At 49.2% G+C, this 57,671-nt stretch carries 43 protein-coding genes (1 of these 43 running past the window's edge); 10 read left to right on the top strand and 33 right to left on the bottom strand.

Going from position 1 to position 57,671, the window contains the following annotated elements; translation table 11 throughout:
- The 13 genes from G9F48_RS13240 to G9F48_RS13180 all read right to left on the bottom strand — a co-directional run.
- On the bottom strand, positions 1 to 265 hold the start of the coding sequence (locus G9F48_RS13240) for a D-alanyl-D-alanine carboxypeptidase family protein (protein WP_007612342.1). 905 nt of this gene lie to the left of the window's left edge; only the first 265 of its 1,170 coding nucleotides appear in the window; it begins with the start codon at positions 263 to 265; the stop codon falls past the left edge of the window.
- A gap of 136 nt (positions 266 to 401) precedes the next feature.
- Positions 402 to 1,220, bottom strand: coding sequence for a purine-nucleoside phosphorylase (locus G9F48_RS13235; protein WP_003153340.1), 819 nt, complete (start codon positions 1,218 to 1,220; stop codon positions 402 to 404).
- An 11-nt stretch (positions 1,221 to 1,231) separates the two neighbouring features.
- Positions 1,232 to 2,416, bottom strand: coding sequence for a phosphopentomutase (gene deoB, locus G9F48_RS13230; RefSeq protein ID WP_003153338.1), 1,185 nt, complete (start codon positions 2,414 to 2,416; stop codon positions 1,232 to 1,234).
- A gap of 168 nt (positions 2,417 to 2,584) precedes the next feature.
- The gene (xerD, locus tag G9F48_RS13225; protein WP_012117897.1) at positions 2,585 to 3,475 is read right to left on the bottom strand and encodes a site-specific tyrosine recombinase XerD; all 891 of its coding nucleotides are present in this window, start codon (positions 3,473 to 3,475) and stop codon (positions 2,585 to 2,587) included.
- Positions 3,476 to 3,482: 7 nt separating this feature from the next.
- Positions 3,483 to 3,710 (bottom strand): YqzK family protein, encoded by a 228-nt coding sequence (locus G9F48_RS13220; protein ID WP_003153331.1) that lies wholly within the window; start codon positions 3,708 to 3,710, stop codon positions 3,483 to 3,485.
- Positions 3,711 to 3,825: 115 nt separating this feature from the next.
- Positions 3,826 to 4,275 (bottom strand): ferric iron uptake transcriptional regulator, encoded by a 450-nt coding sequence (fur, locus tag G9F48_RS13215; protein ID WP_003153330.1) that lies wholly within the window; start codon positions 4,273 to 4,275, stop codon positions 3,826 to 3,828.
- A gap of 112 nt (positions 4,276 to 4,387) precedes the next feature.
- Positions 4,388 to 5,032 carry a stage II sporulation protein M gene (gene spoIIM, locus G9F48_RS13210; protein WP_165409610.1) on the bottom strand — a complete coding sequence of 215 codons (645 nt, stop codon included), beginning with the start codon at positions 5,030 to 5,032 and terminating at the stop codon, positions 4,388 to 4,390.
- Between the two features lie 76 nt (positions 5,033 to 5,108).
- The gene (locus G9F48_RS13205) at positions 5,109 to 5,336 is read right to left on the bottom strand and encodes a hypothetical protein (RefSeq protein ID WP_003153326.1); all 228 of its coding nucleotides are present in this window, start codon (positions 5,334 to 5,336) and stop codon (positions 5,109 to 5,111) included.
- A gap of 56 nt (positions 5,337 to 5,392) precedes the next feature.
- The gene (locus G9F48_RS13200) at positions 5,393 to 5,683 is read right to left on the bottom strand and encodes a hypothetical protein (protein ID WP_003153325.1); all 291 of its coding nucleotides are present in this window, start codon (positions 5,681 to 5,683) and stop codon (positions 5,393 to 5,395) included.
- A gap of 112 nt (positions 5,684 to 5,795) precedes the next feature.
- Positions 5,796 to 7,109 carry an NAD-dependent malic enzyme gene (locus tag G9F48_RS13195; protein ID WP_165409609.1) on the bottom strand — a complete coding sequence of 438 codons (1,314 nt, stop codon included), beginning with the start codon at positions 7,107 to 7,109 and terminating at the stop codon, positions 5,796 to 5,798.
- A 12-nt stretch (positions 7,110 to 7,121) separates the two neighbouring features.
- Positions 7,122 to 8,528: a Na+/H+ antiporter NhaC gene (gene nhaC / locus G9F48_RS13190; protein ID WP_127069534.1), complete on the bottom strand. Its 1,407-nt coding sequence runs from the start codon at positions 8,526 to 8,528 to the stop codon at positions 7,122 to 7,124.
- Between the two features lie 141 nt (positions 8,529 to 8,669).
- Entirely contained in the window at positions 8,670 to 10,097 is a 1,428-nt protein-coding gene (aspA, locus tag G9F48_RS13185) for an aspartate ammonia-lyase (protein ID WP_003153322.1), read from the bottom strand.
- 37 nt (positions 10,098 to 10,134) lie between these two features.
- Positions 10,135 to 11,124: a type I asparaginase gene (locus tag G9F48_RS13180; protein WP_003153321.1), complete on the bottom strand. Its 990-nt coding sequence runs from the start codon at positions 11,122 to 11,124 to the stop codon at positions 10,135 to 10,137.
- A 176-nt stretch (positions 11,125 to 11,300) separates the two neighbouring features.
- Between G9F48_RS13180 and G9F48_RS13175 the strand changes: the two genes are divergently transcribed.
- Positions 11,301 to 11,654, top strand: a complete 354-nt coding sequence (locus G9F48_RS13175; RefSeq protein ID WP_003153320.1) for a helix-turn-helix domain-containing protein — start codon at positions 11,301 to 11,303, stop codon at positions 11,652 to 11,654.
- 10 nt (positions 11,655 to 11,664) lie between these two features.
- Here the strand turns inward: G9F48_RS13175 and G9F48_RS13170 are convergent, their stop codons facing one another.
- Complete coding sequence (locus tag G9F48_RS13170; protein ID WP_165409608.1) at positions 11,665 to 12,828, bottom strand: TIGR00375 family protein; 1,164 nt, start codon at positions 12,826 to 12,828, stop codon at positions 11,665 to 11,667.
- Positions 12,828 to 13,382, bottom strand: a complete 555-nt coding sequence (locus G9F48_RS13165; RefSeq protein WP_003153317.1) for an NUDIX hydrolase — start codon at positions 13,380 to 13,382, stop codon at positions 12,828 to 12,830. The genes G9F48_RS13170 and G9F48_RS13165 overlap by 1 nt, the downstream gene beginning before the upstream one ends.
- 78 nt (positions 13,383 to 13,460) lie before the next feature.
- Between G9F48_RS13165 and mciZ the strand changes: the two genes are divergently transcribed.
- Positions 13,461 to 13,583, top strand: coding sequence for a Z-ring formation inhibitor MciZ (gene mciZ, locus G9F48_RS13160; protein WP_003153315.1), 123 nt, complete (start codon positions 13,461 to 13,463; stop codon positions 13,581 to 13,583).
- Positions 13,584 to 13,645: 62 nt separating this feature from the next.
- Positions 13,646 to 14,566 (top strand): aldo/keto reductase, encoded by a 921-nt coding sequence (locus G9F48_RS13155; protein ID WP_060674371.1) that lies wholly within the window; start codon positions 13,646 to 13,648, stop codon positions 14,564 to 14,566.
- Positions 14,567 to 14,598: 32 nt separating this feature from the next.
- On the opposite strand, the gene G9F48_RS13150 is transcribed toward G9F48_RS13155, so the two are convergent.
- Positions 14,599 to 14,823 carry a YqkE family protein gene (locus G9F48_RS13150; RefSeq protein ID WP_060674373.1) on the bottom strand — a complete coding sequence of 75 codons (225 nt, stop codon included), beginning with the start codon at positions 14,821 to 14,823 and terminating at the stop codon, positions 14,599 to 14,601.
- A 122-nt stretch (positions 14,824 to 14,945) separates the two neighbouring features.
- Here G9F48_RS13150 and G9F48_RS13145 point away from each other — a divergent pair, with 122 nt between their 5' ends.
- Entirely contained in the window at positions 14,946 to 15,860 is a 915-nt protein-coding gene (locus tag G9F48_RS13145) for an alpha/beta hydrolase (RefSeq protein WP_060674375.1), read from the top strand.
- A 39-nt stretch (positions 15,861 to 15,899) separates the two neighbouring features.
- On the opposite strand, the gene G9F48_RS13140 is transcribed toward G9F48_RS13145, so the two are convergent.
- The 5 genes from G9F48_RS13140 to G9F48_RS13120 all read right to left on the bottom strand — a co-directional run bounded on the left by G9F48_RS13140 (position 15,900) and on the right by G9F48_RS13120 (position 18,344).
- Positions 15,900 to 16,139 (bottom strand): DUF2552 family protein, encoded by a 240-nt coding sequence (locus G9F48_RS13140; protein WP_003153307.1) that lies wholly within the window; start codon positions 16,137 to 16,139, stop codon positions 15,900 to 15,902.
- The gene (locus G9F48_RS13135) at positions 16,114 to 16,476 is read right to left on the bottom strand and encodes an iron-sulfur cluster biosynthesis family protein (protein WP_014305346.1); all 363 of its coding nucleotides are present in this window, start codon (positions 16,474 to 16,476) and stop codon (positions 16,114 to 16,116) included. The genes G9F48_RS13140 and G9F48_RS13135 overlap by 26 nt, the downstream gene beginning before the upstream one ends.
- A gap of 93 nt (positions 16,477 to 16,569) precedes the next feature.
- Positions 16,570 to 17,520: a bifunctional GNAT family N-acetyltransferase/GrpB family protein gene (locus tag G9F48_RS13130; RefSeq protein WP_165409607.1), complete on the bottom strand. Its 951-nt coding sequence runs from the start codon at positions 17,518 to 17,520 to the stop codon at positions 16,570 to 16,572.
- On the bottom strand, positions 17,517 to 17,861 hold the full coding sequence (locus G9F48_RS13125) for an antibiotic biosynthesis monooxygenase family protein (protein ID WP_003153298.1): 345 nt from the start codon (positions 17,859 to 17,861) through the stop codon (positions 17,517 to 17,519). Before G9F48_RS13125 ends, G9F48_RS13130 begins: the two co-directional genes overlap by 4 nt.
- Before the next feature lie 12 nt (positions 17,862 to 17,873).
- A complete protein-coding gene (locus G9F48_RS13120) occupies positions 17,874 to 18,344 on the bottom strand; it encodes a GNAT family N-acetyltransferase (RefSeq protein ID WP_003153297.1) in 471 nt (156 codons plus the stop codon).
- Positions 18,345 to 18,559: 215 nt separating this feature from the next.
- On the opposite strand from G9F48_RS13120, the gene G9F48_RS13115 reads away from it, so the two are divergent.
- The 5 genes from G9F48_RS13115 to G9F48_RS13095 all read left to right on the top strand — a co-directional run bounded on the left by G9F48_RS13115 (position 18,560) and on the right by G9F48_RS13095 (position 21,827).
- Complete coding sequence (locus tag G9F48_RS13115) at positions 18,560 to 19,786, top strand: DNA polymerase IV (protein WP_165409606.1); 1,227 nt, start codon at positions 18,560 to 18,562, stop codon at positions 19,784 to 19,786.
- A gap of 14 nt (positions 19,787 to 19,800) precedes the next feature.
- Complete coding sequence (locus tag G9F48_RS13110) at positions 19,801 to 20,145, top strand: YolD-like family protein (protein WP_015388046.1); 345 nt, start codon at positions 19,801 to 19,803, stop codon at positions 20,143 to 20,145.
- 99 nt (positions 20,146 to 20,244) lie between these two features.
- Complete coding sequence (locus G9F48_RS13105; RefSeq protein ID WP_003153294.1) at positions 20,245 to 20,451, top strand: YqzH family protein; 207 nt, start codon at positions 20,245 to 20,247, stop codon at positions 20,449 to 20,451.
- A 73-nt stretch (positions 20,452 to 20,524) separates the two neighbouring features.
- The gene (locus G9F48_RS13100; RefSeq protein WP_165409605.1) at positions 20,525 to 21,595 is read left to right on the top strand and encodes an AI-2E family transporter; all 1,071 of its coding nucleotides are present in this window, start codon (positions 20,525 to 20,527) and stop codon (positions 21,593 to 21,595) included.
- A 64-nt stretch (positions 21,596 to 21,659) separates the two neighbouring features.
- Complete coding sequence (locus G9F48_RS13095) at positions 21,660 to 21,827, top strand: DUF4083 family protein (RefSeq protein ID WP_159354341.1); 168 nt, start codon at positions 21,660 to 21,662, stop codon at positions 21,825 to 21,827.
- A 1-nt stretch (position 21,828) separates the two neighbouring features.
- Here G9F48_RS13095 and G9F48_RS13090 read toward each other — a convergent pair whose 3' ends face one another.
- The 5 genes from G9F48_RS13090 to G9F48_RS13070 all read right to left on the bottom strand — a co-directional run bounded on the left by G9F48_RS13090 (position 21,829) and on the right by G9F48_RS13070 (position 26,391).
- Positions 21,829 to 22,224 carry a VOC family protein gene (locus tag G9F48_RS13090; protein WP_156735282.1) on the bottom strand — a complete coding sequence of 132 codons (396 nt, stop codon included), beginning with the start codon at positions 22,222 to 22,224 and terminating at the stop codon, positions 21,829 to 21,831.
- A gap of 24 nt (positions 22,225 to 22,248) precedes the next feature.
- Complete coding sequence (gene coaA, locus G9F48_RS13085) at positions 22,249 to 23,208, bottom strand: type I pantothenate kinase (protein ID WP_165409604.1); 960 nt, start codon at positions 23,206 to 23,208, stop codon at positions 22,249 to 22,251.
- Positions 23,209 to 23,283: 75 nt separating this feature from the next.
- Positions 23,284 to 24,633 (bottom strand): D-serine ammonia-lyase, encoded by a 1,350-nt coding sequence (dsdA, locus tag G9F48_RS13080; protein ID WP_165409603.1) that lies wholly within the window; start codon positions 24,631 to 24,633, stop codon positions 23,284 to 23,286.
- 16 nt (positions 24,634 to 24,649) lie between these two features.
- A complete protein-coding gene (locus G9F48_RS13075; protein WP_101312002.1) occupies positions 24,650 to 25,426 on the bottom strand; it encodes an SDR family NAD(P)-dependent oxidoreductase in 777 nt (258 codons plus the stop codon).
- Between the two features lie 5 nt (positions 25,427 to 25,431).
- The gene (locus G9F48_RS13070; protein WP_071391654.1) at positions 25,432 to 26,391 is read right to left on the bottom strand and encodes an MBL fold metallo-hydrolase; all 960 of its coding nucleotides are present in this window, start codon (positions 26,389 to 26,391) and stop codon (positions 25,432 to 25,434) included.
- Between the two features lie 395 nt (positions 26,392 to 26,786).
- Here G9F48_RS13070 and proC point away from each other — a divergent pair, with 395 nt between their 5' ends.
- A complete protein-coding gene (gene proC / locus G9F48_RS13065; RefSeq protein WP_165409602.1) occupies positions 26,787 to 27,629 on the top strand; it encodes a pyrroline-5-carboxylate reductase in 843 nt (280 codons plus the stop codon).
- Between the two features lie 33 nt (positions 27,630 to 27,662).
- On the opposite strand, the gene G9F48_RS13060 is transcribed toward proC, so the two are convergent.
- The 7 genes from G9F48_RS13060 to G9F48_RS13030 all read right to left on the bottom strand — a co-directional run.
- A complete protein-coding gene (locus tag G9F48_RS13060; protein WP_077722557.1) occupies positions 27,663 to 28,409 on the bottom strand; it encodes a polyketide synthase in 747 nt (248 codons plus the stop codon).
- A gap of 49 nt (positions 28,410 to 28,458) precedes the next feature.
- On the bottom strand, positions 28,459 to 29,706 hold the full coding sequence (locus G9F48_RS13055; protein ID WP_165409601.1) for a hydroxymethylglutaryl-CoA synthase family protein: 1,248 nt from the start codon (positions 29,704 to 29,706) through the stop codon (positions 28,459 to 28,461).
- 57 nt (positions 29,707 to 29,763) lie between these two features.
- Positions 29,764 to 30,918: a cytochrome P450 gene (locus tag G9F48_RS13050; protein WP_003153276.1), complete on the bottom strand. Its 1,155-nt coding sequence runs from the start codon at positions 30,916 to 30,918 to the stop codon at positions 29,764 to 29,766.
- Positions 30,919 to 30,999: 81 nt separating this feature from the next.
- The gene (locus G9F48_RS13045) at positions 31,000 to 37,215 is read right to left on the bottom strand and encodes a beta-ketoacyl synthase N-terminal-like domain-containing protein (RefSeq protein WP_165409600.1); all 6,216 of its coding nucleotides are present in this window, start codon (positions 37,213 to 37,215) and stop codon (positions 31,000 to 31,002) included.
- Complete coding sequence (locus tag G9F48_RS13040; RefSeq protein WP_165409599.1) at positions 37,212 to 43,367, bottom strand: type I polyketide synthase; 6,156 nt, start codon at positions 43,365 to 43,367, stop codon at positions 37,212 to 37,214. The genes G9F48_RS13045 and G9F48_RS13040 overlap by 4 nt, the downstream gene beginning before the upstream one ends.
- A gap of 22 nt (positions 43,368 to 43,389) precedes the next feature.
- On the bottom strand, positions 43,390 to 51,108 hold the full coding sequence (locus G9F48_RS13035; RefSeq protein WP_165409598.1) for a type I polyketide synthase: 7,719 nt from the start codon (positions 51,106 to 51,108) through the stop codon (positions 43,390 to 43,392).
- 4 nt (positions 51,109 to 51,112) lie between these two features.
- Positions 51,113 to 57,671: SDR family NAD(P)-dependent oxidoreductase (locus tag G9F48_RS13030; RefSeq protein WP_165409597.1), on the bottom strand; the 6,559-nt coding region annotated here is incomplete at its 5' end.

Here is a 57,671-nt window from a genome sequence, read left to right as displayed (position 1 = left end):
CTTTATCGCTCATCTTTATTTTCCCTTTGTCAAGCGCTTCCATGATTAAAAGCATGGTCATGATTTTTGTCATGCTTGCCGGCGCCAGACGCTCCCGGCTGTTCTTGTTATAAAGAATGCTTCCCGTATCGCGTTCAATCAGCACGGCGCTTTTGGCTTCATGAGCGAGCTCCGATGTATGTTTTCCGTCCGGCTTTGCAAAAGCGGACGGTGCTGATGCCGTTAATAAAATGCCAATCAACAAAGTGGATATAAGACGTTTCATCTCCAAAGCCCTCCATTTCATAATCCTTTTTATTTTTTCCAAATCCGGTGGTTTTATACGCCTCATCTGGAAAATGTTTCGTGTTGAGGGCACAAAAAAACAGCTGCTTCCGAAGAAACAGCTGACTTATGCTGACTTATTTTTGAGATCGTGCGACTACAGCTTTTACAAGCTTCAAAAAGCCGCCTTTTACTTTTTCCGTCATTTCCATTACTTCTTCATGGGATAACGGCTGGTCAAGAATACCTGCCGCCGCGTTGGAAATGCATGAGATGCCGAGCACGCGCATCCCCGCGTGGTTGGCGACGATGACTTCCGGCACGGTCGACATGCCGACAGCGTCAGACCCCATCGTTCTTAAAAACCGAACCTCAGCAGGCGTTTCGTAAGACGGCCCCGTAACAGCTGTATACACACCTTTTTGAACAGGAATGCCCAGCTCATCGGCCGTTTTTTCAGCCAAGCTTGACAGCTCTTTGTCATAGGCTTCTGACATGTCCGGGAATCTCGCTCCGAATTCAGCTTCGTTCGGCCCGATTAACGGGTTGGTGCCTGTAAAGTTGATATGGTCTGTAATAATCATCAGATCGCCGGCGCGGAATTCAGTGTTGATACCGCCGGCTGCATTCGTCACGACGAGAGATTCAACGCCGAGCGCTTTCATCACGCGGACTGGGAATGTGACCTGATCCATTGAGTAGCCTTCATAGTAATGAAAGCGGCCCTGCATCGCGATGACCTGCACGCCTTCAAGCGTTCCCATCACAAGCTGGCCGGCATGGCCCTCTACCGTTGAGACCGGAAAATCAGGGATCGTTTCATATGTAAGCTTGACGGCTCCTTCAATTTCATCGGCCAATACGCCGAGCCCTGACCCTAAAATCAGACCGATCTTTGGTGTTTCTTTCACGTGTTCTTTAATAAATGCAGCAGCACGTTCGATCTTTTGTTTCAAAAAAAGTCCCCCTACTGTAATCTTGATAAAAAGCTTTTTCCGTATTCCGGCTTTTCCGTTTTGAAATTATCCGCAATGGTTGCGCCGATATCGGCAAATGTATCCGCAAGCGGCAGCTGTTCAGTGTGTTTGTGCTTTTTGCTGTAAACAAGAAGCGGCACATACTCCCGCGTGTGATCCGTGCCGTGATGGACAGGATCATTGCCGTGATCCGCAGTGATGATCAGCAGATCGTCTTCTTTCATTTTTTCAAACACTTCCGGAAGCCTCGCGTCGAATTCCTCGAGCGCTTTTCCGTACCCTTCCGGATCGCGGCGGTGTCCGTACAGCGCGTCAAAATCAACGAGGTTGGCAAAGCTCAGACCCGTAAACTCTTCACCGAGTGTTTCAATCACTTTGTCCATGCCATCCATATTAGATACCGTGCGGCGGGAAGATGTAATGCCTTCTCCGTCATAAATATCAGAAATTTTGCCGATGGAAATGACGTCTAATCCGCTGTCTTTCATTCCGTTCATTACCGTGCGGCCGAACGGTTTGAGCGCATAATCATGACGGTTCGGCGTGCGTTTGAAGCTGCCCGGTTCTCCGACGAACGGTCTTGCGATAATCCGGCCGACCATGTACTTCGGATCAAGCGTCAGTTCTCTGGCCGTTTCACAGATGCTGTACAGCTCTTCCAGCGGAACGACATCTTCGTGAGCCGCAATCTGCAGCACGGAATCTGCTGATGTATAAACGATCAGCGCACCCGTTTCCATATGTTCTTTTCCGAGCTCGTCCAGAATCGCCGTGCCTGAAGCCGGCTTATTTCCGATGATTTTCCGTCCTGAACGCCGCTCAAGTTCCTGAAGAAGTTCATCCGGAAATCCTTCCGGGAACACTTTAAACGGTTTTTCAATGTAGAGGCCCATAATCTCCCAGTGCCCCGTCATCGTATCTTTCCCGTTTGACGCCTCCTGCATTTTTCCGTAGTACGCAAGAGGGTGCTCCGTTTTTTCCACGCCCTTAATGTCTCCGATCAGTCCGAGACCGAGCTGCGCCATATGGGGCATATGTAAGCCGTTCATGTGCTCTGCGATGTGTCCGAGCGTATTTGCGCCTATATCATTAAAATCGGCGGCGTCCGGCGCTTCACCGATTCCGACAGAATCCATTACGATCAAAAATACCCGGTTATATTTGTATTCAGACATCATAAAAGCCTCCTTTTCTTCCATCTGTCCATTGTAGCTTACAGAGGTCAGACAACTCAAGTATAAACCGTTTACATTCTTGTTGACAATGCCGATTCAAATAATTAGAACCTTCTCTGTATTCCGCCAATCCGGCAAAAAAAGCCGCGGCCCCTCCGGCAGCGGCTCCTAAGCGCGCGGATGATACTGTTTGTACACGTCCTTCAGCCTTGTTTTCGTCACATGCGTATAAATTTGCGTCGTGGAAATATCGGCATGTCCGAGCATCTCCTGCACGGCGCGCAGATCCGCGCCGTTTTCGAGCAGGTGCGTTGCAAAAGAGTGCCGGAGCGTGTGCGGTGTCAGCTCTTTTTTAATCCCCGCTTCAAGGGCGATTTTTTTCAGGTTTTTCCAGAATCCCTGACGGCTGATCTGCCTGCCGTGATGATTCAGAAAAAGCGCTTCGGTTACGTTTTTCTTTAATAATTTCCCTCTGGCTTTTTCAATGTATGCTTCTATCGCATGGGAAGCGGCTTCACCAATCGGCACAATCCGCTCTTTCCGCCCTTTTCCGAAGCAGCGGACAAATCCCATCGTCAAATGGACGTCGGATAATTTCAGCTCGATCATCTCGCTGACCCGGATGCCGGTTGCGTACAGCAGTTCAAGCATGGCTTTATCCCTGAGACCGAACGGGCTGTCAAGCTTAGGCGTGTCCAATAACCGCTCAACTTCGTGAAGCGCCAATACTTTCGGAAGCGTCCGCTCTGTTTTTTGTGTTTCAATATGTACCGAAGGATCTTTATCCGCGGCTTTTTCCCTTAACAGAAATTGATGAAAAGACCGGATCGACGCCAAATGCCTGGCAGACGTCTTGCCGGATTTCCCGGAGTCCTTTATATGCTTTAAATATTGAATAATATGAAGACGGGTCACATCATTCCATGAAGTGATCTGAAGGGTTTCAGTTAAGAAGAGAGAATAACTTTTCAGATCACGCTCATAGGACATCATCGTATTTTGGGACAGCCCTCTTTCAACCCTCACATAATGGATGAAATCCTTAATTTGATCCTTCACTCTTGATCTACTCCCCGTTTTGGTAAAAAAAGATCAATCGGCCGAACCAGCCGTCTTTTTCCTCATGTTCCGTTTTGGCCACTTTGACGGCGGAGCCTTCCGGTTTATCGTACCGATGATAGTTTTCATACTCTGAATTCACCCATATCATAGCATAATAGAACAGCGCGGTAAAACCTGTGAACAGAATAAACACTTTGATCGTATCCGCGGCTGTTTTCAGGAATCTGCCCATCTTTCGATCGACCCTTTCTTTTGGCGGCTGTTAGTACACCTTATGCCAATTTCAAAGGCTTTTATACATAAAAACAGCAAAAAACCCTTTCCTGGCAGAAAAGGTTCATAGGCTTTTACTCTGTTTCATCCCCGCGGCAGCGGTGGCAGATTCCGTGAAAAGTCAATCTATGATCTTTAATTTTAAATTTCCAATCACGTTCAATCACTTCTTCAACGTCTTCAAGCAGATCTTCTTCAATTTCATCGACGGCTCCGCACTCCATGCAGACCAAATGGTGATGAAAGTGAGCCGCGCCTTCTTTGCGAAGGTCGTAGCGGGATACGCCGTCCCCGAAGTTAATTTTATCAACGACTTTTAATTCTGTTAATAATTCTAATGTACGGTATACTGTAGCGAGACCAATTTCAGGAGATTTCTCTTTTACGAGGAGGTATACATCTTCTGCGCTTAAATGGTCTTCTTCGTTTTCAAGCAGCACTCTTACCGTTGCTTCCCGCTGTGGCGTAAGCTTGTAGCTTGACGAGTGCAGCTGCTTTTTAATTCGATCAATACGGTTTTCCATGTCTTTCCCTCCTACGCCGCATTCCATGACTCATTATAACAAAATACGCGCAGAGTTCCAACTATAATTATTATAAACTGATAAATAAAAGTATTATTTTGTGATAATCATTCTAAAATATGTGTGATGACAGCTTTTCCATAAACAGCGGAGACACGTACGCTTCGAGCAGTGAAGCGATGACCGAGAAGAAAACGATGAGAATCAATACGAAGGCGTAGCGTCCGAACCATTGGATCGGCGCGTCATGAAGGCTGCGTTTGACAAACAGCTGCCGGATCAGTTTCAGTGAAAAAGCGATGGAGCATGTCCCCATGATAAGATATGCCGGAATGAGAACGATGTTTTGCGGCAGAACCGAAATAAATGACAGGAAAAACCCGTTCATCCCCATTTGATTCACTAAAAAACCGACCGTGAAGCCGACGACGATTCCTTTTAAAAACACCATAATGAAAATAACCGGAAGTCCGATTACGGAAATACCGAGAATCCACATCAGCCCCAAATATTTTACATCATGAAAGACGGCCTGCCAAAACATTTCTGAAGCTCCGGCATGTTTTCCGTCAGACAGCTGTCCGAAAAACTTGCTTAAATAGTAATACAAATCTTCTTTCTGCGTGATGGTCATGCTGTTGACGATGATCGCCCCGAAAATGACCCCCATCAAAAACAAGACGAACACAAATATATAAAGTGACAGATGATCCTTTACATGGCGAAAAAACAGTTCTTTGTACGATTGTTTTCTCATACCGCTTTCCTCCCGCTAATCTATTGACTTGATTTAGTAGATTGTATGAAAGAAAAGAGAAAACATGACAGAGAAATCATAGAAAGGCGCGAGATTCGGGCATAAAAAAAGAACCCCCGTCATCACTCCGGTGATCATAGGGGTTCCTTTTTTTATGCTTTATTCTTTCAAGCCTGTCTTTTTTGGTTTTCGTCACTCTTTCATGGGTGCTGAAAGACGGCGCCGTCCCCCTTGACAAGACTGCGTCACGCATCCCGTTTCTTCTGAGATGCTCCCGCATTTTTTTCGTTTTGCTCTTCGCCATGTGCCAATCGCTCCTTTTTGCCTTTTTTTTATCATAACAAAAAAATCCAGATGTGTTCATGAATACGGCTCATGTTTCGACCGGTAAGCGCGCAGAGACGTTTTGGCAGATGAATAGCTCCCCATGGCGGCGTATCCGTAAAAAAATCCCATAAAAATCCCCGCATACACGTGTTCATGGTGACCGAAAACGATAGACACAACATTTCCGGCAGCAAGGGCAATCGTGGGAACGAATATGCCCGGAACCCGGCAGAACACTTTGATCAGCTGTGTAACGCATAAGACGACCGGCACGCCGATCACAGCATCCCAAATATTTGTATGGATCAGCGGAAAATAATCCACATTGACACCTCTTTATTCCGTCTTTTGCTATCTGTTAGCCTGCCTAAGAATTCCGCTTCCTATTCATGATAAAAAAACAGCACCGGCACATGTCCGGTACTGTAAGAGTTGTTTATCTTCCTGCCGCGGCCCGTTCTACGGCTGCTGATACGGCCTGATGCACGTCCGCATCCAAAGGCTGAGGCACGAGATCGCCGTGTTTTGTGCAAGAGGCGATGGCTTCTGCGGCCGCCACAAGCATTTCATGGTCGATTTTCTTGCTTTTGGCGTTCAGCGCGCCGCGGAAAATACCCGGGAAGCCGAGAACATTATTGACCGAACGGCCGTCGGCTGCATAAGCGGCTCCGGCTTGTAATGCCTCTTCCGGTTCAATCTCCGGCTTCGGATTAGATAAGGCCAGAATGACATGTCCTTTTCTGACATCCTCTTTTTTAATGAGACCCGGAACTCCGGTGGTGCTGATCACAATGTCACACGTGTCCATTAAATCTTTGATGCTTCCAAGCGGCTGACCTCCGTACTGAGCGAGGCGGTTCATTGCGTCTTCTGACTTGTCCGTTCCGCAGACCGCTTTGACTCCGTATGCCATAAACATGCGGCAGATGGCGACGCCTGCCGCGCCGAGACCGATCTGTCCGACCTTCGCTTCTTTTAAATCAAGACCGGCGCTTTTACAAGCGGAAATGGCGGCGGCGAGCGTGACGACCGCCGTGCCGTGCTGGTCATCGTGCATAACCGGAATATCCAGTTCTTCTTTCAGGCGGTCTTCAATATCAAAGCAGTGAGGCGAACCGATATCTTCAAGCAGTATTCCGCTGAACCCCGGAGAAATGTGTTTTACCGTGCGAATAATTTCTTCCGGATCAGAGGTATCAAGCAAAATCGGAATTCCGCTGATACCCGCCAGCTGGTCAAAAAGCGCGGCTTTCCCTTCCATTACAGGCATTCCGGCAACAGAACCGATATTGCCGAGGCCTAGAATCGCCGTGCCGTCGGTGACAATGGCGACAGAATTGCTGATTGTCGTATAGATGGACGCTTTTTCAGGCTCGTTTTCAATCAGTCGGCACACATCGGCGACGCCCGGCGTATAAACACGGCCAAGCTCAGCCAATGTCCGGATCGGCATTTTGCTTTTCATTTGAATTTTGCCGCCTTCATGAGCAGAGAGCACTTCATCTGAGACTGTATGAAGCCGGATGCCTTCACCGAGAGCTTCAATGGCTTGAATGATTTCCTGCAGCTGCTCTTCATTTTCGGCCTGCACCGTGATGTTGCGCATTGTGTAGTTCGGGCCGACTTTAACGGTTTCAACTTCCCCGATATCTCCGCCCATCACTCCGATGGCGGTTGCCACTTTTCCGAGATTTCCGGGAACAGTCGGCGTTTCAATCATTAACGTCCGAATCATATGCTTTGTAATCATGAAATGAACCTCCTAACCCAATTTTTGAGATTGCAAGGATTTTTCTTTCGTGTACCAAATGAATTTCCCCGTGTATCCGTACAATATTGCCAGTCCGATAGATACAAAACTGAGCCACATGAACGGCAGATATGAAAATGTGGATACGCCGAGAATGCCGGCCATATAGATGCCGTTATCAGACCACGGCACCATCCCTGAAGTAAGCGTTCCGCCCACCTCTGCGTTCCGGGATAAAACTCTTCTGTCAAGTTTCAGTTTATCATAACTGTTCTCCATGATTTTCGGCGTCAGGATCAATGACACGTACATCGCACAGCCGAAAATGTTTCCTAAAAGGGCGACGATCAATGTCGAAAGCGTCACATTTCCCGGTGTGGTCAGCTTTTTCTCAAAAGTTGAGACAATCACTTTTAATACGCCGAGCTTCTCAAGAATTCCTCCAAAACCGAGACCGAACAGAATAACGACTAACGTATCCAGCATACCGGTAATGCCTCCGCGGTTTAACAGGCCGTTTAAAAATTCGACGTCCGTTTTAATAGAAAAACCATTATAAGCAGTCGCAATGGCATCGGCAAAATTCATTCCCTGAAAGACGGAAGCCCAGATTGCGCCAAGCAAAGCACCGATGACGATAACGGGCATAGACGGCTTTTTCAAAATCAGAAGGACAACGACGACAACAGCCGGAATGAGCATCCATATATGAATGTCAAACGTTTTCTGCAATGAAGATTTTAAAAATTCCACTTTGTCGAGATCAATATTTTTTCCGCCGTATATAAATCCCGTTACGGTAAATAGAATGGCCGTAATAATATAGGACGGAATTGACAGATACATCATCGCTCTGACGTGCGACAGCACATCCACCTTAGAAAGCGTGGAGGCAAGCACCGTACTGTCAGACAGCGGTGAAAGCTTGTCTCCGAAGTAAGCGCCGGACAAAACGGCTCCCGCTACGATCGGAAGCGGTATACCCATTCCCTCTCCGATGGCAATCATGGCGATTCCCGCGGTTCCCACGGTTCCCCACGACGTTCCGGTCGCAACGGACATAACGGAACAGATAACCAGTGTAGCCAGAAGGAAAATATGAGGATTAATAAACTCTAAACCATAATAAATTAACGTCGGCACAACGCCGCCGGCAATCCATGTCCCGATGAGCGCACCGACCGAAACGAGAATCAACACCGCTTCAAGACCGTTTGATATCCCGGTGACAATGGCGGACTGCAAGTCTTTATACGAATATCCCAGTCTGACTCCGAGAATAATAGCGAAAAACCAGGATATTAATAGAGCTAGCTGGATCGGCAGGTCTAAAAACACTGTGAACGATAAGACAAGTGCTAAAAACCCGAATAATAAGATAATAATTTCCAATAAATTTGGCAATCTGACCTCTTTCACAAGAAAATCCCCCTAGAAGAAAAAAGCTAAAACGCTTTCATCAAATGATATAACAAATTATACTATACTGCCTCATCCCTTTGTATGGCAACCGCCTATTCACTGAAAAACGTGAAAAGGCGGTTGTTGTTACTTTAAAATTTATTTTTCTAATAGATCTTTTCCGGCAATCCCCGGTTTTGTCATTTCATACGGATTCAAAATGATATCCAATTCTTCTTCTGTCAGTACATCATTTTGAAGGCAAAGATCTCTTACAGATTGCCCCGTCATGATGGCTTCACGGGCAATTCGCGCAGCCGCTTCATACCCGAGGTGCGGATTGACCGCTGTAATGACGCCGACGCTCTTTTCCACGTATTGCTTCAGGCGTTTTTCGTTGGCTTCAATTCCCGCCAGACAATGATCGGTAAATGAACGGAACCCGTTATTCATGATGCTGATGGATTGAAGCAGGTTAAATACGAGTACCGGCTCCATTACGTTAAGCTCCAGCTGGCCCGCTTCTGAAGCGAGGCAGATCGTATTGTCATTCCCGATGACCTGGAAGGCGATTTGGTTGATCAGCTCTGCCATTACAGGGTTGACTTTCCCAGGCATAATGGATGATCCCGGCTGACGGGCGGGCAGTGAAATTTCCGCAAGTCCCGCGCGCGGACCTGAAGCCATTAAGCGCAGATCGTTGGCGATTTTCGACATGTTCATCATGCATACTTTCAACGCGGCTGAAACTTCCGTATACGCATCAGTGTTTTGTGTGGCGTCAACCAAATGGCCGGCGCCGACAAGCGGCAGTCCGCTGATGTCAGCCAGGTGCTTCACAACCTGTTCTATGTAGCGCGGATCGGCGTTAAGTCCCGTACCTACGGCCGTTGCCCCCATGTTTACTTCATACAGATGCTGGCGGGATTGTTTAATTCGCTTTATGTCACGCTCAAGCACGCGGCTGTATGCTTCAAATTCCTGTCCGAGACGGATCGGCACAGCGTCCTGAAGGTGTGTGCGCCCCATTTTAATGACAGAATCAAATTGTTTCGCTTTATCTTTAAAGACACTGAGCATATGCGCCATCGTATCAAGGAGCTTATCCAAAAGTTTTAAGGTGGAAATATGGATTGCCGTCGGGAACACGTCGTTCGTCGATTGTGACATGTTGACGTGTGTGTTCGGGCTGAGGTGAATGTATTCACCTTTTTTATGGCCCATGATTTCAAGCGCTCTGTTGCCGATTACTTCGTTGGCATTCATGTTCATGGACGTTCCGGCTCCCCCTTGGATCGGATCGACGATGAATTGGTCATGCCATTTCCCCTCAAGGATCTCGTCTGCGGCCTGGACAATCGCATTTCCGATTCCTTCATACAGCCGTTTTACATCCATATTGGCAAGCGCCGCCGCTTTTTTGACGATGGCGAGCGCATTAATCATTTCTTCGTGGATGCGGTATCCGGTAATCGGAAAGTTTTCTTTCGCGCGCAGCGTTTGTATTCCGTAATACACATCAGCTTCAATTTGTTTTTCTCCGAGGAAATCTTTTTCCTGACGATATTCTTTTTGCGCGTTTGTCATGCTAAAACCCTACTTTCTCTTTGTGGTAGTCATGTTTTTACAGTACAACGTCGTCTGCGATCGGTGTCTCCATAATGTTTTTGACTTCAGCCAAGTTGTGAGACTGGCCGAGCGCCCACATTAATTTCGGCACGATGGCTTCCGTGTTCATATTTCTGGAGCGGATAATGAGATCTTGATTGACTCTTCGGCCGACTTCATAGACGCTCATGTCCTCTCCTTCTTCAAGACATTGTGTCGTAATGACGACGACAATGCCGCTTTCAATCATTTCATTGACTTTGGCGAGAATGTCTCTTCCTTCAAACGGCACGCCGCCGCTGCCGTAGCTTTCAATGACGATTCCTTTGTACATGCCCTTTAATGCGTCAAACATTTCCGGTTTCAGCCCCGGGTGGAGCTTGAGCAGGCACACGTCCGTGCAAAGTGAGGTATTGACCGTAAAGGCATCGTCTTTTGGCATGTGCACTTGTTTGTTGTATTCAATTCCGTTTTCGGTAATAAACGCGATATACGGATAGTTAATGCTCTCAAATGCATCATAGCTTTTCGTTCTTAATTTAATGGCGCGTGTGCCTTGAATGACTCTGCCGTCAAATACGACGTATACGCCGCCCACCCCTTCACATGCAAAGCGGATCGCGTCCGTGATATTTTTTTTGGCATCGGTTTTTTGAAATGTAATCGGGATTTGCGAACCCGTAATGACGATCGGTTTATCAGCATGCTGAAGCATATAAGACAGTGCCGCTGATGTATAAGCCATTGTGTCTGTCCCGTGCGTAATGACGAACCCGTCATATGCGTCATATTTTTCTTTGACAGCATTTGCGATTTCGGCCCAGTATTCAGGCTGCATATTTGTGCTGTCGATGTTCATTAACGAATGGGTTTCCATCGTGTAATCGTTATCAAGTTTTGATACGTAGGTTAACAATTCGTCTGCTTTCACCCCGGGTGCAAGCCCGTTTTCTCCTTCGACTGAGGCGATTGTTCCTCCGGTTGTTAACAGCAATAATTTTTTCATACCCTGCACCTCTTCATCCATTTCTCAAGATGTGTTAAGCATTCGCTTTTCGCATACTTTTAATCAAATTATAGACAGACGATTGAAATTAATCAAGTGATTATTATTCAATTCGCGTACACTTTTGCATATCGATATGATATAATTTGCTCAAGTGAAAAGGAGCGGTTTTGAATATGAATTTAGATCGTTTAACTGAACTGAGAAAAAAGAAAAATTGGTCTCTTCAATATACGGCTGACCGTCTCGGCATCGCCAAAAGCACGTACGCCGGGTATGAATCAGGATACCGGCGTCCGTCATTCGAGGCGCTGGGCACGCTTGCCGATCTGTTTGACACGACGTGCGACGATTTACTGGGGCGCACCGAAAAAAAGGCGGAGCCGTTTACCCAGACCATCGAATTAACAAACGCCGCACAAGGCCGCGGCACACTGACCGTTGACGGACAGCCGCTGAATCAGGATGAAATCATCGAATTGATTGCGTTTGTCCGCACGAAAAAGAAGGTGCAGGAGGAGCTCCGCTAAAATCCGGCTTTTACGGCTTGATTCTGCCGTACGTCCCTCCGCCCCCGGCCTCAAGGACGAGCTGCCCGGTGCGCGCTTTATGAATGACAGCCGCTATTTTAGGCTGGACGACACGCGCCAATTCCTCTTCTTGCGCCTGATGAAGAATCGCCATCTCCGTCCCAAAAGCCCGCTTCAGTTTGTCTAACGTTTTCGGCCCGACCCCCGGAATGAACTGCAGCGGGATTTGATGAATATACGACGGCCGCGGCACGCGGCTTTTTTTCGGTCCGCTCAGTTCCTCCAGCCGTTCACTGACCCCTTTTGTCATTGTTTTCCCCCCGCACTCCGGACAGGCGGAAGCTCCTTTTTCAACCGGGCCGCCGCAGCGGTCGCAAGCCGTCCGGTAATACTTCCCGAGCTTCGGGTTGAGCCCGTAATTCGCCGTGATTTTTCTTCCGTCCTTCCCTTTTAAAGCCAGCGAAAATTCCGTGAAATTCGCTTCTTTAAGAAGCATTTCATTATATTCTCTGCCGATTTTTCCTAAGGAATGCGCATCAGAATTTGTTAAAAATGTATACGGATCAAGTTCTGTTACCCGCGAAGCCATATCGGTGTCACAGCTTAACCCGAGTTCCGCCGCGTCAATGAGCGCCGGGTCGAAAACTTCTGTCAAAGAAGATATGACCCCTTTTCCGTACAGGCTTTTATGCGGAGTGAACATATGGGCGGGAATAAACAGCCCGCCCAATTGCTTTGTTTTCCTTTGAAGATTCAAACCGGTTTCATAAATACGCTGGGAGCTGAGATGGATATTTTTAAGCCTTTTTGCGAGCCACTCAGAAAACATCTTCATTTCGGCAAGAGACGGCATAAAGACGAGAACGTGAATCGGCCCGCGGCATGTGTGATCATAGATTTCAAGCTCACTGCCCAACAGAAGCGTCGTATTCCGATACCGGATGCCGCCTTCTTTCAGCTCACGGTATCTGCCTTCATCAATTCCGCGCTCGATTTCTTCTATGACTTCCGGGGAATGGCAGTCGATGATGCCCAATAGTTCAATTCCCTTCCCCTCACTGGCCTCTTCTAAAATCCGATGCAGCGTCAACGTTTTGGCCCCGGTGATTTTGACCGGTTTTCCCGTATAGGTGCGGCCGATATGAATATGCAGATCGGCATAGATGGTTTTCATCATTTTTCCTTCAGCGCTTCTTTCAGCTGGAGATACTGAATCGCGTACGCCGTTTTTGCGTCATACACCCTGCGGGATTCAATCAGCTTCACGGCCTCTTCAAGCGTGACCTGCATGACTTCGACAAATTCATCCTCATCCAGTTCGCGCTTTTCTTCCAGCGGCGAAAGCCCTTCCGCAAGAAAGAGATGCACGATTTCATCAGCAAACCCGGGTGATGTATAAAAAGCGGTGATTTTCGTCAAGGTTTCCGCCGTATATCCCGTTTCTTCCTCGAGCTCTCTTAACGCCGTATGTTCCGGCTCTTCCCCCTTTTCAAGCTTCCCGGCCGGAATTTCAACGATTGTCCGTTCCAGCGGCTTTCTGAACTGGTTCACCAAAATGATTTTTCCTTCCTCGGTCACCGCAAGTACGGCCACCGCTCCCGGATGTTTGACGATTTCCCGCTTGCTTGTTTTTCCGTTCGGGAGCTCTACATCCTCTAAGTAAAGATCTATGACTTTCCCGTCATACAGCTTTTTTTTCGCAAGTGTTTTTTCTTCTAAATGTTTCATCATGTCATCTCCCGTTCTGTCTCTCTATTATGCCTCATATATTTTATCATACATGCATGAGAGGGAGGTGCTTTTCGATTGAAGGTGTATCGGAAGGATAAAAGTATCGTATTGGTCGGAAAGGCGTGGGAAGTGCGGGCTAAACTGAAAGAATACGGACGGACATTCCGCTATGTCGGAGATTGGATCACCGGGCCTTAACAGTTGAAAACTTCGCGCCTTTATATTACGGTCAATAAAAGACTATAAAAAGGAGCGAAACGATGAGAAAACGCACACTGGGACATTCTGATTTAGAAATAAGCGAAATCGGGCTCGGCTGTATGTCGCTGGGCACGGATAAAGCTGAAGCGCTGTCTATTTTGGATGAAGCGATCGAGCTTGGAATCAATTATTTAGATACCGCTGATCTTTATGATTTCGGCAGAAATGAGGAAATTGTCGGGGAGGCCGTCAAAAACCGCAGGCACGACATCATTTTAGCCACGAAAGCCGGAAACCGCTGGAATGATGATAAAGACGGCTGGCATTGGGACGCTTCCAAAGGATACATAAAAGAAGCGGTCAAAAACAGCCTGCGCCGGCTGAAAACGGACTATATCGACCTTTATCAGCTGCATGGCGGCACGATGGAAGATCATATTGACGAAACGATCGAAGCGTTTGAGGACTTAAAACAGGAAGGCGTCATCCGGTATTACGGCATTTCCTCGATTCGTCCGAATGTCATTAAAGAATATGTAAAAAAATCAAATATCTCAAGCGTTATGATGCAATACAGCCTGCTGGACCGGCGTCCCGAGGAGTGGCTTCCCCTTTTAGAGGAGAACAGAATCAGCGTCGTCGCCAGAGGGCCTGTCGCTAAAGGGCTTCTTACGGAAAAACCGCTTGATCAAGCAGCCGCAAGCGTAAAAGAGAACGGCTATTTAACATATTCTTTTGCGGAACTGGAAGAAACCAAAAAAGCGATCAGCGCTGCCGCACCTGACTTGAGCATGACGGAGCTTTCCCTTCAATACTTACTGTCACAGCCGGCCGTTGCTTCTGTCATCACCGGAGCCAGCTCACTTGAGCAGCTGAGAGAAAACTGTTCGGCTGCAGAGGCCCGGCGTTTAAGCAGCCAGGAAATCAAAGCCCTGCAATACCATACAAAACGGGACGTATACGAAGCCCATCGTTCTTAAACAATAAAACCGGCACCTTGTCAGATGCCGGTTTATTTATATTTGTGCCAATCGAGACTGCTTTCATTCAGCAGCTCTTCAAAGCTTTTATTTTTTTCTTTTTCTTTTCGTTTTCTGATTTGTTCCGCTTTTTGCTGCGCCTGTTTTTTCTCGTCTTCTTCCTTCAGCTCACTTTTCATTTGCAAAAGCCTGGCCTTCAGATCTTCCCCCAGATCGTCTTTTAAGCTGTGTTTTTCTTTAGACAGCTGCTTTTTCATCATTACGCCCCCAGTATCTGAATATGGTGAAGCAAGTGTACCACGGAGCGCCGGAGGCCGGCAACGTTCACGGTCCCAAAAAGCCGGAGGAAGGATTTTTCATATGAAAGGAGGGTGCCTGTGTGAAAAAATGGCTGGCGGTGTTCGGTTCGGCTTGCGCAGTCTTTTTGGCTGCCGGATTCGCTTTTACGAATCTGATTATGTTTATGAAGAAAAAGACGGATGAAGATATCATGAAAAAAGAAACGGCCGACGGGCATGATAGATTTGATTCCTTTCAGGCCATGGAAAAAGAAGAGGCCGTCATCCTGTCACGCCACGGGTATGAGATCAAAGGCTTTTACGCCGCCCCGCATCATACGGCAAACACCATGATTATTTGTCACGGCGTTACCGTAAATTCGTTCAATTCATTGAAATACATGGATTTATTTTTAGATTTAGGCTGGAATGTGCTCGTATATGACCACCGCGGGCACGGAAAAAGCGGCGGCAGAACGACGAGCTACGGCTATTTTGAAAAAGATGATTTGGAAGAAGCCGTGAATTGGGTGAGACACAAAACGGGAGACGGCGGTCAAATCGGCATCCACGGGGAATCGATGGGAGCGGTGACGGCCTTATTATACGCGGGCGGGCATCAGGATGAAAACGGCGCTGATTTTTATATTGCGGACTGTCCGTTCGCAAGCTTTCGCGATCAGCTCGCCTACAGGCTGAAGCGGGAGTTCCGGCTGCCTCCGTGGCCGCTTCTGCCTTTGGCTGATTTCTTTTTGCGGATGAGAGAAGGATACCGTATCCGTGATGTATCGCCTCTATCGGTTATCAGCCGAATCCGGCAGCCCGTGCTGTTTATTCACAGTAAGGAAGATGATTATATACCTCCCGCTTCTTCCGAATTGCTGCACCGCAGAAAACGCGGCCCGAAGATGCTCTATCTGGCCGAATCGGGCGGGCATGCCATGTCGTACACCAAAAATCCGGAGAGCTACCGCAAAGCCGTTCAAACCTTTTTAGATACCATGACGCAAACGTAAAAAAGCGAAAGAACGTATGCTGGTTCTTTCGCTTTCCCGTCATAAAACGTCGGTAATCCCGTCCATATTTTCTCCGATCCAGTCAATGGCGAGGTCGATTGTCGTAAACTCCTGCGCTTTGAAGGTCATCTCATCCTGAAGCAGCCAGACATCCTTCTGAACGGATTCAGCGCCTCCGATGGACCAGTGCAGCAGACTGTACGGGTGGTTGTTGTTCAGAAAGGATACCCACGTTTTATGCTGTGCCGTCTGTTTAATGGCTTTCAGCTTTTGATTCACTTTCCGTTTCTCCCTGCTTTACTAATATGCTCATTCTCGGGCTCAGCATCTCTGCCGGGCTTTTTAAGACGAGCGTTTTTGCCTTTTCATTGTAATCGATTGTCATTTCCTCGTCAAAAAACACTTTTTGTGAGGTCTGGATGTAAAGCGGAAGTCCGTTGGTTTCAATGGCCTCGCATTGTCCCGTTAATTCGTCCGCCAGCCAGATGGTCGGCACGCCGCTCACCGCGCACCCGCAGCCTTCTGCGTCATAGCGGAGCTGCGCTTTTTTCCCCGGGTTGGCGTCCATCGCCTGCTGAAGTGTGTGTTTCGCCGCATCCGTCACATGTATTTGCATAGATGATCCTCCGTTTTTCATTTTCGCCATTGTAGCATACCGAGCCGCTGTATGCATTGTTTCTGCTTTCTTTACAGAAGCCCGCTCTCCCAGTCAGTCCTTTGCCTCTTGTTCAGCCGCCTTGATCCAGTCATTTTTCCCTTCACTATACTTTTCCATATCGTATGGGTATGCCTTAGCGAGCCGCCGTTTCAGTTCCATGTATTGAGCCGCTTTTTCAGGCTTTTCAGTGAGGTAATCCCGGAACAGCAGATGGCGCTTCACATCCGGATGGCCTGTTTCGTATATGTGGATGTGGTGTGTGCGCTTGCTGCCGCCTTTTTGAAAGAAACGCCGGCCCTCTATCCCGTTTTCTCCTTTCGCCTCATAGCCGAGTGCTTCCAGCTGCGGACTGAATCGGTCAGCGTCCGAAATATCTTTAACTTCCGCCAGTATATCAATGACGGGTTTTGCGGCCATTCCCGGGATGGAGGTGCTGCCGATATGGCTGACAGAATGAAGAGCGGGGCCGAAGATTCGGATCAAGTCCGCCTTCTCTCTTTCAAACATCTCTTTCCATTCCGGCTTGTACGGAACAACTTCCGCTTTCCTCTTCGGATAAAGATGAAAAAACGAGAGGGTCAGCCCTTCCGGCGTCTCTGTCTGTCCGGCTTCTATGAACCCGGTTTTTAAATAGAGAGAGACTGCCGGAACGTTTTGACTGGCGGTAGCCGCCTCTATTTTTTGGGCGTCCCGGTTTTGATCTATCACAAATTGAATAAGCGCCTGTCCGATTCCTTTCCGAAAGCCGGACGGGTGCACCGTCAGCCTGCATATGACAAGGTCATATCCCTTTTTTTCATACGAAATGACGCCTGCAAGCCGATCTTTTTCCTTGAAACCGGCAAACGTCTCCCGTGACCGCTGTATATCATCTGGTGTTTCATGCAGGGCGGGAATGCCGAAAAAGCCGATCAGCTCGGCTTCTTTTTGATAAGAGCAGCGTTGAACCGCCGCAATTTCCCGTGCCGTCTGTTCTTGTGTATGCCGTAAAAATGTAATCAATCTTCCGCCCCTTTTGACGCAAACATCCGCTGTGACTCCGTCTTCGTAATGCGGACCGCGTACGCTTCATACCAGGCGCTTTTTCCTTTTTGTTTTGCCGCCCGGTGGTCAGTATGGTCTTTCCACCTTTTAATCGCTTCCAGGCTGTCCCAGTAGGAAACCGTGATGCCGCAGCCGTTTTCCTCCCGAACGCTTTCCGCGCCTAAAAAGCCCGGCTGTCCGCCTGCCAAATTCATCATGCGCTCTGCCGTATGCTCATATTCCTCATCATATTTTCCCTTTATTGATGAAAAAATGACCGCATAATAGGGCGGTTTGGGCGTGTCAGCTAAAAAACCCATATACATCCCCCTCTACATATATTTCACAAACAGAATCCGGTCTTCTCCCGGACCGTCATAATTCGCAAAAACAGGGATTCCGTTTACGGTTTTGGTTCCTTTTTCAACTTCAAAGCCTAATTTTGTATGATAAGCGATTGATACTTTATTGACCGGTGCCGTCACGCAATTGACTTTTGTGCAGCCCCTTTTTTTCACCGTCTCCATAAATCGATCGTAGAGCTGTTTTCCAATTTGCATTTTTCTGAAATCCGGATGCACACCGGAAAAATGAATGTAGGCTGTCTCAGGGTCTGATTGTGACTGAAAACCGATTAAAAAACCGGTCATTCCCTCCGGCCCGTACGTGATAAAGCTTGTGTCCTGAAAATGTTCAAAAAACAAGCGCGGCAGTTTGTCTTTCATCTGCCTGCCGCCCCACCATTCATTCAAAACAGACGTAACCATTTCATAGTCTTCAGAGGTAATTGTTCGAATATCCATTATCGATTGACTCTCCTTTTCGCCCGGCAAAATGAATGTCAGCTCTTCTCATTGGAATATAAAAAATTATATGTGGGTTGTTTGCAATTGTAAATGATTTCTTTTCAAGCAAACGAATCAGCACGTCTTCCAGCCGGGGAATGATTTACCAGTATAAACGTGATCATTGTTCGGGTACAATGAAAAACAGAACAAACGTTCCCGGAGGTTTTTTTATGGCTTATATTCTTCTTGTTGATATGCAATCGTTTTATGCGTCTGTAGAAAAAGCGGAAGCGCCTCATCTCAAAAGCCGGCCCGTGATTGTCTCGGGAGATCCCGAAAGACGCAGCGGCGTCGTGCTTGCGGCTTGTCCGCTCGCCAAACGATACGGCGTAAAAAATGCCGAACGGCTGTGGGAAGCGCAGGCCAAATGTCCCGACGCCGTTATTGTCCGTCCCCGGATGCAGCGGTATATTGATGTATCCGTCATGATTACCGAACTGTTTGAACGATATACCGATCTTGTAGAACCCTACTCCATCGATGAGCAGTTTCTCGACGTGACCGGAAGCAGGCGGCTGTTCGGTGATCCTTTTACAATTGCCGAAAGCATTCAGCAAGCGATTATGCGTGAATTCGGAATTTATGCCCGTGTCGGCATCGGACCGAATAAGGCGCTCGCGAAAATGGCTTGCGACCATTTTGCCAAAAAAAACGCATCAGGCATCTACAGATTGGATATGTCAAATATCAGGGAGGATCTGTGGCCGCTGCCGGTCGGAAAATTATTCGGCATCGGAAAACGGATGGAGCATCATTTAAGACGGATGGGCATCAGCACAATCGGCGGGCTTGCCGGGCACCCCGCCGAACTGCTGAAAAAACGCTGGGGCATTAACGGCGAATTGCTTCAGCGGACAGCCCGCGGCATCGATCCCTCTCCGGTCACCGTCAACACGCACAGCCGGCAAAAAGCGATCGGCCATAACATGACCCTCCCGAGAGACTACAGCCGCTTTGAGGATATCAAAGTCGTGCTGCTGGAGTTAAGCGAAGAAGTGGCCCGCCGCGCCCGTTTCAAACAATACATCGGCCATACGGTTTCGGTCAGCATCAGAGGCGCTGATTTTGAATTCCCTTCAGGTTTTCACAGACAGAGAAAGCTGGTGTCTCCGACTAATTTCGGAATGGATATTTTTAAAGCGGCGGTCAAGCTCTTCAAAGAGCATTGGAACGGTGAGCCCGTCCGCAGCGCCGGCGTCTCCCTTTCCCAGCTGGAGCCCTGTGATTATGTTCAGCTGAGCCTGTTTGATGCTCAGGAAAAAAAGATCAGTCTCGGCAAAGTATTGGATGATATTCATGAGCGGTACGGCCCTGCGTCGCTCCTCCATGCCGCTTCACTGACAGAGGCCGGCCAAGCCTTTCACCGGGCTGAAAAAATCGGCGGGCATTACAAATAATTGAGGTGATATACATGAATCCGAACAAATTAACACCCGGGTATAATGTCATGTGGGAATCAAGCCGGATGATGCTGCCCGAACATCGGGAGCAGCTGCTTGCGAAAAAACGAAAAGAACGGGAATTCCGGCCTCCGGAACTGAGCGCAGAGCAACTGAACGACATGAACCGCATCATTGCGGCGTCGATTGAAGAAGACAGAGCCATCTCGGTCACCTATGCTTCAGCACACGGCCCCCGCCGCTTTTGGGGATGGGTAAAACAAGTGAGGCATGACGAAAAACGTTTAAAAATCATAAACGATGAAGATGCGTTAACGCTGCCGTTTCATCTTATTCTCTCGGCTGAACTGGAATAAAAGCCTAAATCGTCCTGACAGAAAATATGATAGAAGAGTGGGAGGATCACATGATATTTAGTAGAATAAAGATGAATGACAAGAATAGGAGAATATATGATGGATCAATTTATAGAAAAAATGCTGGGACAAGCCCTCCGCCAGTATGGACGGAATGTGTCGACAGATCCGCTGAGCCCCTATGAAAAACAGAGTTTAAAAAAAGCTTTAGAAGAAAGAAGGAATGAAGAACCCGATGAGGATCTCCATGCCCATGTAGAAGATATTATCTACGATTACGTCACCAATCAGGGGCAGTTTTCCTGACACGGACGTTTATGCACCGGGCGATAAGGGAAACGTCCGAGAGTAAACCCTTAAAGATTGCGTGGTGCAGGATATGCCTGTCGGGCCTTATTTCAAGATCGGCTATGCCGTTCTTCTGTTATTTCTCATCATTTATCTCGGAACATTAATAGACTTTTTGTTCCAGCCTGTTGTGATTACGGTTAAAACCTTGTTTCCGCCCATTGTATTATCGGGCGTCCTTTACTATTTGTGCCGCCCGCTTGTCAGAGTGCTGCATGCGAAATTAAAGCTGCCCGAAGGAATCGCGATTTTAGCGATTTATGCGGGAACAGCCGGCCTTTTTGTCCTCTTCCTTTATACGGCGGGCCCTGCCGTTCAAAAACAGTTTACAGCCTTCACAGATCATATTCCGGAACTTTCCGCAAAAGCTGAAAATTGGATCGGGCATCTTCAGGACAGCAAATGGTTTTCCCGGCTTCAGCATGGAGATTCCTTAAAAAAATTAGCGGACAAAGCCGCAAATTATTCCGGTTCAATCGCTGATTCTCTCAGCAGCCTGGCCGGTACGGCTGCCAATGCCGCCATCACCGCAGCCATTATTCCGTTTGCGCTGTATTACATGTTAAAAGAAGGAAATAAAGCCCCCCGGCGACTGCTGCGGCTTCTTCCGGAAAAACATCAAAAAGAAGGAAAACAAATCCTTCGGGACATGGATGAAGCTCTCAGTTCATACATACAAGGACAGCTGCTCGTCAGTTTCTGTGTCGGCGTTCTCGTCACAATCGGCTATTTTATCATCGGGCTCGATTATCCGCTCGTTCTGGGCGCGTTCGCCATGGTGACAAACCTGATTCCGTTTATCGGGCCTTGGATCGGCACATTTCCCGGAGTCATTGTCGGATTGTTCGATTCACCGACCGAGGCGGTGCTGGTGATTACGGTCGTCGTCATTGTCCAGCAGCTTGAAAGCCAGCTGATTTCCCCGCAAATTATGGGACGGAAGCTGGACATTCACCCGCTGACCATTATTTTTCTTCTGCTTGCCGCCGGCAAATTCTCAGGAATTGCCGGGATGCTGCTGGCCATTCCGGGATATGCGGCCGCAAAAGTGGTCATAAGCCACATGCAGAAACTGTTCATACTCAGAAAAAAACAAGGCTAGAGAGACACTAAAATGAAAAATGGCGGGCTCAGAGAAGCGCCCGCCGCACACGGAGGTAAAAAAGATGAACATCGGTGATGTCATTTTTCAATTGATCTCATTTATTGCAGCCGCATTTTTCCTGTTTGCCGTGATATACGTATTCAGAAGCTTGAAGCAGCGCCGCATACAATTGGACAGAATCGAAAAGAAACTCGACGCGCTGCGCGAAGAAAAAAACGAAAAGGTATAGTTCATTCAGAATCAGAGGCAGGCGCAACCAGCTCCACCTTTATCCGATCCGGGTCCTCCGTGTATACGGCGTAATGCGTGCTTCCGCCTGCATATGGATGGCGGTCCCTGTAAAGCACGGGGCATCCTCTGGCAAGCAGCTTTTCTGTCATCTCGTCAACCTGCTCTCTTGATGAAGCATGAAAAGCCAGATGGTTCAGTCCGACCCGGCATCTGTGGTACTCCGGTGTTAAAAAACGCTCCTTTGTCTGGACAAGCACAACATAAAATCCTGCGTTTTTCCAGCTGATGCCGGAGTCCCAATTTTGAAATTCCCTATAACCGAGCTCACCTAAAAACCATCCCCAAAACCGGGTGGAGGCTTTCAAGTCAGATACATACAATTCAATATGATGCATCATAATATTCGCTTCCTCCTTACATCACACACGCCTTACCAACACCTCTTCAACTTTATGGCCGTCACCTTTTCTCAAAATCAAATCCGACCTGAATTTTGTCGGCAGAATATTTTCATACAGATTCGGACGGTTGACGCTCTCCCAAATGGAGGCGGCCATGGTATCCGCTTCTGCATCAGATAAATCCTTAAATTTATGAAAATAAGAGGCCGGATCCTGAAAAGCGGTTTCCCTCAAAAGACGGAAACGCTCCAAATACCACGTGAAAATCCGGCTTTCTTCGGCATCCACATAAATCGAAAAATCAAAGAAATCCGATACAAAAATCCGCGGATCTTCCCTGTCGTCCTCTAAGGTCGGCGACTGCAGGACGTTGATTCCTTCGATAATAACGATATCCGCACCTTCAACCACTTCGACGGCGCCCTCTTCCCTGTCATAGGTAAGATGGGAGTATACGGGCGCCTCCACTCTCTCTTTCCCTGACTTTATATCGTTCAGAAACTCAAGCAGCGCTTTCACATCGTAACTTTCCGGAAATCCCTTTCTGGACAGAAGGTTTTTCCTTTTTAATTCCGCCGTCGGATACAAGAAACCGTCGGTTGTCACCAGGCTCACCTTCGGCCTGTCCGGCAGACGGGAAAGAAGCTTTTGCAAAATTCTCGCCGTCGTGCTTTTGCCGACGGCGACGCTGCCCGCGATTCCGATGATAAACGGGATTTTCGCTGAATGCGGATGTTTCAGAAACACGTTGACATGCTGATTCCGTCTTGCGGCAGACGTGACATGAAGATGGAGCAGGCGCACAAGCGGAATGTAAATCGTTTCTACTTCTTCCACCGACAGGTAGTCATTCAGCCCCTCTATGGCCTTGGCTTCTTCCTCTGAAACGGCAATGGAAAGATGGCCGCCGAATCCGGCCCACGACTCGCGGCTGTGCTGCGTATACAATGTATGTAAGTTCAATTCTTTACTTTTCACAATTCACACCAATCTCTCTGTATGGCTTTCCGATTAAAAAACAAACGCTTACAAAGATTGTAACGGAAAACCGCCTCACTGTCTGCCCATTTTTTTCACAAATGAGGAACCGATCCGGCTGTACTCTTCCATTTCCTCCTTGGGAACCATGCTTCCGCCGGTGCTCCACACAAGGTGCACGGCATTTTCCATCTCAAGCCCCCGCTCTTTTATATAACGGTTACCGGCTTCGGTCTGAACGAACTTGACGGCTCCGGCCATACCGGCAAGTGCAGAGGGTTCAAGGCTCTTATTCTCGGCCGCTCTTAATTGATAAAGCAGCGAAAAAAGCGTGCCGTCATCAGCGGTATAACAGCCGCTGAGTATAGGCTCCATCAGAGGGCCGGCCAGTCCGGACGGCCTTCCCACCGCAAGTCCGTCGGCGGCTGTTTGATTATCAAGGCCGATATCCTGCACGCTGATTCCGTCATGCAAGCCGGAAAACAGTCCTAACAGCATACACGGTGAATGCGTCGGCTCACCGAAAAAAATATGGACATGCCCGCCATAGATCAGCTTTAGCGCAAGCGCGACGCCGCCCGGGCCTCCTCCGACCCCGCACGGCAAATAAACGAAAAGCGGTTCATCTGCACCAGGCTTTATGTTCATTTGATCGAGCTGCTTTTTCACACGGCATCCCGCAATGGCATACCCCAAAAACAGATCCCGGGAATGCTCATCATCAATAAAATAACAATAAGGGTCCTGCTTCGCCTGCATGCGCCCCTCTTTGACAGCCAGACTGTAGTCTGCTTCATATTCGATGACGCGAACCCCCTTTTCCCGGAGCAGCTCCTTTTTCCACTGTTTTGCGTCACTGGACATATGAACGGTCACACAAAAGCCGAGCTTCGCGCCGATTATGCCGATACTCAGACCTAAATTGCCCGTAGAACCGACGGCTATAGAGTATTTTGAGAAAAAAGCGGTAAACCGTTCTTCAGTCAATATGCTGTAATCATCGTCTGTTGAGAGCATTCCCGCTTTTACCGCGAGGTCTTCGGCATGCTTCAGCACTTCGTAAATCCCGCCGCGCGCTTTAATGGAACCGGAAATCGGAAGTTCGTCGTCGCATTTCAAAAGCAGACGCCCGGGGAAAGCCTGAGCGGCGCTTTGTTCCAGACGCTTTTTCATTTCATTGATGAAGACAAGCGGAGACTCAATGAGGCCTCCCGCCGCTTCCGTCTCCGGAAAAGCCGATGCGATATAAGGCGCAAACCGGCGCAGCCTTTCTTCCGCTTCGGCAATCTCCTCTTTCCATTCAGCGCCATTCTTTACCGGATCATCGGTTTTATGCGGGTTGATCCAAAATACTTCACGCGCCTCCGCCATTTGCCTGACTAAAGGCTCTGTCATCAATGCCTTGTGTATATCCCGGTCGGACATTCCTTTCTCCCCCTTGTTACTTTTTCTTTAATGCGCGGCCGGCCAGTTTTTCTGTAAACGAAGGGAAAAGCTGATACAGCTTCGTCCCGAGGCTCATCCATCGCGGAAGATTCATTTCCCGTTTATCCGTCAGAATCACGGATGTAATACGCTCTGCCACACGGTCGGCATCAAGCATCCATCTGCCGACGCTTTTCACATAACCGCCCTCTTTATCTGCAATTGTAAAGAAGTCTGTTTTGATCGGACCGGGATTAACCGTTGTCACAGCTACACCCGTACCGGCCAGCTCAAGCCGCAGCGCATTGGAATATCCTAAAACGGCGTGTTTCGTAGCGGAATAAAGGCTTGATTTCGGCGTCGCCAATTTGCCGGCCTGTGAGGCGATATTGATAATATGGCCGCTTTTCGCATGAAGCATCACCGGAAGACAGGCCTTCGTACAGGCGATTAATCCGAAGACGTTGACTTCAAACATTGCCTTCATATCCTCCAAAGATGAATCAGCGGCCGTTTCAAAAATGCCGAAGCCGGCGTTGTTGATTAATACGTCAACATGACCGATCAAACGCCTTACGTTTTCAGCCTCTTCTGCATGCCGGACGTCAAACGGAATGACATCACACTGTCCGCCGCGCGCGGTAATGGTTTTTTTCACTTCCTGCAAGCGGTCCTCCCGCCTGGCGGATAAAAAAACATGAGCCCCTTCTGCCGCGCAGGAATATGCAAGCCGTTCTCCGAGTCCGCCGGATGCTCCGGTGATCCAAATCCGCTTATCCGTTAATCTGCCCATTTCCTTCACCCCTTCACAGCTTTAAACATCAGAGTGCTTCCCGACTGAAAGGATTCGGCCTTCCCTTTTGCAGCCAGTACGTCAAGATGGCCGATCGTTTCTGACATCGTTAAAAATAATTCATTTTCGTACACAGCCGGAAACAGCCGCCGGCATACCTGGAAAGCCGTCAGCGTTTCCTCTGACAACAGGCGCAGCACATATTCCGACCGGTTTCTCTGTTTTTCAAGCCGCCTGTCAAAAGCAGGCTTTACGTCTGTCAGCAGATCGCCGTGTCCCGGATATAAAAAGGACGGGTTTACGTCATACAGCCGCTTCATTGAGTTCAAGTAGTCGAGCATCGGGGCCGCGCGCACGCCCCCCTTTTCCGGAGCTTCCAGAATCGGATTGGTGGAGCTGTTGGACAAAAGCAGATCGCCGCTGAACATTTCACCGCTTTTTTCATGGTAGAGCGCAATGTGAGAAGCGGCATGACCCGGGATTTCGAGCACCGTCCAGCCGTTAAGCCCGTCGATTTTTCCGCCTTCTCCCACTGTTTTCGTTAACGGACGGTTTGCTGAAAATAAGTATGACAGCTTAACTGTTTTATGTATGTCTTCAGGCGTCAGGGGAACGCCCATTTCAGTCATAAGCGACAGAAAAAAGTCCTCCTGCCGGGCGATATACGACTGATCCTGAGTAATGTACCTGTCATTCAGCGGATGCCCGATCACTTCCGTATCCTCGGAAAAAAGGTGCAGCAGACCTGAATGATCTGCGTGATGATGAGTGAGCACCACCTGTTCTATATCCGCCGCAGAAACGCCGTGTTCCTTAAGCTGAAATGAGAGCGATTCAGCCGCTTCCTTTGTATTCGGGCCGCAGTCAATAAGGGTTAAGGCTTCATCTTTTATTAAATAAACGATAACGTCGCCGACTGCAAACGGAGTCGGCACACGTATCGGAATGATCTTTCTCGCTGCCATGTTTACGCTCCTTCGTTCTTTTCATTCCTGAATAATCATATTTTAGCGTTTTCTTTTCACTGTGTCATTATTGCCGCATATCGGAAAAAAAGATTGACATCCCGCTCTTTCGCATAGCATAATGAACAACAAACTAGAAAACACGGAACGCGACGACGAGGAACTAGTATATAAACAACGGCAGCAGAGAGCAATGTCCCCGGCTGAAAGACATTGCGGCCCTCTTGTTTACAGAACCTGCCCTCAGAGCGGTTAGGAAAACCTAAACGTATCCCCTCGTTACGGGATTTGAGCTGAGCACGGCTGATTCGTGCTAATGTAAGGTGGTACCGCGAAACCTTTTCGTCCTTTTTGACGGGAAGGTTTTTTTGTGTTTTAGAAGAAGGAGGATTTATATGAAGAAAATCGGTTTTATCGGGGCCGGATCAATGGCGGAAGCAATAGTGAACGGACTGCTGCAAAGCGGAATGACAGCCCCCGGACATATATATATGACAAACCGGTCAAATGACAGCCGGCTTGAAGAGCTCCAAAAAACGTACGGAGTGAAACCGTGCCGGGATAAAGAAGAGTTTTTCAGCAATACCGACATTATTGTTCTCGCCTTTAAACCGAAAGATGCGGCAGAAAGCATTGAGAACATTCGCGAATACGTGAAAGATCAGCTTGTGATTTCTGTCATCGCGGGGCTGACGATTCACACGATTCAGCAATATTTCGGCAGAAAGCTCACCATCATCCGGGCGATGCCGAATACATCCGCGGCCATTCAGCAATCGGCGACCGGTTTTTCCGCAAGCTCCGAGGCGAGTGAAGCTGAAATCCGGACGGCAAAAGAGCTTCTGGAAACAATCGGAGAAGCGACGCTCTTTGAAGAAAAACACCTTGATGCCGTCACAGCCATTGCCGGAAGCGGTCCCGCCTATGTGTACCGGTATGTCGAAGCGATGGAAAAGGCCGCCCTTCAAGCCGGCCTGCCGGAAGAAACGGCAAAAGAGCTGATTTTACAAACCATGGCCGGGGCGACGGAAATGCTCAGAACAAGCAGCAAACGGCCTGAACGCCTGCGCAAGGAAATCACAAGCCCCGGCGGCACGACTGAAGCAGGCCTTCGCGCATTAGACGAGCGCCGCTTTGAAGAAGCCATCATGCACTGCATCGCAGAAACCGCAGCCCGGAGCGCCGAAATTAAAGAACAATTCGCAGGCTCCGTTCTGCAAAAGACGGACCAGTCATAAAGCATGGGGCATCCCATGCTTTTTTCATTCTGTTTAACTGCCGTATAAACGGCTGATTCTCTCTTTTACTTCAGGAAGATGGAATGTGGCTTCGTGCATGTTTACCTCTTCCTCAACCGCTTTTGCCAGCTCTCTTTTGATGCGTGCGGTCACATTGGTTTTCAGCGCAACCAGTGAGGCTCTCGGTTTATCCGCCAGCAGCCGGGCCAATTCGCGGCCTCTTTGAAGGACGTCTTTTTTCGGCAGCACTTCAAACGGAACACCCCGTTTTTCCAGAGCGGCGCCGCTGAAGTTCGCGGCCGTAAACAGCATTTCTTCCCCGAGGACAATTCCCAGTTTTTCAGGCACAATATACGTCGCGCCCATTCCCGGTGTAAATCCGTACTTCATATAATTACAAGAATAAAAACTCTCTCTGCTTAAAATCACGAAATCCGAGCTCAGACCGATCGTAAAGCCGGCTCCGATCGCATGCCCCTGCATGACGGAAATCACAGGGATCCTGCAATCCAATAAAAGACTGTGAAGCTTTAAATCTGTAAATTGAAGCTTTCCGCTCTGAATGGTCAAAAGCCCCTCCTGCGTTCCTCCCGTGCAGAAATAATTTCCGTAACCCGTCAGAAGGACGGTTTTATAGGACGGATGGGCATTGATGTCTTGGAATACCCGGTGCAGCTCTCTTACAAACTCTTCTGACAGCCCGTTTTTCCCGGCCGTATCCTGCATTGTGACCTGCACAATGCCCGGTTCTGTTTCCTGTACATCAATCATTGGATTCATGTTTATTCTCCGTTTCTTTAAAAATACTCAAGTCTTTCCGGCTCTTATACTAGGTCGTCCATTCATACTTTCTGTGAAACTCTTTTATTTCAGTCAGCACTAATCGCGTTTTTCCTTGATGCGCATTCGGGATGTCTGCTGCGGGCGCGGCATTTCTTGTGCCGAATTTTACGATGCCGCTGTCTTGGAGCAGCCGGTCATAATCAGCCATCGATAAACGGACGCGTTCATCCAAATGCCGGCTGATCTGAAATTGATTCTGCCGCGCACGGCTTTGCGGCATAACGACACCGCTGTAAAATTCAGAGCAGCAGCCCGAACCGTATGAAAAACAGCCGACGCGTTTCGGCGTTTCAAAAGAGCCGTTATCAATCGTGCTGGCAAGAGATAAAAATACAGTGGCCCCCATGATGTTGCCGACGCGCTGGCAGTATTGAATCCCAGGCAGCACGCGTTGCTGAAAATCCGCTTCAATGTCTTGCGGCTTAGCCTTTGCCAATTTTCTCATCATCGTCCGATGCGCTCCTTTTACCATTCCGCCAAACGGAGTATGAAAAGAAAGGTATTGAAATGTATTCTTATAATCCGCCCCGCTCACACGCTTTCGGTATTCCTGAAATGATTTTTCACAGCAGTCCAAATAAGACATGAGCGACAGATCAGCATCCCCCGCTTCACTATCCGGAATCGGGCGGCAGGTATCCATGACTTCATACCCGTAATACCCGCTTGCGCCTTGATCAAGCAAAAAGACATGAGGGGTGCTGCTGACTAAAAGCGCCACAGCTCCCGCCCCCGCACTCGGTTCGGCATAGGACCATTCCTCCGTCAACGCGTCACCGCCTTCAGCCACTAAAAAGCGGGAAATATCCGTTCCGATGATGAGCGCTTTCGCTCCCGGCGATGTTTGCGATAAGATGAAATTCACGCCCATTTGAAACCCGGCCGTTAAAGAATAGCAAGCCTGTTTCACCTCAAATAACCGGCAATTCCGCTTCAGCTGCAAATAATCATGGACGTATGTACTGATGGATTTGCCAAAATCAATCCCGGATTCCGTACAGGTAATGACCATTTCAATCTGATTCCGTTCCTCTTCTGACAGAGAGTCGATAATCGGTTTTGCGGCATTTACGGCGAACGTAATCGGATCTTCAAACGGAAGCGCCACCACTTTTTCTTTCATCAGCAGGTTCTCAAACCTTTTTTTATCCAAGTTCCGATGTTCCGCAAGCTCCATGACGTCTACATACGCGGTTCCGCCAAACACGTTCATTGCTTCGATTCCTACATTCATTTCTCCAAGCCCCCAGAGTAAAGAGGCTTCCTGCGGAAGCCTCTTTTATTTTTTCGTTCAAAACTCAACAAGCAGCCTGTCAACGCCGTGAAATACAGGGCTCGGAACCAGATTCGGCTCTTGATCCTCAGTAAAACGCCATGCGGGCATCTGTTCAAAAAAGTGGGAAAGCGCGATTTTCGCTTCAAGCCGGGCCAGCGGCGCTCCTAAACAATAATGGCTGCCCTGACCGAATGACAGATGCTGATTCGGCTTTCGTCCCAAGTCAATCTGATCGGCATTTTCAAACTTCTTTTCATCTCTGTTCGCCGATCCAATCCACGCATACACTTTTTCTCCGGCCGGAATCGTTTTTCCGCCAATCTCGCTCTCAACCGCGGTGTAGCGGGTTACCCGCTGAATGGAAGGTCTGAGGCGGATGACTTCCTCAATAAAGTCAGGAAGGAGCGCCTTATTTTCAAGCAGCCGGGGCAGAATATGCGGAAACTCCTTGAGACTGAGAAATGAATTTCCGATCACATTTTCCGTCGTTACGTGCCCCGCGACGATCAACAAGCCGCAAAAACCGATTAATTGCTTGTCTGACAGCGGCTCTCCGTCTAAATCAGCTGAAATTAAATGGCTGATTAAATCATTTTGCGGCTGTTTTCTCCGCTGTAAAATAAACTGCATGAAGTATCCGATCATCTGCTTTTGCACTTCATTCATTTTCTTTTCATCTTTTACATTCTGGCTTTGGTCGACCCAGCTTTTAAAGATATCCCTGTCTTTCGGAGGAAATCCTAAAAGCTCTGCGATCACGATAATCGGAAGCGGAAATGCGTAATCTTCAATAATGTCCATCCTGCCTTTTGAACGGACGGCCTGAAGCAGGTCATCAGCGATAGCGGCTATACGCGGTGCAAGAGACTCAACCGATTTCGGCATGAACGGCTGATTGACCAATTTTCTGAAGACGGTGTGTTCAGGCGGGTCCATTTTCAAAAGGCTGTCTTTGTTAATATGCCGGATCATTTTTTCCTGCTTGTCCGCACTTAAGTATTTATGATCGGAAGAAAAATGACTGTAGTCAGAAATCACCCGCTTCACTTCATCATAGGTGAAGATTTCCCAGCAATCTTCCTTTTCATTGTAATGAACGGGAGAGGTTTCTCTCATCGTTTGGTACCACTTGTACGGCTGCTGCTGTCTGATTTTTGTTAAACTGGTCATTTTCATTCCTCCAAGATGTGTCCAAGATTTGAAATGACCCGCCAAAGCTTACGAGTAAACCCGGCGGGCGGATATGTGAATTTACGGTCTTGTTTTGGCGGGCTGCTTCAGCATCTCACCATGCACGTTCAGTATCTTTTCCTGCAGCTGCAGAAAGCTGTGTTCTGTCATTCCGTCTGCCGAATATAAAACGCCGCAAAATTCAGAAATCGTTTCGGCTGCGCTGTCTTCAGCCAATAACGTCATATGGTTGGATACCGCCACATCCATGATGGCGATGTTTGTCATATGCTCTTGCCACTGGCTCCAGTAGTTGACGAAATCAGCGGATAAAATATCGGCCCTGATCGTAAAATACGGATCAAGCTCACCCAAGAAAATACCGTTTTTATTTCGGAAATAATAGCATGTCACCCCGTTCGGATCAGGAAGCGGCAGGAGTTCGTAATCAGTGATTTCGTAAGCGTCCTGAACGTTTATATTCTGCCTGATCAGATTTTTCACCAACGCGTCCGTCTTCGTTAACCCCCGCTGTTTGGCTTTTGCTATTAATTGCTCTAAAAATATCTCTTCATGAAGATCGGCATCTAGTTCATCACGGTGAATCAAGGTTTCAGAAATGCGTTCCGGATGTTGATAAATTGGTGCAAATAAAGCCATGTTCACCGTCTGCAGCATCATATTTTTATCAAATAATTCATCAGGAATGTTTATTTCCCGCGCACCCGCCGAGTCAAAGGAGTCGAGCATGACGATTGACTCAACGGTTTCTCCAGCCAGCTGCAATTGCCGGGTGACTTCATAAGCGAGCATGCCCCCTAATGAATAGCCGCCTACATCGTAAGGACCCCGGGGCTGCACGGTACGTATGAGCTTAACGTAATATTCCGCCATGTTTTTAATGCCGCGGATCGGTTCCCGGTCTGTCATCCATCCTCTTGCCTGAATTCCGTAAAAAGGACGCCCGGTCCGTTCGGCAACAGGCTGGTACAGCTCCACTGCCCCCAGCGCGGAATGAAACCAGAAAATCGGTCTTCCCTTTCCTCCCGGGTTAAGACAGATCAGTTCGGGCGGTTCTTGATCATCTGTCTCTTCTGATATATCGTTTTGTTTCGTATGTTCCCCATGTACTTCCTCAGTGTCTTTTTGGACAGAACCGGTCAGATACCCGGCTAATTTTGCGATTGTCGGATATTCATAGACCAGATTTGCCGTAATAGACGCTTGATACGTTTTATTAATGGACTGAACCCATTCCACACCGATAATAGAATCCAGCCCCATGTCAATGAATGCCTCATGCTCATCAATATCTTCCGGCTTCAGAAACAGGATGTCCGCAAGGCTTTCTTTGAGCTCTTTGCGCAAAGTGCCGTCAGAGATGCCGATAAGGGGAGTTTCTGCTTCCGGGATTTGCGGACGTACCGCTGTTTCCTCCGCTTCAGCATACTCGGGTTTCGTTATTTGCCCCGCTATATATTCCGCAAGCTCCTCAAGCGTCGGGTGTTCATACACCTTATTGGCAGTAATCTCAGTGTGGTACGTTTTATTTACTGTTTGTATCCATTCAACCCCGATAATGGAGTCAAGCCCCATGTCGATGAAAGGCTCATCAGCATCAATATCTTCCGGTGACAAAAATAAAATATCTGCCAGGCTTATCCTCAATTCTTCAAGCAATGTTCTATTGTCTTCGGAAACGGCGTTTTCCGGCTGCTGGACAGAAACAGTACAATCCAAAGGCTGTAAGACGATCGGTTTTTGCAATGTCTCCGATTCAAACGCTGTCATTTCGATCTCAGTTAAAGGACTCAGAGAAATCAGACCTTCATGTTCAGACTGCGGCGAAGACGGGGGAACGGTTTGCGTTTCAGACTTTTTCATGGCTTGGCCTGGTAAAGAACTGTTTACATCAGCCGCCCAATACCTTTCTTTTAAAAACGGGTAGGCAGGCAGCGGCGTTTTATAATATTGTCCTCCGTCAAAAAGCCGTGTAAAAGGAAGATCATATCCTCTGCAAAAAAGGTCAGCGATATGTGCCAGGCTTTCTCTGTACTGCGCGGGCGAAGCCGCCGAGCGGCACTGTTCAATGCACTCCATTCCGAATGTTTTCATTTCGGCTTCGTCTGCCGGCTTCTGATCCTTCAAATTGGACACAAACACACCCGGAAGCTCTCTTTTTACAAGCCACTCCGATAATACCCGCTTCAGTTCGTCCGCACTGCTTACGATACAGGCAAACCGGTGATGCAGATGCTTTCTGCCGAGCAGGAGCGTATAACTTATATTTCCCAGATCGCTGTCTTTGTTCTTGCTGAGTGAATCCAGCAGGCGTTCTGCCTGAATTTCCAGCTGACGCTCCGTCCGCGCAGATAAAGGAATGAGGCAGGCCGGTTTTGCCGGTGACCGGCGCACGGTTTGCGGCGCCTCTTCAATCACAAGATGGGCATTTGTTCCGCTGAATCCGAATGAACTGATGGCGGCTCTGCGCGGTGCATCCGAATTCCGTTCCCACGGTATCAGCTTTTCATTCACAAAAAACGGGCTGTCCGCAAATTGAATATGCTGATTGGCTTGATGAAAATGCAGGGAAGCCGGAATCTGCCGATGCTTCAGCGACAGCAGGATTTTAAACAGCCCGGCCATCCCCGCGGCCGCAGCGGCATGTCCGAGGTTGGTTTTCACAGAGCCGATGGCGCAATATCCTTTTTTATCCGTATAGCGGCGGAAAGCGCGCGTTAAGGCGCTGAATTCGATCGGGTCGCCCAGTGCAGTGCCCGTTCCGTGAGCTTCCACCATTTGAATGGTTTCCGGATTAATGTGAAAAGTATCATAGACATGCCGCTCCAATCGTTCTTGAGAAAGCGCGCTTGGAGCGGTTATTCCGTTTGTAGCGCCGTCCTGATTCATTGCAGAACCTTTTATGACGCCGTACACATGATCTCCGTCACTAACGGCGTCGCTAAGACGTTTCAGCACCACGGCTCCCACGCCTTCACCCGGCACGAAGCCGTCCGCGCTTTGATCAAACGTATGGCAGCGCCCGGTCGGTGACAGCATATTCGCCTTATTTGACGACTGATAAAAAGCGGGAGTGGATTGAATGAAAACCCCGCCCGCCACCGCCATTTCCGTTTCTTTCGTCCAGAGCCCCTGACATGCCAAATGAATGGCTGTCAGCGAACTGGAACATGCTGTATCAACAGTGATCGCCGGCCCTTGTAAATTAAGGTGATAGGCGATCCTTGCCGGAGTGACGGAATTGTGATTGCCCCAAAAAGCCTGCGCGGGCCCCTGCTGTTTAAAAATGGCCTGGTAATCTCCGCCGCAGGAGCCGGCATACACGCCGCATTCCCGGCCTCTTACCGAGTCTCCCGCATATCCCGCATCTTCAAGCGCTTTCCATGATTCTTCCAGAAACAGCCTCTGCTGCGGGTCCATATAGGTCGCTTCACGTCCCGATATATGAAAGAAAACGGGATCAAAACATTCAATGCCCTCTATAAAACTGCCATACTGGCATTGACTGTCAGAGACATCCCATCTGTCTGCTTTTTTAATCAGATCCCGTCCGGCGGCTAAGTTTTCCCAAAACTCATGGACATTCTCCGATTCAGCAAACCGCCCGCTCATCCCGATAATCGCGATCGGTTCTTTTTCAGGTAACACAGCTGCTGATTTTACCGTTTCGGCCGGATCCTTTTGTTCGGGGCGGTACGTGATTTGATACGGCTCAGAAACGCTGATGACGATTTTCCCGATATTTCCGCGGTCATCCAGACAGTGATACGCTTCTTTTATATCTTCAAAGGAAAAGATTTTTGAGATGACAGGCTGAATGACTCCCTCTTCCGCCAGCCGCTGCAGTTCCAATTGATAGTCCTTGACCTGATCCGGATTTTGAAGAGACAGCTTCCGCAAATCCACGCTGTGAAACGATTGATTGTTATGAAGGACGGACAAGTCGACTGATTTAGCGGATTTCAGCGCAGTCATGGCAATTTCGATATATCTTCCGCCCGGCGCCAGGCAGTTCATTCCTTTTTGCATGGCATCACCGGCCAGGGTATTAATGACCACATCCACCCCACGGCCGCCGGTCATTCGCATGATTTCCGTTTCAAAATCTTCTTCCAAATAGCAAATGGTATTGTGGATCCCGAGCGAATGCAGATACTCAATTTTTTTCTGTGATCCGGCCGTGGCATATATTTCCGCGCCGATATGCCGGGCCATTTGCACCGCGATCAGCCCCGTTCCTCCCGTCGCGGTCTGAATTAATATTTTTTCGCCTTTTTTAAGTCCGGCTTTCCGGAAGGCGTCTATCATTGTCACCGCCACGGTGGGAAGAGCGCATGCTTCTTCAAAGGTCAGCCGGGCCGGTTTATGATAGACTTGATGTTCTTTACATGTGATGAGATTCGCCTGAGATCCAAATTCCTCTCCCATGCCGACAATCACTTCATCTCCCGGAATGACGGATGTTACATGCCTCCCTGTCTTGATCACGACGCCGCTTGCTTCAAATCCCGGAGTGAACGGATAAGGCGGCATCGTCGGATACAGCCCTCTGACACAAAGCAAGTCTCCGAAGTTTAAAGAAAAGGCGCGGACGGCTATTTGAACTTCGTCATCTTTTGTCTCGGGCACTTCACTGCGGGCAATCGTCAGATCTTCAATGCCGCCCGGACGGTCAATCACAACCCGGAACATTTCCGAGTCATCGGACTTTGCGAAAGAAAGCGGCATACGTTCTTGTTTCGGTTTCTGATAACCGTTTTCCTTTCTTTCCGTCTGCAAAGGTTTTTCATTAGGCCATTCTTCCTGAAGCGCCGGGCGGATTTTCGCTCTTTCGGTCTCCAGAGATGAGGCTATGGCGGTTTCATATTCTGCCGAGATATAACCGGTCAGCAGTTTCACATGGTAGTAATCAAATAAAATCGTTGTCTGCAGTGTAAGATTCAATCGCTTATTAATCTCGTTAATCACATTGACGCCCAAAATGGAATCAATGCCGTATTCAGAGAAATTCAATTCTTCCTGAATATCCTCTTCTTTCATTTTTAATACATCGGCAATACTTGTTTTGATGACAGAGCAGACATGGGAAGCGACCGATTCCCCATCAGCCTTAACAGCTTGATGCTTCTCTGGCGCGCGGCTGCGGGAAGCAGGCTGTGCGGGCTTTCGGAAAACTTCGGCCGGGGCGGCGTATGGCTTTCTGCCGTCTCTGATCCCTTGCATCCGGACGAGTCCGTCACTCTCAGCTGCGATAATCTGCTGACCTAAATCATGAGCCGTTTCAGCAGGGAAACAAACCGCTCTGTATCCTTCCGAATGCAGCACACGCTCCCACGATTTTGGATATAGGCCGGGACTTCCCGGAATCCGAAGCTCAGCATCCTCATAGGACCACCAGCCGTCAAGCAGCCCGAAGGTTAAATGGGTAAAAACAGAACGATCGCTGATTTCGTTTATCAAAATCATCCCGTTGTATTTCAGGAGCGCTTTCAGACGGCGTAGTGTCAAACCGATATTTTTTGTGGCGTGAAGCACATTGGCGGCGATGACAATATCGTAAACACCCGTTTTGATATTTTGTGATTCGCAAGGCTCCTCTGCATTAAACAAGGCTGTTGTCAAATACGGCACATCAGGTCCGTATTCCTGTTCGGCATGCATTAAAAAAGCTTTAGAAACATCCGTATAACAATATTCCGCAATCTGTTTTGCAAATGGTTTCAGTTTTGTAAACAGCATGGCGCTCGTTCCGCCCGTCCCGGCCCCTACTTCTATCAGCCTGATACGGGCATCGGGATGTTCTGTAAGATAGGCTTTCAGGTAAGCGGCCGCGGAATCTGCTAACACTTCATTAAAATAATCCGCAACGGGATTATGCTTATAAACACCTTCAACGAGCCGCATTGATGAATCGGGAAATACGATATCCGTAGCCGGACGTTCTCCTTTTAAAATTGAAGGCATCGCTTTTATCGTCGCCTCGGCCAATTCAGCTTGTGCAAGCTCCCCCTTGGGAAGCAGGCGTTTATGGGCATTCCACTCATTCCAGACTGTGCGGCCGTCCGGGCGCTGATCCGCGAGAAGAGTGATCGTGTATCCGTCATACGCGATATATCCGTTTTCTTTTAATAGATTCAGGCTTTCTTCCAGCCATCTGCCGTATGTGCCGATCACGCCGGCGCTCCCCATGGATGCTGCAGGTGTGGTGACAGGCTCGCTGAAAAACCCGATTGACTGTAATTGGTAAAAGAGCAGTTTGCAAAGAAGGCTGTTCATATGCGCAACTCCATTTCTCGTTTTAAAGTCTCAAGCCGTTCATTCCGATCTGGATTTTGCCGCTTGACGCTTTCCATAAATGAAGGCTCCGGGCCGGATACAACCGATATTGCATCTTGATCCGTCAGTGCGGCTAAGCCGTGCGGAGCAGCTTTGATGAATGCCGCTTGGCTGAACGGTTCTGATAGTAAGACTTCCAGCGCCTCCATTGCTTCATCGGGTTCAATAGAACCGATCCCTGACGCCTCCATCCGTTTTCTGTAAGACGGGTCTGATACAACGCCCAGACTGCCCCAATATCCCCAATTCATGACTTTCACTTCACAATCAAGCAAGGAAGCGATATGGCGGGCAAAGGCGTCTTGAAATGTACATCCTGCCGCATAGTTGCTTTGCCCGGCATTTTTTGTGAAAGAATTAACGGATGAGAAAAACAGCACAAAATCAAGCGGCTCTCCCTTAAAAGCTTCGATCATTCGGACGCTCGTATTCACCTTAGCTGAAAAAGCGTTTCTGAAAGAAGCTTCATCCATATTCGCCATACTTTTGTCGGCAAGCGTTATCGCGGAATGGATGACTCCCGTTATATTGCCGTATTGCTCTTTTACGGAACGGACGGCCGCTTTAAGCGCTGCGGCATCTTGAGCATCAGCCTGTATATAATGCGGCGCGGGGCCTGATAGCGCCAGCCTGTCTATTTTGCTCTGAATCTCCTGATCCTTCGGCCGCCTGCCGATCCATATCATCCGTGCCTTGTAACGGGTGATCATGTATTTGCTCCATGCTTCTCCGATGCCGCCCGCTCCGCCGATGACAGCATAAACGCCGCCTTCTCTGTACGACATACGCGGAGCGGAACTTGTCAGCACCCGGACTGTTTTTTGCTTGTGCCAAGCTCCGTTACGGTACGCGGCAGCATTTCCGTCCGGATCTGGAGGAAGGTGCCAGATGTTTTTCATCTCAGACGAATCACTGCCTTCTTCTGCATCAATCAGCCTGATGTCCCAGTTCGGATATTCTTTTGCCAATGAGCCGATCAAACCGTGTACGCCTGCATGCTCAGGCTGCGGCAGATCACCCGGATACACGGACTGTGTCTGCCGGGTGACCGCTGTAAAGCTGATGTTTCGGTTTCCATACCCGAGTGACAGCAGCGCTTTGATGAAACGGAAACATTGAATCACCCCATTCTCCTGCTCATCAAGCATTTCCTGACTGACAGATGCGGGTGCGAAACGATCCGGCGCAATCCATAAGAAATGGCGGATATCTTGATACCCGGCTGTCAATTCACGTAATGTTTGCTCGCTTGAATGATCCGGCGTCTCCGCCAGATGGGCGCGGGGCCACATTTTTGCCGCGGCCTTTATGGTATTTCCCGGCTTTCCGATGATCAGCAATTGTTCCTGATCAACCGCTCGATTTTCTTCCAGGGAAAAGAAAGTTTTGTCCCAAACAGGGGCAAGCATCGCCGTCTGAACTTCCTGCCGTTTGCTTTCGGTTTGGTTTGTCTGCCGGACAGCCCGGCAGGAGAACCCTGTCAATCTCATACAAACAGCGCCGTTTTCATCACATAAATCAATATCCAGCGTCAGCGCTCCGTTATCTGACCGATCGCTCTGTTTGCGGACAAGCGCCCACATCGTTTTCTGAGTCGGCTGAAATATTTCTGCCTGCCGCAGGGAAAACGGCAGCATCGGAGTGTCTCCGGCAGTATCTGAACCGGCCCCCAGTGACGCCTGAAACGCGGCATCCAGAAGGCTCGGATGGATGACAAACTGATCGGCGGTACTGTCTGCCGTTTCCGGCAGCGACAGCCGGGCTGCAGCCCCCCTCTCTCCGATCATCAGCTGATCAATGCCTTGATGGCTCGGCCCGTATATCATACCCGCATGCCGGAAAGCCTGATAAACCTCATCAGACGTCATAACCGATTGGCTGCAGCCGGACAGCCAGCCCTCTAAATGAACAGACGGAACCGCTGCTATCTCTCCTGATACCGCGGTGCCTTTACTGTATAAAATCCGTTCTCCCCCAGGTTCTTCCGATAGGCTGTAAATCGTAAATTCAATGTCTTCATTTTCCTTAAGGATAAGGCTGATATGGACTTCTACATCCGTCCCCTTATGAACGACAGGCCTCATCCATATGAGATCTTTCAAATACATTCCTTTACGTCCGTCCGGCACAGCGTATGCGGCACGCTCAACGGCCGCTCTGGCCATTTCGATCACGGCGGCTCCCGGGAGCACCTTCTGTCCATTGACTGTGTGATCAGTGAAAAAGAATTCCCGTCCGGTAAAAACAGAGGTGAATTTCAGCTCCCAAAGATCGGATGTGTTTTCATGAAGGAGCGGATGGATCACCATTTTGCCGTCATCCCTTTTTGAAACCGCCTCGGCTTCATCTTGAATCCAGCATCTGACCTTTGCAAACGGATAGGCGGGAAGACTGATTCTCCGGGGTTTTTGTCCCGAATATAGCAAGTTCCAGTCCACATCGACTCCCTGCACCCACATTTTCAGCAAATGACCGTACTTTCTCTTTTTCAGCCATTTGACCATGGCTTCCTGCAAATCTTCATCAGATTCAAACACAGCCACTGTCTCATGATTTCGCTTCGCCCGCCCCCTGTAAAGATGCGGTGCGTTTTCATTTTCCAAGTACGATCTGAGCTTGTCCTCCAGCTCCTTAAGGGAGTCCGCAATGAAAGCCAGCCGCTCATCCATCGCTTCCCGCCCCGCTTGTAAAGTATAAGCGACATCAAATAAGTCCGGCTTATCCGTATGCTTCTTTTGAAGAAAAGCAAGAAGGCGCTCCGCATATTCTGTCAGACGCTCCCCATTTTTCGCAGACAGCAGAATGACAGCCGGCTCTTGGCCGCTGATTGCTTGTTTTACAGGAGCCTCATATTCTTCAATAATGATATGCGCGTTAGAACCGCCCGCACCAAAGCTGCTGATCCCCGCCCTGAGCGGCTGTTCTGCTCCGTCTGCTGCAATCCGTTTCCAATCTGTTAATTCCCGGCAGACGGAAAACGGACCTTCGTCAAATTGGATATTCGGATTTAAAACATCCGCATGCAAAGATGGAGCGATTTGTTTGTGCTTCATCTGCAGCAGCACTTTTGTGACAGCGGCGATGCCTGCTGCCGATTCCCCATGTCCGATATTTGATTTGACAGACCCGATGAGACATGTTTCAGAAACATCACCGAATGCCTCGGTTAAAGCCCGGATTTCAATCGGATCGCCTAATTTTGTCCCTGTCCCGTGCGCTTCCACATAGCTGATCCGGCCCGGAGATACCCCCGCTTCCTGTAAAGCTTGAGAAATGACTGCACTCTGCGCCTTGGGGTTCGGTACGGTGTAACCGCTCGCTCTCCCGCCGTGATTAATGGCAGCTCCTTTAATGACGCCGTAAATCCGATCTCCGTCTTGTACGGCGTCTTCTAAACGTTTAAGAAGCAGCACCCCGACACCTTCTGCCGGAATATAGCCGTCACCCCCGGCGCCGAAACTCCCGCAGTGTCCTTTAGATGAGATGAACTGCCCCTGGCTCAGCATGAAGTACTTGTTAGGATGAACGGTGAGATTCACTCCGCCGGCAAGCGCCGCGCGAACCCGATGATCCCGCAGATCCCGGCACGCCATGTACAATGAAGTCAGCGAACCCGAACACATCGTATCGACCGAAATGCTCGGCCCTTGAAAGTCACAAAAATAGGAGACACGGTTAGCAATGGATGAAATCCCGCCGGGGAGCCCGATATGCCGTCCTTTCACTCCCGCTTCAGCCGCGAATAGCGGGTATTCCTGATACATGACACCGGCATACACGCCTACCTGACGGCCCAGTTCAGGTGATGTCCTCGTATATCCCGCATCCTCCATGGCCATCCACGCATGCATTAAAAACAGCCGCTCCTGGGGATCAAGGTGTTCCGCTTCCCGGGGGGAAATCTTAAAAAACTCAGGATCAAACTCGGCGATCCCGTCAATGAATCCGCCCCATTTGCTGTAGATCGCTCCCGGCGCCGTACGGTCCTCGGAAAAGTAATGTTCCCATTTCCAGCGGTCTTTCGGAATTTCGGTAATACAATCCTTTCCTTGTTTGAGATTATCCCAAAACGCATCGATATCATCGGCCTGCGGATACTTGCCGGAAATCCCGACAACGGCAATATCCAGCGGTTTTCCTTTCGTTTTCTGACGGCTTTGATTCCCGGACGGGGCAAAAGACGCATTTTCAAGCCGATTTGGCTGAAGGACTTCTTTCACAGACGCATTTTTCAATTCCGCCAGCTGTTCCCCGGTATGACTGAGGATTGCGGCATCAAATGAGAGAAACCCGTCTTTTTTATGTTTGATTGTATTCACCACATAGACGGTATCAGACATGACAGGTCCGTAAAGCGTCAGCCTCTCAATCATGAGCGGGACATGAATCCGCTTTTTCAGCTGCAATTCTTCTTCACCGAGCGACATATAACATGAATTCAATATAAGCGGGTCAAATGCAAAGTGATGCAGATCGCCTTTTTCTTTTTTTCCTGATAAGTCCAGCTGCAATAAAAAGGAGCTCTCACTCATTTTGTATCCCGCCGTTACCGTTTTCAGCATCGGGCCTATCGTGAAGTCGGCAACCGAATCGTACAGACGGGAAATGACATCCGGCGCCACCTTTTGTGCATGCGACTTCATTTGTTCAACGTCATATGATTTTTTTATGGGTGCCTCTGTATATCTGTTTATTTCTCCTTCGGCACATGTCTTCCGGCTTTCTTTACCGGAGACAGTGCAGCTTGCGGTAAAGCGTTCGGCACTCTTTTCTGCCGCAAATGAAATGTCAATCTGTGCGGCCTCTCCCGGCTCCAGCGTGACGGGCCCGCCCGTAAAGCGGATATTTTTCAGCTCGGCGGGATACGTGCCGGAACGAGATGCTCCGGATGCTTCAAGCACCAGACACGGATACACTACACCCATCAGTGCCGGTTTGCCGAAAACCAGATGATCCTGAAGGAATGCTTCATGTTCATAGAAAGTAAATGTCTGACTGCCTGATTGCGTTTCAGAGACCGGTGCTGCATCCGCGACAAGGCCGGAAGATTCATCTGTTCCTTTTGTTTTTATGTCTTCAAGCAGTTCGGATATGCTGCTGCACTCAAATAAAAGAGTCGGATTCAGACGCAGATCAAACGCCCCTTCGATGTCTTTAATAATGGCCAGAAGCTGTGACGATTCAAGACCTAATTCAAAAAACACGGTGTGCGCATCATTTCTTGTGACAGGACTGCCTACGTATGTCGAGAAAATGCGGTATAAGGTTTCCTCCATCTGCTGAACGCCTGGTATCAGCTGCAGGTCTGTCCGCACCTTTTTGGCTGTCAGGCCGAGCAGTGAAGCAATATGCGCACCGCTGAGGTTGTAAAAGTCAATATCCATTTTCACCATTTCAGAAGGCGTGCCGGACTTTTTCGAAATCACCGCGTAACAGCGCTCCGTAACGGTCTCAGCGGCAATAAACGACTCATAATAAATCGGTAAAAATAACTCGGCGCCTGCAGCTGTCTGCAATACGCCGGAGGCCATGGCGGCACCGTCCATCAGCGCGGGATGAAAGAGCGTGCCGGGAAGATTTTCCCGGCATGAATCAGACTGCCGAATATCAAGGAAACATTCCTCTTCATAAGCATAGATCTCTCCCTCCGGCTTCATCAGCCCGTCATGCGACAGTCCGCGGCTTCTCGCGTCTTCGTAAACCGCATGCAAAGAGACTGATGGAAGTGCGGCTTGTTGTTTTTTCTCCCCTGCGTCAAGACGCCTGTCTGGTGAGAAGACTCCTTCATGCATCTCCGCTGATAAGAAAACCGTCCCGGAATCCGCCCCGCAAATCGAGGCAGTCCAGAACTCCTTTTCTTTACTGAATATGACACTCACATCAAGCCGCTCTGACCGCTTCACTGATAAAGGATGATAAATGGTCACCCGTTTCAGACAGATGGAACGGAATGAAAGATCAAGGCTTTGCTTTGCCAGCTGATACAGCATATCAATATAGGCCAGACCGGGCATGACAGATTGTCCGTGAACAAGATGGTTTTTCATAATGGGATGCTCTGCCGTCAGGCGCAGATTCACTGTTTTTTTCATGGTTAGTCCCCTTTTAAAAACGTCACGTTGTCACCTGCCAAAACGAGTCTGCAGGTGCAGTGCTTGTCTCTGCTTTTTTCTCATATTTCTTTAAAAGATCCGCAATGTCCGTTTTTTCATTACTTGTTTTTTCCGGTTCACTTTCCGTGCTGTTCCAGCCGCCCAAAAGCGGGTAGTGTTTTTTTCTGAATTCCGGCGGCTGGGGCGCCCGGTGATATTCCCGCTGCCTTTCACCTCTGTATTCTTCAACGAGGATATGAGCATTTGTCCCGCCGTCAGGAAATGAACTCTGAGCTGCGACGCGGGGTTTCTTCTCTGAATGCCAATCAACGGGTTCACGATTAAAATGAATACGCGACGCTTCAAAGTCATAATGTTCAAATGGGTCACGCGCTGATAAGAATGGCGGAATCCGCTTATGATAGACGCTCAGCACACATCGGATGAAGCCCGCAAGACCTGAAGACAGAAGCAAATGCCCTACATTCGGTTTCACCGATCCGATCCGGCAGGGCAGAAGCGTTTTCCGGTTCAGCTGATAGACGTCTGAGAGCGCCTTGATTTCCACCGAATCAACGATTGGGGAACCGCCTCCGTTTACTTCTATATATCCGATGTCTTCGGGCGACTTTTCCGCCATGTCAAGCGCAGTTTGAATAACGTCTCTCTGCGCCCTTATATTCGGTGAACCGGGCCCGAGCGTCCGGCCGTCATTGTTTACCGAGACGGCTTTTATGACGCCGTAAATACGGTCTCCGTCCCGCACCGCATCGCTCAATCGCTTGATAAAAACCGCCCCCGCTCCTTCTCCGAGCACTTCTCCCGCTGATTCACGGTCGAATATGTGAAACACGCCGTTCTCATTTAAAATATGGCGCGCTCCGAATAACCGGTGCGCGGACGGAGATAAGAGCAGACTCACTGAACCGACTAAGGCCGCGTCAATCCTTCCGGCCAAAAGGGCGTCTTTTGCAAAGGACAGCCCGATCAGCCCTGAGGAACATGCTGTATCCACGACAAGGCTCGGCCCTGTGACATTCAAAAATCGTGAAATGTTGGCCGCCAAATAGTTTTGCCCCGCCCCCAAAATCGGGTTAGGCGCCTGCAGGATATGTTCCATACCGGCTGAAGGCTGCGCCCTGCCGCCGATGTACACGCCGACTTTCCGGCCCGACAAATCCTTTTGGCCGTACCCGGCATCATAAACGGAATGAACCGCTTCTTCTAATATGATCCGCGCCTGCGGGTCCATAACTGCCGCGTCTTTTTCAGAGATGCCGAAAAAGCCCGCATCAAACATGTCGATATCATCAATCCACCCCGCATAATCCTTTGTATGTGCTGTTGCATGCCAGCGCGATGCGGGGACAGGCCGGATGGCGGTGTTCCCTTTCATCAGCAGCTCCCAAAAAGCATCCGTTCCGCCCGCCCCCGGAAAACGGCAGGACATGCCGACGACGGCAATATCGTCTTCGGTATCCGCTTTCGGCTTCATGGATGTTCTCTCTTCAGCGGCGGCAGTTACATCAGGCTGGACGTCCATGTCTTGAACGAAACCATTTTCTTTTGTCATAAAATCGGTTTCATGATGCGCTGCGAAATAGTCAACCATTTCTGTAATCGTTTGATATTGAAGCATTAAGGACGGTGTTAACTTTATGCTGATCCGTTTTTGCAATGATTGAACCAATTCCGCAAAGAGTATTGAGTCAATCCCGTATTCATCAAACGGCATATCATCTTTTATCTGCTCATCCGTCATTTTCAGTTCTTCGCTGAAAATGGTGCGCACCCATTGACGAATCATATCCTTCACCTTTTGGTCACCGGCAGTGCTTTTTTTCATGGGCGCTTCAGTTTTCTTCACCTTCAGAAGATCACCAAAATCAGCCTCACTGTCTTCGGGAACACACGGAATTCCGCAGCTTTGTCCGTTTAATATGATGTAATCTAAAAACTTCAGTCCGTCTTCGGCAGACAGCCTGGAAAGTCCTGATTTTTGATAAGCAGGTGTTTCCGGCAGGCCTTCAGCCATGCCGGTTTCTTTCCAGACGGGCCATTGAACGGCTTTAACAAACACGTTTCCCTTACCTGCCTGATGATTTGCAAAAGAGTCCATAAATGAATTAGCCATCGCGTAGTCACTTTGTCCCGCAGCAAGCGAAGGGATCAGACCCGAAACGGATGAGAACAAAATAAAAAACGACAGCGGCTCATTCTGAACGGCTTCATAGAGACCGCAAAGCCCAGTTACTTTCGGCGTGCAAACGCTTTCGATTTCAGTTTCGGTTTTGTTATAAAAAGCGGGGTGTTCTCCCATTGCACCCGCGCAATGAAAAACGCCGGTAATCGGTCCCAACGTGCCGCGGATGCTGTCCGTCATGTTCCGGAGCCCCTTTTGATCCGTAAGAGAAACGCTGTAATAACGGATCTCCGCGCCCCGCTCGGCTAACCTCTGCATCCGCCCGGCTTTTTCCGGGAGAATGCCGTCCTTTTTCATGTCTGCCCACTCTGAGGAATCGGGAAGCGGCTCCCGCCCCATGATGACCAGTTTCCTGCATCCGCGTGAAACGGCATGATCCGCCGCAATTGCGCCGATCCCGCGCGATCCGCCCGTTATTAACAGCACATCATCAGACGAATAGGAAAGCTCAGGCGCCGCAGACACATTCGTACCCTGCTTCAGAAACGGCACATAACGGCGATTCAGCCTGTAGCAGCATTCACTGCCGCTTTTGGCCCGCGGCTGTAAAAATTCAGTCTCAATCTGTCTGCTTAATTCTTCTGTATGCTCAATCGCACAATCGCTATCTATTGTAAAAGAATGAATGTTGGTATACTCAGCGCCCAGCATCCGGTACAGCCCCGCCGTTTTCGCCCCCTGCATCAGAGGTTTACTTTCCTTGAAAGGCTGGAGGCGGTGTGTCACTTGGCTGAACACAGCACCGCTATGACGGAATGATTCCAGAGCCTGCTGTAAAAAGGCAAGCTTTCCGTATTCTATCTCTTCCCGCCGTTCATATTCCGCATCATATGCGGTTATGTCGACGACCCCGAGTATCTGTTTGTTTTGAAGAGACTCCCGCACTCTGCCGTAAAGGTTTCGCCCCGATGCGGCAGCGTAATAATCGGCGCCGTCTTTTGCCTGATGGATGATGCAGATCGTTTCAATATGGCCGTTTCCTTTAAATAGAGCATCGGCCAATCGGCTCGTCTTATCAGTTGCAAGTATCATTACTGTTCCTGATAATGCTTCAGACTCCGCCGGATCTTGCTGCTTCCAGTCTTTTTGAAGAATGATCTTTTGGTTTTCCGCCGGTTCGTCTGTCTGTTTCCGGATATCCGCAGGCACAGGCACCCAATACCGCTCCTTCGCGAACGGATATACAGGAAGGCTGACCCGTTTCGGCTTCTCTCCTTCGTATAACTGGTTCCAGTCAACGGCGGCTCCTTTTGCCCACTCAGTGAGCAATCTGGAATATTGCTTGTTTTTCAAAAGTTCGGCCATTCCCTTTGATGAAATGTCATCTTGAGCACGTCCGCGGAAACACCCTTCAATTTCCGTTTTTCGTTCAAGTACATCCTTCAGTTTCGCTTGAAGGCCGCAAACGGATGTAACGATCAATGCCAGCCGTTCAGGCATCGCTTCTCTGCCAGCTTGAAGCGTGTAGGCCAGGTCTTTAAGGTTGACTTCTTTTTCCCGTAAAAAGCGGTCATACCGTTTGACATATTCCAATAGCCGTTCTTCATTTTTTGCCGAAAGCAGAAACAGAACCGGCTCGTCTTCCTGTATACTCAGCGATTTCTTTTCAGCCTGCGGCGGCAGATATTCTTCTATGACAAAATGGGCATTGCTCCCGCTGGCGCCAAAAGAACTTAAACCCGCTCTTCTCGGCTGGTCAGGATGTGACGGCCGTTCCCATTCTTCCAGCCGGTCCGCCACATAAAACGGCGTATCCGGAAACGGAATATGGGGATTCAGCGTGTCCGCGTGCAATGACGGAAAGATTTCTCCATGCTTCAGCTGCAAAAGCACCTTTGTTAATCCGGCGATTCCGGCGGCTCCTTCTAAATGGCCGATATTTGATTTGGCAGAGCCGATGGCGCAAAACCGCTTCTTGTTTGTCCATTTGCGGAAAGCGCGGCTCAGCCCTTCAATTTCAATCGGATCACCCAGAGACGTCCCCGTTCCGTGAGCTTCAATATAACTCAATGTCTCCGGATCAATGCCGGCACTCTGAAAGGAATCTGTAATGACTTCCGCTTGTGATGCCGGATCAGGCACGGTCAAACCGGATGTTTTTCCGACATGGTTTAAAGCGGAGCCTTTTATGACGCCATATATCGGACAGCCCATCTTTTCCGCTTCTTGAACGGTTGTCAGCAACACGGCGCCGACGCCTTCTCCCGGCACATAGCCGTCACCGCCGTCGGCGAAGCTTTTGCAGACGCCTTCTGAAGACAGAAATCCCGCATTCGCCAAAAACGCATATTTATGCGGATGTGTGACCGCATTAACACCGCCGGCAATGGCGAATTCGCACTCCCCCCTTTTAATGCTTTCACATGCCAAATGTATGGATGTGAGCGAAGAAGAGCACATCGTATCAACAGCCATTGACGGCCCTGTAAAGTTCAGGCAGTGAGACACGATATTCGGAACAGAGGCAGGCGTCACGCCCATAGACAGCGGTGTGCCCCGCTGTGTGATTTCAGCGCCGAACAGCTCATAATGGCTCCAAAACACACCTGCGAATACCCCGACGCGTTTTCTTTTTTGTGAAGATGGCCCGCGCGCCGTTCTGTCCTGATAAAAACCGGCATCTTCACAAGCTTCCCAAGCCGTCTCTAAAAACAGCCGCGCCTGCGGATCCATCATTTCAGCCTGGCGGGGAGTCAGATTGAAAAACAGCGGATCAAAGCTGTCTATGCGATCTAAAAATCCTCCGTAACGGTAGAACTGATCTGCTTCATATGAGAAAGGATAACCTTTCCATCTGTCTTTCGGCATTGTTGTGATGCAGTCTTTACCTGAGCGCAGATTTTGGTAAAATTCATCGATGCTTCCCGCCTGCGGATATCTTCCCGCCAATCCGATTACCGCAATATCGTGCTCTTCTGTGTGTCTCTCTTGTTTTCGGCTTCTTCTCTTGACAGCTGCATGGGATAATGAAGAGCGGTTCTTGTCTGCCATCGGAACCAATCGGGCCATGCTTTCAGTTACAACGGGCTCCTTCCCGTATAAAATAACGGATTGCAGCTTGCCGAGACGCAGCATATATTCTAGTGAAGCCATCCCTTCCCCGGCCGGAAGCGGGCTGGTGCCGGTTGCATCATTCATGATCTCTTTCATCAAACTGTCAACCTGCATGCCGCCATCTTCCCAAAGAGGCCAGTTGATCGTCATAGAAGCCCCGGTCCGTTCGCCTTTTTCCGCTTTGCAATCGCGATATTTCATATATTCATCCATAAAAGCGTTCGCTGCGGCATAATCTGTCTGGCCCGCATTTCCGGTCAACGCCGAGAATGAGGAAAATGCGGCGAAAAATTCAAGCGGTTCATGCCGTGAAGCTTCATCGGCATGAATCAGGCCGCTGATTTTCGGCAGGAACACCCGCTTCAAGTCAGAACTGTCTTTTTGGATGATAAATTGGTCTTTTAAAACACCGGCGCAATGAAAAATGCCCGTCAGCCGGCCGAAAGTTTCTGTAATCTGAGCAAATGCCCGCTCTGTTTCGGCTTTGCTGCCGATGTCCGCTTGAACATAAAGAACTTCTGCTCCCAATGCTTTCAGTCTGCTGATCTTCTCAGACTGTTCCGGCGAACGGCCGATGAGTGCGAGCTTCACCTTTTCTTTTTCTGCAATGTGACGGGCAAGCAGAAATCCAAGACCGCCGAGACCTCCTGTAATGACATATACGCCGTTTTGTTTCCAAGGAGACTGTGTCTGTCCGCCCGGTTTCTCAATACGTTCGAACAATCTGATCTGCCGCATATCGTCTTTATATCGAATGTCTGTGCAGCCTGCATGAGAGCAGTCTGCTTCTGTTCTAATGATTGCGGCCGTCTCACTTGGCAATCTCTCATTCTTGTCACAGAAGGTGATCACCTGAGTGCGAAGAGCCGGATTTTCCAGATGTGCCGTTTTCAGCATAGCCCCGAGAGCGGAAGACAAGGCCGCTCCATTCTCAACGGCGCATACAAGCTGAATCAATGTATGTTCTTTCGGATGGTCTGTCAGTTCCCGTTTGAGCATATGAAATATGCGCTCGGCATCTGCTCCAAACTGCTCATCTGCAACCTCATGCTCCCTTTTCAGTTCTATCACTTCCGCTTCCGGGCAATATGTGCCGAGTTCACCGGTGAGACGGGGTCCTGCCTCGGCAGCGATAATGAGATGACGGGTGTGTTTTTGCCCGTTCTGCACCGCCGTTTCCAGCGGATGATCTTTCCAGGCGGGTTCAAAAAACAGAACCTCATCAGCAGTGTCAGCGTCTGATGTATGCCGTTCTTCGGCCGAATCTTTCAGCACACAGCCCGCTTCATTGATAAGGTAATCCGCAAGGGGGCGGACAGATGAATATTCAAAAAGCAGTGTCGGATAAAACTGCTTCTGAAAAGTCTGCTCTAATATCTTTACAAGCTTCAGCAAATGCGCCGAGTCAAGCCCCATATCATAAAAGCCTTTCCGCACATCAATATCCTGTGCCGGACGATTGATCAGCCTGGCGATTTCCGACTTGATGTAAGTCACCATGTTTTGTTCCGGCGTTTGCTGTTCAGACACGTCTTCTGCGGCCACAGGACTTTCGGGCTCTCCACGGCCGCTTCTGTTCTGCTGAGGCGGCTTCTCTTTGTCTATCAGATGGGTAATCATATTCGCTTGTCTGACCCTTTTTACTGTCAGTTTCTCACATTCGGCCAATACGTTCCCTGCCCTGTCGTAAATCGTGAAGTCAGCCGAATAAAAATCAGGTTCGCTATCTGATGCGCCGCTTTCAGTGCGGCTGTTTTTCGCAGAATAAGTGTAAATCGTTTTCGGAAACGGCTGATATATGCAAAAACGATTGATCATAAAAGGAATATAAGGTGTGTCATTCTGCTTTTGGGCCGACAATGCAAAGGAAGAGCCGGCAAGGGTGGACGCATCTAAAAAAGCCGGATGCGCCTTAAATTTCTCCCGGAATCCTTCAGCCAAATCACTCAGAGTGAGCTCCATTAATTCTTCTTTATCCTGAAGCTGATAAACGGCCCCTTCATTTTTCATAAACTCGCCATGCTCAATATGGCTTCTTCTTGCAATTCCGTAAATGTCATGCATGTCCCATTTTCGGCTTGCGTTTTTCATGAATGCTTCAATATTCAGTTCTTTTGCCCGGAGCGTGTCTTTTTGCAAATAAAGCTGACATTCCATATTCTCATCCCGTTTTCCGCCAAGCGGTGTGCCGTTTTTTGCTTTTTCGCTAGTGATCTCAACTTTCCAGCTGTCACACGCCGGCGTAAAGGTGACATACAGGTGTTTATCAAACTCTTCAGATGTTACAACAGGCTGCTTAAAAATAATCTGTCTTAATTCTATAGGCCTTTCACCGAGATACCCGGCGGCGAGCCGATACAGCATATCTATTAAAGTCACGCCCGGGAGGACGCGGATTTGATGAACGCGATGATCCCGGACGATATAATTCGTATGGCTGATTTTCTGCAGGAACGTTTTGACTTGATCGGTGGCAACTGCCAATCTATCACACCTCGCTTATTTCAAACATTGCTTCTGTGCCCGCCTCATTTTCTTCCGCTTCGGACAACTGTGCTTTTTCAGGCCAATACCGCTGTTTTCGGTATACTGTCTGGCCGCCTTTCGGTTCCATGGTCGCTTTTCGTTCTTTCGGAATTCCTTCGTTGCTGACAATGATATGGGCGTTATTCCCGCCCAAGCCGAACGCGCTGACCCCGGCCCTGAGTATCTCTTTTTTTCCGTCCCACCGCTTCAGCTCAAGCACAGGATAAAGCGGCGAATCATGAAATTGAAAGCGGGGGTTCGGTTTATGGCAATGCAAAGTCGGCGGCAGTTCTTCATTGGCAATCGCCAGCAAAACTTTGATGATTCCCGCCGCTCCCGCCGCACTCAGCAAGTGGCCGATATTGCTTTTGACGCTCCCTACACCGCAAAATTGCTTTTCATCGGAATAAGCAGACAAGACATTGGTTAATCCTTTTAATTCAATCGGGTCGCCGATCAAAGTACCGGTTCCGTGCATCTCTACGTATGTCATGGTGTCCGGCTCGATTTCCGCTGATTGAACCGCCTGCTCAATCAAGTCCTGCTGCGCCCGGGGATTCGGCGTCGTCACCCCCATTGTGCTGCCGTCATTATTTATCGCAGAGCCGTCAATAACGCCGTATATTTTATCTTCGTCTTCTATCGCTTTTTCGAGCGGCTTCAGCATCAGCACACCGCAGCCCTCTCCGATTCCTGTTCCGTCCGCATCGGCATCGAAAGATTTTGAACGGCCATTTGGCGATAAGATTCTCGCCGCGCTCATTGTGAGAAAAGGTTTTTCATCAAGCAAAATGTCAACCCCGCCCGCAAAGGCCGCCTCCGCTTCTCCATTTTGAATAGCCTGCACGGCCAAATGAATTGCCGTAAGCGAACTGGAGCAGGCCGTATCCACGACCAGGTTGGGCCCTGTAAAGTTATAAATGTGCGCCATATGTGCGGTAATAAAATTTTGCCCCGCGCCAATAATCGCGTCTTTTTGCAAATATTGAAATTTCTGATGAAACGCACCTGCCCTTGCACCGGCAAAAACGCCGATACGGCGGCCCCAGAGATCCTCTTTTTGATAACCGGCATCGGCCAAAGCTTCCGCGCTCACTTCGAGCCACTGCCTTTGCAGCGGGTCTATCATCGGTGCCAGCGTTTCTGAAATATTAAAATACTCCGGGTCAAATTGATCAATATCGTGAATAAAACCGCCCCATTTACTGATGCTTTTTCCTTCTTGATATTCACCCGGCTGATAGTGTTCCCCGGCGTTCCATCTGTCCGGCGGGACTTCAGTGACCGCATCCGTTCCGCTGCGGAGATTCTTCCAAAATTCTTTTATATCCCCCGCTTTCGGAAAATGACAGGCCATGCCGATGATCGCAACCTTTCCCCGTTTCCCGGGCTTATCTGCCGTTTTTTTGCTCTGTTTCGGCGTCTTCTGCAAAGGGATCTTCTCCGCGGGAACCGCTGCATCTGCCGAAAAAGCTTCCAGACAATGTGCGGCTAAATAATCCGCGAGCTGTTCTATGGTAGGGTGTTCCAGAAGGACAGTCGGATCAATTGAAACGGACGGCAGTTTTTGATCGATCTTTGTCAGCACCTGCGCCAGAAAGATAGAATCCATTCCGTATTCCTGAAAAGGCACATCGATATCCATATGCGTTTCATCGATACTCAGCTCTTTTGCCAAAAGCGACTTCAGCCAAGATTGAATATCAGTCTGGTTATGGACCCGTTTTTTTGTTTCAGGAGGTTTGGAAGCTGTTCTCATTCCTTTATGGGCGGCTGGCTTGGCGTTTTCAAGCGCTTTGATGTCCCAATCATGTTTCACTTGTGCCGGCAGCACGACAGCTCCGGGTCTTTCTCTTAAAATGTAATCAAGCATCTTGAGACCTTCCGCGTCAGAGTGCCGCAGCAATCCCGTTTGCTGATACACCCCGCTTTTTGTATCCCTGCTCATGCCCGTCTCATCCCATGCCGGCCATTGTATGCTCATGATGCCGCTCTCATTGTTTTCTGCAAAATAGTCCATATAAGAATTTGCCATCGCATAATCGCTCTGACCCGCCGCAAGAATCGGGACGGCTGCCGAGACAGATGAAAACAGGACGAAAAATGCCGGCGCATCATCCTTTACACTCTCATACAGACTGTGAAGGCCGTCTGCTTTCGGTGCGAGCACCCGCGCGATACTGTCTTTGGATTTGCGGAGAAAAGCAGGGTTTTCACGGTCCGTAATTCCCGCGCAATGCAGAATGCCTCCGATAGGTCCGAGCGTTGTGGTTACCTCTTTTATAAGCCGTCCGACGGCCTGCTTATCCGTCAGATCAACTGCTGAGACGCACACTTTTACGCCTTGTGATTCCAGCTTTCGGATAAGCTGTATTTTTTCCGAAACGACAGGGTCTGTTTGCTCAAGATCCCACTCGGTTTTCGGCGGCAGCTCCTTTCTGCCTGTCAGAAGCAGTTTCTTCACACCGTATGCGGAAACGAAATGCTTGGCGCATAAAGCGCCGAGACCGCGCGTTCCTCCGGTTATCACTAGGACGGCGTCTTTTGGAAACACAGTCCGGTCTGTTTGCACGGCTTCTGGTTCAATCTGATCAGTCTGCCGAAGAACATAGCTGAAGCGCATGCCGTCCCTGTAGCAAACAGCAGATTCCGTTAAGTCTGATTCAATTTCTTGTTTAATAAAAGCGGCTGTCTGCTCCAGCGGCTTTTCAGGATCAATATCGGCGTGACAGGTGAGAATATGGCTGTATTCATGCCGCAGCATGCGATAAAGCCCCGCTTTTTCAATACCATGCATAGCGGCCGCCTTATTTTTGAAGGATTCAAGGCCTTTTGTAAGATAAAGCATTTTCATGTTTTCTTTTCCGCGGCCGTATTCAATCAGCTGCTGCAGCGATGCCACCCAGCTGATGTCCTGCCGCTTTTGCCGGGAGCCGCAGCCGGTGAAGTCAATAAACCCGGAATAGATGGCCGCATTCGCATCCTGTAAGAAAGAGATGAGCTGATTTTCCTGCACAATGTCAGCATCGTTCAGCTGTTTTTTCACCTCGGCGGCAAGGTCTTTTGTATCCTCGGAAACGATGAGCGCTATTTTGCTGAATGGCTCGGATGAAGACACTGCCTCGCAAGGCTCCCATGTTTTCTGCAATAATACTGTTTTTTGATTCGAAAGCGGCAGCTGCTCCCGTTTCGGCACCCAATAGCGGTCTGCTCTGAACGGATAGGAGGGCAGGCTGATGCGGCGCGGCTTACTGTCCGTATACAGCTGCTCCCAATCTGTGTCAAATCCGTTAGCCCAGAGCCGCAGCACTTTCTTGTATTTCTTTTTCTCAATCCAGGCGCTGACGAGGTCAGCAGCGTCTTCATCTTCTGAGAACATGGAGATCGTGTTATTCTCGCGTTTTTTGCGCCCGCTGATGATATCTTCGCTGTTTTTTTCCGTCAGAAACGCGTTCAGTTTTTCAGTCAGTTCCTCTGCGGAGCCTGCAATGATTCCCAGCCTCGCTTCCATTGCGTCCCGTCCGGTCTGCAGTGTGTATGCAACATCTGCAAGATCGATATGGCGGGATGATCCGTTTTGGATAAAATCGCGAAGGAGACGCGCTCTTTCTTTCAGCCGCTCTTCATTTTTAGCCGACAAAACAAAAAGAGATGACGCTTTCTCACGGGTTTCCGGCTGTTCCGTTTCACTTTTGCCCATGTATTCTTCAATAACGATATGCGCATTGACGCCTCCGAAACCGAATGAGCTTACACCCGCCCGGCGGGGCAGGACCCGGCCGTTTTCATCACGCAGCGCTTCCCACTCCTTTGTTTCTGTCACAATGTAAAACGGGCTGTCCTTCAATTTGATATGGGGATTGATGTTCTCGCAATGCAGACTTTTGGCGAGCGTCCGATGTTTCAGCTGCATCAATACTTTGATAACGCCCGCAATGCCTGCTGCGAGCTCCAAATGTCCGATATTTGTCTTCACTGAGCCTATCCCGCAATATCCGCCCGGAGCCCCGTCTGTTTGGAAAGCTTTTTTCAATGCATTGATTTCAATCGGATCTCCGAGCGCCGTTCCGGTTCCGTGCGCTTCTATATAAGTGATCGTTGACGGGTGAATACCGGCTTTTTGATAAGCGCTTTTCAGCACATCCGTCTGAGCCTGCGGGTTCGGCGCGGTAAGTGACGCTGAGCGCCCGCCGTGATTTTCCGCTGTACCGCGGATGAGGCCGTAGATGTGATCCCTGTCATGCTCAGCCTCTGAAAGCTTTTTCAAGACAATCATGCCGGCACCCTCTCCTCTGACATAACCGTCAGCCTGATCAGAAAATGTTTTGCAGCGTCCGTCTTCACTGAGCATGCCTGCTTTTTGAAAACCGATATGGCCTTCAGGCGTGACGATCGTGTTGACGCCCCCTGCGACCGCCATATCACAATCTCCCGTTTCAATGGCTTTTACCGCGCGGTGAATGGCGACTAAAGAGCTTGAACAAGCGGTTTCTATCGGCTCGCTCGGCCCGTGGATATCAAGAAAATAACTCATCCGGTTCGGCCCGACGGACGGCACGATTCCGGTCATCGTATACCCCTCGACAGGAAGACCCGCCTTATTGATTAAGGTTTGATATCCGCTTCCCAATGTGCCGGTGAAAATGCCGGTTTTTGTTCCGGCAATCCGTTTTGCTGAGTACCCCGCGTCTTCAATGGCTTTCCACACATACATCATTAATAGGCGCTGCTGAGGATCCATCATTTCAGCTTCTTTCGGAGATATCCCGAAAAACAGCGGGTCAAACCCGGCGATTCCATCTATAAAACCGCCCCATTTAATTGACGTTTTATTTGCAGCCGCTGCCGGATCGCCGTAATATTCGCGCCAATCCCAGCGATCTCGGGGAATTTCTGTGATGCAATGCTCTCCTTTTGATAAACGTGTCCAGAATTCATCTATGTCTTTCGCTTGCGGAAAAATGCCGCTGATTCCGATAATGGCTATCGGTTCGGTTTTTTCTTCTGATTTTCCTTTTACGGATACGGGCGTTTCCCGTTTGACATGAACGGCCGCCGGAGTTTCAGCTTTTCTTATTCCGGCTTTTGGAGCGGTTTTTAAACGCTCTCTTTCTAAGCCGCTGAATGCTTCTTTCCATTCAGATATCAAATGGCCGCTCAGTTTGCGCAATGTCGGAAATTCAAAGAAGATAGTCGGACTGAGCTCAAGCTGGTAAGACCGATTTAATAGATTTGTAAATTCAGTGAAGATGATCGAATCAAATCCGTATTCCGTCAGTTCGCTGTCAGCCTCAATATCTTTCATGCTTACCTTTAAAAGATCTGATACATGCCGCTTTAGTTTCTCTTGAACCCGATCTTTCAGATCTCTTGCATCTGCCACTGCCGAAGCTTGTCCGGCGGCGCTTTGTTCTTCGCCCAGATCGAAAATATGGCTGCGAATCCGTTTCTCATCGCCTTCTGCCACCATGACCTGGTGTGCTCCGGAGGCAAAAGCGGCATAAAGCGCTTGGATGCCTGAAGCCGATCGCATGGCTTTCATTCCGGTCTGTTCATACATCAGCCGTTCTGTCTCTTTGTCCACGCGCATACCGCCTTCTTCCCAAAGCGGCCAGTTGACGGACAGGGTCTGCCCGCTCCGCTTGTTGTCCCGCACGAGCCTGTTTCGGCGGGCTGCATAAACATCCATAAATGCGTTGGCTGCCGCATAACCGGCCTGCCCCGGATTTCCCATGCCTCCCGCCAAGGAAGAAAACAGAATGAAAAAGTCCAGCCGCACATCTTTCGCTGCTTCATCAAGATTGATAAGCCCTTTCACTTTCGGCGCCATGACGGTCTTCCGTTCGTTTTCTGTCTGGTTCAGAATGTAGTTGTCGGCGATCACGCCGGCGCCGTGAATGATCCCGTCGAGTGTTCCGTGCTCCTCCTGTATGCCGCGGACGAGGGCGATGACCGCCGCCCTGTCTGTCACATCAACCGGTTTATACAGTACGCGGGCACCCGTCGCTTCCAAGCGCCGTAAGCGGGCGGAGCGCTCTTCATCTAGCGCTTCCGCCCTCCCCGTTAATACGAGGACGGCATTTTTGACGCGGGAGGCTATTTCTTCAGCGAAAATCAGCCCGATGCCGCCCGCTCCCCCGGTAAGGAGGTAAACCCCTTCGTCTTTCCACGGAACGGCGCCGCTTTGAAGCGCAGGCAGGTGACGCCAGTTTCTGACGAAACGTTTGCCGCCTTCATAACGGATTTCCGCTTGTTCAGGATGCGCCCGGTTTTCTTTCAGCTTGGCAAGAAGCGATGATGCTGACTCGTCCGGATCGGCTTGGATGACTTGGCCGTACAGCTTCGGATGTTCAAGGTGAGCCGTTTTCAGAAAAGCGGCCAGCCCCGCCAATACATTGTCTTCCCCCCTGTCGGGGACAAGAAGCTGGATCAGCGTTTTTCCCTTCTGTTTTTCTTTGATAAGACGCTTGACGATCGCTGACAGCTCCGCCGCGCAGGCGTCATAACGGTCTTCAATCGGA

Origin of the sequence: Bacillus sp. EKM420B (assembly GCF_011065565.1) — a bacterium.
Classification (GTDB): Bacteria; Bacillota; Bacilli; order Bacillales; family Bacillaceae; genus Bacillus; species Bacillus velezensis.
Note: the sequence above shows the minus strand (reverse complement) of the source record. Positions and strands in the feature narration are given on the sequence as shown.

Coding starts and splice junctions, on each gene's coding strand:
- G9F48_RS13205 (WP_003153326.1), bottom strand. CDS start 5,336: ATGGCGAAGAGCAAAACGAAAAAAATGCGGGAGCATCTCAGAAGAAAC.
- G9F48_RS13050 (WP_003153276.1), bottom strand. CDS start 30,918: ATGACCAGTTTAACAAAAATCAGACAGCAGCAGCCGTACAAGTGGTAC.
- G9F48_RS13105 (WP_003153294.1), top strand. CDS start 20,245: ATGGATCAATTTATAGAAAAAATGCTGGGACAAGCCCTCCGCCAGTAT.
- G9F48_RS13220 (WP_003153331.1), bottom strand. CDS start 3,710: ATGGGCAGATTCCTGAAAACAGCCGCGGATACGATCAAAGTGTTTATT.
- G9F48_RS13075 (WP_101312002.1), bottom strand. CDS start 25,426: ATGGGCAGATTAACGGATAAGCGGATTTGGATCACCGGAGCATCCGGC.
- G9F48_RS13100 (WP_165409605.1), top strand. CDS start 20,525: ATGCCTGTCGGGCCTTATTTCAAGATCGGCTATGCCGTTCTTCTGTTA.
- G9F48_RS13170 (WP_165409608.1), bottom strand. CDS start 12,828: ATGAAAACCATCTATGCCGATCTGCATATTCATATCGGCCGCACCTAT.
- deoB (WP_003153338.1), bottom strand. CDS start 2,416: ATGTCTGAATACAAATATAACCGGGTATTTTTGATCGTAATGGATTCT.
- G9F48_RS13040 (WP_165409599.1), bottom strand. CDS start 43,367: ATGAAAAAAACAGTGAATCTGCGCCTGACGGCAGAGCATCCCATTATG.
- G9F48_RS13060 (WP_077722557.1), bottom strand. CDS start 28,409: ATGAATCCAATGATTGATGTACAGGAAACAGAACCGGGCATTGTGCAG.
- G9F48_RS13150 (WP_060674373.1), bottom strand. CDS start 14,823: ATGAAAAAGCAGCTGTCTAAAGAAAAACACAGCTTAAAAGACGATCTG.
- G9F48_RS13135 (WP_014305346.1), bottom strand. CDS start 16,476: ATGCAAATACATGTGACGGATGCGGCGAAACACACACTTCAGCAGGCG.
- proC (WP_165409602.1), top strand. CDS start 26,787: ATGAAGAAAATCGGTTTTATCGGGGCCGGATCAATGGCGGAAGCAATA.
- G9F48_RS13120 (WP_003153297.1), bottom strand. CDS start 18,344: ATGGATATTCGAACAATTACCTCTGAAGACTATGAAATGGTTACGTCT.
- spoIIM (WP_165409610.1), bottom strand. CDS start 5,032: ATGAGAAAACAATCGTACAAAGAACTGTTTTTTCGCCATGTAAAGGAT.
- G9F48_RS13125 (WP_003153298.1), bottom strand. CDS start 17,861: ATGGGTTTTTTAGCTGACACGCCCAAACCGCCCTATTATGCGGTCATT.
- G9F48_RS13070 (WP_071391654.1), bottom strand. CDS start 26,391: ATGGCAGCGAGAAAGATCATTCCGATACGTGTGCCGACTCCGTTTGCA.
- G9F48_RS13055 (WP_165409601.1), bottom strand. CDS start 29,706: ATGAATGTAGGAATCGAAGCAATGAACGTGTTTGGCGGAACCGCGTAT.
- G9F48_RS13195 (WP_165409609.1), bottom strand. CDS start 7,109: ATGATTACAAAGCATATGATTCGGACGTTAATGATTGAAACGCCGACT.
- G9F48_RS13045 (WP_165409600.1), bottom strand. CDS start 37,215: ATGAACAGCCTTCTTTGCAAACTGCTCTTTTACCAATTACAGTCAATC.
- dsdA (WP_165409603.1), bottom strand. CDS start 24,633: ATGTCCGACCGGGATATACACAAGGCATTGATGACAGAGCCTTTAGTC.
- G9F48_RS13155 (WP_060674371.1), top strand. CDS start 13,646: ATGAGAAAACGCACACTGGGACATTCTGATTTAGAAATAAGCGAAATC.
- fur (WP_003153330.1), bottom strand. CDS start 4,275: ATGGAAAACCGTATTGATCGAATTAAAAAGCAGCTGCACTCGTCAAGC.
- G9F48_RS13090 (WP_156735282.1), bottom strand. CDS start 22,224: ATGCATCATATTGAATTGTATGTATCTGACTTGAAAGCCTCCACCCGG.
- G9F48_RS13115 (WP_165409606.1), top strand. CDS start 18,560: ATGGCTTATATTCTTCTTGTTGATATGCAATCGTTTTATGCGTCTGTA.
- G9F48_RS13165 (WP_003153317.1), bottom strand. CDS start 13,382: ATGAAACATTTAGAAGAAAAAACACTTGCGAAAAAAAAGCTGTATGAC.
- G9F48_RS13175 (WP_003153320.1), top strand. CDS start 11,301: ATGAATTTAGATCGTTTAACTGAACTGAGAAAAAAGAAAAATTGGTCT.
- aspA (WP_003153322.1), bottom strand. CDS start 10,097: ATGACAAACGCGCAAAAAGAATATCGTCAGGAAAAAGATTTCCTCGGA.
- G9F48_RS13095 (WP_159354341.1), top strand. CDS start 21,660: ATGAACATCGGTGATGTCATTTTTCAATTGATCTCATTTATTGCAGCC.
- G9F48_RS13110 (WP_015388046.1), top strand. CDS start 19,801: ATGAATCCGAACAAATTAACACCCGGGTATAATGTCATGTGGGAATCA.
- G9F48_RS13180 (WP_003153321.1), bottom strand. CDS start 11,124: ATGAAAAAATTATTGCTGTTAACAACCGGAGGAACAATCGCCTCAGTC.